Origin of the sequence: Streptomyces sp. NPDC001410 (genome assembly GCF_042895235.1) — a bacterium.
Taxonomy (GTDB): Bacteria; Actinomycetota; Actinomycetes; order Streptomycetales; family Streptomycetaceae; genus Streptomyces.
Genome location: NZ_JBIAWE010000013.1, coordinates 223,653 through 281,323 on the forward strand (window position 1 = coordinate 223,653; position 57,671 = coordinate 281,323).

Consider the following 57,671-nt stretch of genomic DNA (forward strand, 5'->3'; position numbering starts at 1 on the left):
AACCCCGGCTCAGTGCTACGGCCGATGACCAGTCGGCTCACTCAGTACTGCGTCGCGGGGCCCGGAAACGTCACACCCCTCGCGGAAAAATTTTCGCGATTTACAAAACCGCAGGTCACAGGCGAGGTAGGCGACGACAGAACTCAGAACGCGGTGTACGACGGGCTCGGCGAGAACGCCGGTGCGGCAGCCTTCCGGTCCGGGCCGAGGCGCACGAAGGCCGAGGGTGCGGGGCCTGCTCCGCGGCCCCGGCGGTCGTGGCGGTGGCCGTGACCCCGGCCCGGGTGAGCGTCGTCGTCACCGCCCTGGCCGCTCCCGTCGCCCTTGTCCTTGCCGTCGCTCTTGCCGTCGCCGCCGTTGCCGCGGCCCTTGCCGCCCTCGTCGTCGCCGCCGGTGCCCTTGCCCGTACCACCGGAGCTGTAGTGGCCCGCCAGGACGGACTTGCAGTACGTGGTCACGCGCGAGGAGCCGCCCGCCAGGTTCTCCAGGACCCGCCTGCGGTCGGAGCCCAGCTCCTTGCCGTCCCTCAGGTCGCGGCAGGCCGCGCCTGCGACCTGCCACCAGGTGCCGGGGGTCCCGGAGGCGTCACCGGAACCGGGCGTGGCGCCCGGGTGCGTGCCCTGGTGGGTGGCCCCGCCGGAGGGGTCGAGGGACCCGCTCGTACCGCCGTCGGGCGTGTCCTTGCTCGGGAGGATGCCCTCGGGGGACTGCGGCGTGGGCGAGGTGTGCGGCTGCCCGGGGCTCTGGGCGGCGGAGACGGAGGAGGTGGGATCCGGGTGGTCGTCGTGGAACGGGATCGGCAGCACTCCGCTGCCGGCCATGGCGACCCCGCCGAGCGTGCCCACGGCCAGCGCCGCGGCGAGTGCGAAGCGCACCGGGCGGGCCCAGCGCGGGCGACGGGTGCGGATTCCGGTACGGGTCGGGGCGCCGATGCGGACCAGGCCCGCGTCGGAGACGCTCGCGGGTCGGCCGGCGCGCCCGCCGGGGGTGCCGTCGCCGAGCGCGGCGGCGGTCCGTTCGGCCTCGGCCGCCTCGCGGGCCTTGCGGAACGCGGCCAACGCACCCTGTTCGCCGGGGAGTTCACCGGTCGCGGGAGCCGCCTCGGCGGAGAGTGCACCCAACGCCTTCGCAAGCCGTTCCGCCTGGTCGGATGAGGGGGCGTCGACGGCTTCCAGCGACTCACCGCGCAGCAGACGTTCCGTCATATCACGGGTAAGCCACTTGTTGTGCTCGTCGGCCATCACATGTCCCTCTGCGTCCTCGCACGCGTATGCGTCACAGTTGCGGACGTCACCGCGCGACCACGCGGTTCTCGCTGGGGAGGCAGCGCGTCGAGCGCGCCCGCCGATTCCGGATCGTCACCGAGCAGCTCCGCCAGCCGCTTCAGACCGCGGTGCGCGGCGGTGCGTACGGCGCCCGCGCGCTTACCGAGGGTCTCGGCGGCGGACTTGGCGTCCAGGCCGACCACCACGCGCAGCACCACCGCCTCGGCCTGGTCCTGCGGGAGCCGGGCGATGAGCGAGAGGGTGCTGTCGGTGGCCAGGGCCTCGATGGCCTCGCCGGCCGTGTCGGACTCGGCGGCCCGGCCGGTCAGTTCCGTCTCGTCGCCGCCTATCGCTGGGCGACGGCCGCGCATCCGTATGTGGTCCAGGGCACGGTTGCGGGCGATCCGGGCGGCCCAGCCCCGGAAACGGTCCGCGTCACCGCTGAACCGGTCGAGGTCCCGGGCTATCTGCAGCCAGGCCTCGGACGTCACGTCCTCGGCATCCGGGTCGCCGACCAGCGTGCGTACGTATCCGAGCAGCCTCGGGTGCACCGAGCGGTACACCGTACGGAACGCGGTCTCATCCCCGCCCTGTGCCGCACGCACCGCGGTGGTCAGCTCCGCGTCGTCCCCCAGCACCGCACTCCCTTTACGCCTGTCTTCGGTCGGCGCGAAAGGCACGTTACGGCGTGAAACCGCTCGCGTCCAGGTCGGTAGAAGATGCAACTAACTCGTGACACGCCCAGGTGTGACAGAAAACGCACTCACGACGCTGAAGGAAGTACGGGCCGCACGGCGGCCCGTGAGCGCGACGGCCGGGGCCTCTCCTGTGGGGGGTGGCGGCCCCGGCCGTTGCCCTGACGCCTCATGGGGCTGTCGAGCTGACATCCGACGGTGGGTGATTCCTCACGTCGGCAGGTGAATCCTCAGGACCGACAGCGGGGAACGACGTTACTGCTTCTCGCCGGATTTCCCGGAGTTGACAGAGTTGGCGGAGTTGGTGGGCTTTTCTCCCACCTTGCCACTGTTGTCGCTATTGCCACTATTAGTGCTACTGCTGCTGTTGCTGCTGTTACGCGTCTTGCTGCCCTTGTCGCTGTTCGCGCCGTCGGCGCGTGCGATCCGCTCGGCGCAGTAGCCGGCGACGTTCTCCTTGCCGCCCGCTGCCGCGACGAGCCGCTGCCAGGCCTTCGCGTCCAGGGCCTTGCCGTGCTCCTTGACCTGCTCGTAGGCACGGCAGTGGGCCAGGGTGTCCTTCGCCGTGGCCGGGTGGTGGGGGCGCGCCGAAGCACCCGCGGACCCGGGAGCCGCCGGATCCGCGGTCGACTGTCCCGGGGCGCTCGACGAGGGCCGCTTCTGCTGTCCGTCGTCGTCCTTCCCGGATCCCACGGAGTCGATCGCGGCGAAGGCGACGCCGCCCAGCGTGACGCTCGCGAGGAACACCGAGAGCGTGGCCTTCAGCGAGAGCCGGGCGCCGCGCGCCTCCCGGGGCCGCCAGTCGTCCCTGCGCCGGGTCCGCAACGCGTGCGCACCCGAGTCACGGGCGACAAGGAACGCGGCCACGGCGCGCTGCTCGGCCTCGGGGTCAATAGAGCTGGAGGTTCCGTCCAGGCTGAGCACGGCGCCGAGCCGCGCCTCGAAGGCGGCGTCCAGGTCGGCCGGGGCCGGCCCCAGGACGGTGCCGCCAGGGTGCGCGCGCCGGCGGCCGGGCTCGTCGCCGCTGTGCCGTTCACCCATGTCCGTTCCCGATCCTGTTCCTAGTGCGGCCCGCCCGACGTCTCGGATCTGCCGGGGGCCTCGCCCCACTGTCTCTGCAGAATCCATACGGCTGGCGGCCGTCAGCGTTCATTTCGACTCCCCCAGCGTCCGGGAGCCGTCATCCGTCACACCTGCGTCCGCCGCGTCCTCGACGCCCAGCTGGCGGGCGAGCCGTTTCAGCCCCCGGTACGCGGCCGTACGGACCGCGCCGGGGCGCTTGCCGAGGACGCGCGCGACGGAGGGGCCGTCGAGGCCGACGACCACCCGCAGCAGGACGGCCTCGGCCTGGTCGCGCGGCAGCGACCGCACCAGTTCCAGGGCGCGCTCGGTGGAGATGGACTCCAGCGCCTGGTCGTGGGTGCTGTGCGGCCCCGGCAGGTCCAGCACGTCCTGTTCGAGCGCCGTCCCCCGGGGCCGTACCCGCTGCCTGCGCAGATGGTCCAGGGCCCGGTGCCGGGCGATGGTCGCGGTCCAGCCGCGGAACCCGGCACCGTCTCCCCGGAACCTGCCGAGGTCGCGGGATATCTCCAGCCAGGCGTCGGAGGCCACGTCCTCGGCGTCCTCGCCGACGAGGCCGCGCAGATAGCCGAGCAGACCCGGCTGCACGATCCGGTAGGCCACCGCGAAGGCGTTCTCGTCACCGTCCTGGGCCCGTGCGACGGCCGCGCCCAATTCCCCGTCGTACGCCTGTGCGCGGCGGGGTTCCCTTCCGTGGCCCAAGAACCGTCCTCGTCCGTACCGAGCCCGGGCCGTGCCCGTGCTCGCCTCGAATCCCCATCGTGCGACACGGCCGCCCGTGTCCCACGCTCCACGGTCATCAGCGCCGAAGCTCACAGATTTGTCACAGTCGACGGCGGGCCGCTCGTCACAGCCCGCAGCGGCCCCGCCGCTCACATCCGTGGCCGCGCCGTCAGCCGATGGCGATACGCGGATGCGCACCGGGCCGTATCCACCCCATGATCTGGTCCATCGTGGCGCGCGGCACGGACACACAACCGGCGGTCGCGCCGTTCCCGTTGACGTGCAGGAAGATACCGGCGCCGCGACCGGGCGTGGCGGGCCACCGGTTGAAGTTGATGACGAGCGCCTTGGCGTACTGGGTCGGGTAGTTGACCAGATGCTCACTGCCCCGGTCACCGGCCTCGGTGAGCGGGAAGTCGGCGCCCGTCGCACTGTGCATCGAGTTGTAGAACTTCGACTGGGGGTCCTCCACCCACCAGTCGGAGCTGTTGACGACGTGGTACGGCATGCTCGTCCCACCCGCTTGGACACCGAAGCCCTCGGTGATGCTGTACGTCCCGGAAGGCGTGGTGTACGTCCCCTGCTGCCGTGTCGCCCCGCTCGTGACGCCGTTGGAGCCGACCCGGCCGGCACTGGTGCTGAACTGCGCCTTCCAGCCCGAGGCCCCCTTGGCCCAGGCGGTGACGGTGGCGTACGAGCCGCTCGCCTTCACGGTGATGAGCTGGGTGGCGTCACCCGGGGAGGCGGGAACGGGGAAGTTCGGGGCGGCCTGGGCGGCGGGCGGGGCGGTGGTGGCCCGGGGGGTGGTGGCCGTACCCGGGGCGGCATCCGACGAGTCGGAGGCGTCACCCCTGTCATCGCCCTTGCCGTTGGCCTTCGCTGAGGCGGAGGCGGACTTGGACGGCGAGGGCGATGCGGACGAGGACGAGGACGACGGTGACGAGGACGTCAGGGAGGTGCCCGGCGCTTCCGTCCCGCCCTTCGCCCCGACCGCGACGCTGTCGGACCCACCCCCGGCCTTCCCGTCTCCCCCGTCCCCACCTGGACCTCCACAGGCCGACGCCATCAGGAGGGCACCGGCGACGGCCGGCGCGGCGACGAAGCACGTACGGGCACGGGAACGCGAAGAGGGCAGCACGAAGAGACCCTTCGATGGGCAGCGGGAAGCAGAGGCACGGCCGGGAAACGGCGGCCGACCGGAACGAGGGCCGGTTATACAGCAGCGGGAAGCGTCGGGACGAGTGAGTCGACAAACCGGACTCTGCGCGCAAACCACACGTCCGACCGTTGGAGTGCGCGCCGGTCAGCCGGCTTCACGGCGCGCCCGCCCGTGCAGGGTCAGCCAGAAGGTCTGCAACGAGTCCTCCGGACCGCCCACCTCGAAACGGTTGAGCACCTTGCCCAGCGGGTTCCACACCCGCCCGTCCGGCATGCGCACGCCCGCCGGCTGCCCGAAGTAGGCGCGCTGCTCGGCGTCGAAGTCCACCCACACCGCCCCCGCACGGCGCACGAGCACCTCACCGACGTACGCCCCCAGCCCGAGCAGCGCGTCCCGCGCCCGCTCCCGGTCGGCGCCGCCCTTGCGCAGCCCGTCGATCAGGAAGTCCACGACCCGCAGGCTGCGCTCGGAGTAGTCCAGCGGCAGCCGGGTGCGGGCGGTGGCACGGGCGACGAAGGCAGCCGCGCACGCACGCATCTCACCCGGGCACGGTCGTGTGTCCACTCCACCCATGACAACGTTCCCCCTTCGCTCGGATCAGGGGGCGCAGGACCTCGTTCCCCCGTCCACCAAGCGGAATCTGACGCTTCAACATCACAGGCCGCAGGAGTGTCAATCGCCACACGGGAACTCACACCGGATGTACAACCTTCTTACCCTGCAGTGCGTCCCACAGGTCACTTCACACCGGACGGCAGGGCCAAGTGCCCTCTGAACACACCCTTGTTGTCGGCTCGCACCTCCTGACTCACCGTTATGTCCCCACCCTGGAACGGCACATGAAACGCGAACGCGTACCGATGCGCCACGACCCGATACCCATGCTCCGCATCCCTCAGATCCCAAGTCTCCGTGAAGCTCTTCAGCGTGATCTGACCGTCGGTCGCCATGACGCCCGCCTTGCGCAACTGCGCCAGGGTGGGCTCCACTTCACGCACGGCCCGCTTGAGCGCGGGACGGCCGCGGGCGGCCGACAACCGCCACCCCGACGCACTCACCTGCAGTCGTACGCCCGCCCCCGTACGACTCACCGTCGCACTCTTCGCGTACGCGGCGAACGCGTCCAGCTCGGCCAAGGGGTCCTCGACGTCATTGGCGATGTCGGGCTCGGAGAGCGCCCCCTTCTTCCACCCCTCGGCACCCTCCTTGACGTAACCCGTGCCGCCGACGACGTACACCACCTCGGGCTTGCGCTCCCCCTTGCTGGTGGTGATCGTGCCGGTCTGCTGGAGCGCGACGGGGGCGGTGGTCCGGTGCACGGTCGCGGCGTACGTCGCCCCGGACGGCGCCTGCCCCTGCATGACGGCGGACTCGCTGCCCCGCAGGGCGAACGTCCACCCCTGCTCGGCGCCCATGGCCTGCCGAGCACGAGCGACGAACTGCGCAGCGCTCTTCGGCTCCGACCTCACCTTCGGCGTGGCTTTCGCCCCGGCTCCCGCCCGCGCGGGCTTCGAGTGAGCGTGCCGACCGGTCGGCTTCCGCCCACCGTCCTGCACCGAACAACCGGCCGACACGGCCACGGCAACCGCGACCGCCACGACACCGAGGACACGGCGCCCACTCGGGCAGCGGGATATTCCGATTCCGGGCAGCACGAATCAACCCTTCAACAGAGATGGTGAGTTCGATGGGGGCCCGGTTATACAACAGCGGCCGACAGCACGGCGAGCGCCCGGATGAAGCGGGGTGAACGGGGCGGACCGGGCCTACTTGCTGGCTCTGCGCCGGGCATCCCGGCATTCAAGAGACGGGCATCTCGCCGTCAATGCCGTCGAGTAGGTTCTGCCCGTTCGGCCCGACAGGCGGGCCGCCGAACTCAAGGACTCGTCGCTGTGAGCATCCACATGCACATGCGCGCCGTCGCGGAATCCGAGATCCGGGACGACCACACCTGGCTTGCGGCATTCATGGGGGAGGCTTGGGAGAACCATCCCGCCGAGTACGCAGCGGGCATCGCCGTCTCGATCGACAAGATCTGGGGTGACGTCAATGACTTCTACGCCGCTGCCGATGCCCTCGATGCGGATGCCGACGAGCTCTGGACGTTGCCGATCTACGGCGGGCGCCCCGTGGCACACAGCGCCGATGCCGACCCCTCCAACCCGCCCCTGGGGATTCTGGAACCGCCTGGGGTGTCACAGGCCGCAGGCTTCCTCGCGCGTGTCTCTTTCGACGAGCTGTGGAACGTCGCCAATGCCAAGCTCGTCTGGTCCGGCCAGGACGAGGCGCAGTTCAGGCAGGAGTTCCTCGACCATCACAGGAGCCTCCAAGGGTTCTACGGGCGGGCGGCTACAGCAGGCCACGCCGTGGTCAGGGCGGTGTGGGCTTGAGACGTGGTCGCGTGACTGCCGCTGTTGCCTGTGGCGGGGCGATGTCGGTCTGCTGGAGTTCCGCCAGGAGCTGGTTCCGCCCGGCCAGAAGCTCGGTCAGGATGCGGCGGGCCGAGCGCAGGAGTTCGGCTACATCGCCGCCGGCGAGTTCGTACTTGACGCTGGATCCCTCTCGTGTGGACACGACGATGCCTGAACGGCGCAGGACCGCCAGCTGCTGCGAGAGACTCGAAGGCTCGATTTCGATATCGGCGAGCAAATCCCGTACCGCGACCGGGCCGTGCTGCAGCAGTTCCAGGACCCTGATTCGCGTCGGGTGTCCGAGCATGCGGAAGAACTCTGCCTTGGCTTGGTAGAGAGGGACTTGCACAGCACTCTTCCTGCCTGTCGAGGTGGCTTCTCGTATCGCGGTGGCGCCCCGAGGACGCCACCGCGATACGTGTCGTGCCTGCTCATTCTTCTCGGTCCGGGTGCCTCTCGTTCATGAGTTGTCATCCTCTCCATGTGACGGCTTGAAGAAGTTCTCAATTCATGGGTGCGCGTCAGCCCGGCCCTTGGGAGCGGCCTAGACCTCGAGTTGCTCTTCGATCCGTTTGAGTTGATGGCGGGCCATGGCCAGGTTCGAGCGGGCCTTGTCCATGACGAGATAGACGAACAGGCCGTTGCCGCTGCGGCCGGTCACCAGCCGGATGAGGTGGTACTGCCCCTCCAGCGTGATCAGGATGTCCTCGATGTGGCTCTCAAGGCCCAGATGCTCCATCGTGCGCACCTTGGCGCGGATCACGTCCGTGTTCCCGGCCGCGGCGACCGTCAGATCCAGGTCTCTGCCCCCGCCCAGGGTGCCGAGGGCCATGCCGCTGGTGTAGTCGACGACGGCCGCCCCCAGCGCGCCCTCGATCCCGGTCATCATTTCCTTCAGGGACACTTCCACACTCGCCATCGGCGCCTCCCCTTGATTGTCGGCTGCGGCGGGCTCCGGTTCCTCACCCGCTCGCAACCGCACCGTAGGCGCGCCGGCCCGGCGGGCGATAAGTCTGCGCGGAAGCGACCCAAGATGATCGGACAGCCTTCTAATGCGGTTGCCCGATGACCCGACTTGATGAGCCGTCCGAAGCTTCAGCCGTCAGCGCCGGGTGAGCCGGGGGCCGACCTGGCATCGGCGAACCCGCACACAGCCACCGTCGCCACCAGGAATGCCGCCGCTGCCGACAGCAGCGTGACTTCGTAGTAGGACCGGGGCGTCAGCCAGGCGGCCAGGCAGGCGGCGCCCGTTCCGGCCAGGACGGCGCACCCCAGTCCCCGGGCCAGCAGGAGGCCCGGGGGAGGTCCTCCATCCTGAGGCCCGGCGGACCCGCCGTCCGCCGTCCTCCCCGCCTCGGCCAGAACATCGCGCGCCGCCAACGCGCACGCCGTCGCAGCCGTCACCAGGGCCATGCCCGCCGCCAGCTGCGGTGTCCCGAACAACACGCCGTACCGCACGGCCAACGCGGGTACGAAGAAGAGGCTCAGCCAGTAGCGCAGCACGTGCCGCAGGAACGCGAGCGTCAGTCCGCGTCGGGCGGGCCTTCCCTCCAGCCGGGACGCCACCCGCCGCAGCCCCAGCAGCAGGACGGCTGCCACCAGCGCGAGCGGCAGGCGCTCGGGCAGTCGGCCCAGGCTGTAGAGCAGGGCGGTGTCGTACACGACCAGGACGAGTACTCCCAAAGCCCCCAGGGAGCCGATGAACACCAGCAGCCCGGGCACCGAGGCGGGAGTTCGGGTCGCTCCTCTGTCACGGGCCGCGCAGAGAGCGAGAAGGACCGGCGTGAGGACGGCCGAGACGGACCGTACGACAAGGTCGTCGACCGTGTACGGATTGCGCAGATCCCACTCGACCAGACAGAACACGACCGTGTACGACACCGACGCCAGCGGCAGCGCGGCGGAGCGGGCGATCCGCCGGTACAGGTCGGCGTCCAGCCAGCGCAGCACGGTGGCGAACGCCAGCAGCACGAAGGGGAGTTCCAGGAAGGCCTGCACGCGCAGCACAGACGGAGCGAGAAGCCCGGGTGCAGGGAAGTGCTCGGCCACTTGGCGCAGGGCGGGATTCCGCGACGCCAGATCGAACCACCCGGCGGGCAGATACCGCGCGATGAACGACGGGTCCCCGTCGTGGACGCGCAGGACGTAGACGGTGAACAGCACCTGATTGACGTAGATCAGGCCGGTCACCAGCGCCAGCGCGGCGGCCGGCGGGAAGACGGAGCGGCCCGCCGCTCCGACCTGGTCGGGGCGGCGGGCCAGGACACGCGGGGTGATCGCGAAAGCCGAGACGACCGACGCGACCACCACCACGTCCACAAGGACCTGCACGTCCATCACGTGAACAGGTACACCTTGCACTCCGTGCCCGATCGGTGGACGACCACCCCGATGGGGCCGGACCCGCCCTCGGACCGGACGTACCGGTCGTCGGTGTCGCTGTCCGACCAGCCGTGGTCCTTGGCGAAGACCTCGGCCGCGACGACGTCCTGATCCACTGACGTCGTCTTGCGGAATCCGTCGCCCGCCATGAACCCGGTCACCGCTGAGCACGGCATCCGCAGCACGGCGGCCATCGGGTACGTGTCGTCCGAGGACGTCGCGAAGTACCCCACGACCTTCGCGGACGCCGGCACCTCGATGTCGAAGTCACGGAACGCCTGCTCCGCGCTCACATCGGTGTCCGAGTCCGGAAAGGCGCCCGGGAACTGCTTCTTCGGTCCGGTGTCGCACGCGGCGACGGCCAGCATCGGCAGCAGGCCCAGGATCAGGCCCGCCGCCGCGCGCCGGACGGCACGGATGTGCATGTCACCCTCCGGTCGTGTAGGTGTAGGAGCCCCAGACGTTGAAGTCCTGGGCCCAGCCGTCGGTGTGCAACCTTGCCAGATCGTTCTGGTTGACCTCCCCGAACAGCCCCACGTTGCTCCGTGGCTTGCCGCCCGCCGGGTTGCCCCAGTTGTACCGCTTGAAGACCTCGACGGTGATCGTCTTGTTGTCGTTGGTGGTCTTCACCCGGTACTGGAACCCGTTGAGGGCGTACCACCATCCCTGGATCCCAGGACCCTTGTCGCCCTGATCCATGAACTTGTGGACACCGGTGTTCTGGCTCCACTCCGTGGCGCTGTCACCGCTGCCCGACTTCTTGGCGTCGGCGACGTTACCGTCGACAAGCGACTGAAAGTGGGGCATGTCGGTCAGCATCTGCTTGACGTCGACCTGGTAGGCGTCGCCCGAGTCGTCGAGCCAGTGGCCCAGCAGATCGGATGCGACGTCGTACCCCATGCCGTGCCGCAGGCCCACGTTGGCGGCCCGCATGTACGACCACAGGTCGGAGTCGAGCTCGGTGAGCCAGAACTTGTCCCACCAGCTCGCCGTGTCGTACGGACGGTCGTCCTCGGCCAGCTGCTTGGGCGTGTCGATCGGGGTGTCGTTCTCGTAGTACTCACCCTCGCCCGGCTTGGTGACGTTGGAGTCCTCACGCGACTCGTAGTAGTTGGTGATGTACGCGTCGCTGCCGCAGACACCCATCTCGGCACAGATCATGTGGCCGTCGTACTCGACCCGGCTGGTCGGGTTGCCGCCGGTGAAGGCGTACCGGTTGCCGGTGTACGGGTCGGTGCCCAGACCCATGTCCGCGAGGGCGCCGTTGTACATGTCCCGGCTGGTGAAGCGGTTCAGGCCCGGGTTGTAGTCGCGGAAGCCCATGTCGTACGTGCCGGACTGGGCGTCCCAGCGCTTGGCGTTGTAGCGGTACGGGTTGTACGCCTCCTTGGTCGGGTCGGCCGCGTCGGGCTTGTCGATGCCGGTGAACTCGGACTCGTCGTCCTTGCCGTAGGCGGTGTAGCCGTACGTGGCCTTGGTGTTGCCGTCCTTGTCGGTCAGCGTCTCGACGTCGGTGTGGCTGTTGTAGCCGTAGTAGCCGTCCTCCGTCGTGCCGTCGGTGTTGTGCTTGACCTGCGACAGACGCTCGCCCCACGGGCTGTACTGGTACGACTTGGTCAGCGTGCCGGCGACCTTCTCGTCCAGGACCTCCTTGGACAGGCCGAGGTAGGAGAAGTCGGTCGTCTTGCCGTCGGCCGTCTTCGACGACGTACGGTCCAGCGGGTCGAACGTGTACGTCGTCGCCTTCAGCGCGCCGGTCGCGTCCGCCTTCTCGGACTTCACGACGTGGTCGAAGCCGTCGTACGTGCTGCGCTCGATGATCTGGCCCTGAGCCGTGACGGACTGCGCGCGGCCGAACGGGTCGTAGGTGGACTTGGCCTCCACGCCCGAAGCCGTGGCACTCAGCAGTCGGTTGCGGTCGTAGTTGAAGACCGTCTCCTTGCCGCCGACCGTCTGCCGGACGACGTTGGCGTTGTCGTCGTGGACATAGGTGTCGGTGCCGGCGCCGTTACCGGTCTTGGCCGACTCCTTGAGGCGGTCGACCGGGTCGTAGCTGTAGTTCGTCGTTGAGTCGAGGTATGCCGTGTTGTTGTCGGCGTTCATCTTCTTCGCCACGTCCTGCGCCTTGTTGCCGTTGGCGTCGTAGGCGTAGGTGTGGGAGGAGACGAGAGTGCCGTTGGCCTTCTTCTCGGACGACGTCTTCAGTGCCGCGTTGAGGTAGTAGGTGTAGTCGACGGTGTTGCCGTTGGCCTTGGTCTCCTTCAGCTTCTGCCGGCGGTCGGTGTAGGTGTACGTCGTCTTCTTCGGCGACGGGTCCGTGGCCGACTTGCCGACCTCGACGGTGGCGACCAGGTCGCGCAGGTCGTAGGTGTACTTGGAGAACTGGTCGGGGTGAGTGATCGTGTCGATCAGGCTGTTGGCGTCGTACGTGTACGACGTCGCCTTCTTCTCCGTGCCCGCGAGCGATTCGGTGACCTTCTGGACCTGGTTGGTGCCCGTGTAGGCGACCGAGTAGGCGTCGATCTTCGCGCCCGGCGACGTGTCGTCGATCGACGTCAGGTTGCCGTTGACGTCGTAGGCGTAGGCGAAGGTCTTCTTCTCGTTGTCGGTCTCACCCGCGTTGTCGCGCACCAGCTTGACCGCGTCGGCGACGGCGACGCCGCCACTGCTCTGGTCCAGCTTCAGCTTGCTGTCCTCGCCCTGCTTGAGGGAGTAGGTGCCCAGGCTGACCCAGGTTCCGGCGCCTGTCGTCTGGTTCTTGGTGACGACCGGCTCGGTGGTGGTGCCGTGGGTGAGGGTGTACTTGGCGGTGGTCGTGGCGCCGGTGACCTGCGGGTACTTCACGTACGCGGTGTACGTGCCGTCCTTGGGGACGTCGAGCGTCCACGTGAACGCGTCCGTGCCGGTGCCCGCCGCGTGGGTGCGGTGGTCGTAGCCCTGCTGGCCGGTGATGTTCCCGGCGGTCCAGGTCCCGGTGGAGGACGTGTTCTGGGTGTCGGAGTTGTCCGCCAGGACCACCGACTTACCGACCGGCACACCGTCGTCGGACTTCGACTTCAGCTTGCCGTCCGGGTAGTAGGACCACGTCATCGTGCGGTTGGAGGACCCGCCCGCCGAGGTCAGCGTGCGGGCCGTCTGGAGACCCAGCTCGTTGTACGCGTAGGTGGTGGCGATGTCCCACGGGTCGGTGGAGGACTTCACCCAGCCGTTGTCGAAGTACGTGTATGTCGTGTCGTTGCGGACGGTCTCACCGTCCGACGGCGGCAGCGAGGTCTTCGCCACCCGGCCGACCTTGTCGTACGTGGTCTCCGTGTAGACGTTCGGGTTGTTGTAGCGGCTGTCGTTCGGGTCGTAGGGCTGGTACTTGCGGACCACGCGGTTCAGCTCGTCGTAGGCCGTGCGGACGGTGAAGTCGTCCGCGTTCGCGGTCGCCGTACCGCGCGGCGTGATCACCTTGGTGACGTTGCCGACCTGGTCGTACTCGTACTTCGTGGAGCGGGTCGTGGTGCCCTCGTAGGGGACCTTGACCTCGGTCTGCTTGCCCCGCTCGTCGTAGGTGACGGTCGTGGTGTTGTTCTCGGCGTCCGTGGTGGTGAGGACCAGCGAGTCCTTGTCGTAGGTCTGCCCGGTGCTCTTGCCGGCCGCGTCCGTGACGGTGGTGACCCGGTGGTTCAGGTCGTAGGCCGTCTTGGTGGTGTAGTCGGTGGTGTCGGCCGTCGCGTTCTTCTTCGGGTCGATGACCGTGACGACGTTGCCGACGTTGTCGTACTCGTAACCGACCTTCTCCTGCTTGGCGTTGACCACCGAGGTCAGCTGGTAGATCGAGTCGTAGTTGTTCGTGGTGACGTAGTCGGTGGTGTCCGACGTCGTCAGCGAACCCTTCGGCTCGGTCGTCGTCCTGAGGTTGCCGGCCTTGTCGTAGGTGTACGACGTGCGACGCTCGTCCGACGTGGTGGTGTCCTTCGGCGCGGTCGCCGAGATGACCTGGTCCGCGTCGTCGTACACCGCCGTGGAGACCGCGCCGTTGGGCGAGGTCGACGTGGTGACGTTGTCGTTGGCGTCGTACTCGGGCGCCGGCGTGGTGATCAGGTCACCGGTCGCCTGGTCCTTCGGGACCGTGCCTTCCTTCGGTCGGCCGTACGTGTCGTAGACCTGCGTGGTGGCCTTGAGATCGGCGTCGGTCACCTTGGTGACGAGGCCGCGCACGTCGTACTCGAAGAGCGTCGAGTCGGACTTGGGGTCCGTGATCGTCTTCGGGTAGCCGTTCGCGTCGAAGCCGCCGTACGTCGTCGGGTTTCCGTTGGCGTCGGTCGCCTTGGTCAGCTCACCGTAGGCGTCGTAGTCGTACTTCGTGGTGTAGTCGTCCGGCACTGTCGTGGTCGCGACACCCTTGGGGTCCGTGACCGTCTTCAGGTTGCCGAAAGAGTCGTACCCGAACTGCCAGGCACGCCCCTCCGGGGAGGTCTTGCGGAACAGGTCCGCCGAGAAGCCGTCCGCGCGCGTCTGGTACTCGTACTTCGCCGCGTTCGCGGGCCACTTGGTGGTGTCCGAGACGCAGGTGGCTGTCTGGTCCGGCACGCCCGCCTTGTTGTTCTCCGCGTCGCGCTGCCAGAGCGGGTAGCCCGTCTTCTGGTCGTAGCAGTACGCGGTCTTGGCGCCGTTGTCCTCCTCCAGGTACGTGACGTTGTTGTCCGCGTCCCAGCTCATCTTCGTGTTCTGGGACTTGGCGTTGGTCGTCTGGACCGGGCGGCCGTAGTCGTCCGTCACGTACTTCGTGGCGTGCGTCTCGGCGTCCGTGACCGTGGTGTCCGTGAACTTGGTGTTCGCGGTGTCGGCCGCGTAGCCGAAGCCGGTGTCGCCGTTCAGGCGGTCGGTGATGGTCTTCGTCCACCAGTGGTACTTCGGGTCGTCACCCGCCTTGGGCTCGTAGTACGCCAGCTTGGTGTCGTGGCCGCGCGGGTCCGTGGCCGTCACCAGCTTGACGTTCTTGTTGCCCTGGGTGGCGTCGTAGGTGAACTTGAAGTTCTTCGGCTGGCTGGAGCCGTCACCGTCGGTGAACTGACCGAGCAGGCCCTCGACCGTGTAGTAGAAGGAGATCTTGCGGCCCGAGATGTCCGTCATGGACTTCACGTGGTCGTAGATGTCCGGGTCGGTCAGGCTGGTGCCGGTGACCTTGGCGCCCGTGCCGTCGATGTAGTCGTACGACGCGTCGCCCTTCTTGTAGTAGTCGAGCGTCAGGGACTGCCGGCCCGCCGGGTCGGTGATGTAGGCGAGGAACTTCGCCGCCTTGCCCTGGGTCTTGTGCTGCTCGTAGGTGTACGTCTGGGTGTTGCCGTTCTTGTCGACGACGGACGTCAGGTAGCCGTCACAGCCGAAGAGGAAGCGGGTGCCGTCGGGACGCAGCAGCGTCCAGGCGTCCGGCACCGGGTCCTTGTCCGGGGTGCAGTCCAGGCCCGCCTTGGCCGTGATGCGGTAGTGGACGCCCGCGGGGGCCTTCCAGGTGCCGTCGGCCTGCTTGGTGAAGACGTGCGTGGTGCCGTCACCGTCGGGGAGGCGGATCTCCGTCGCGTTCGCCACCGGGTTGGGGTGGAAGTCCAGTGCCGCGCCGAGCCGGATGGGCCCGCCGACCTGGGCCGACCAGCCCGCGCCCGCGCCGCCCGGTGTGTTGTCGGTGTCCTGCGAGTTGTACGCGAACCGGGCGAACGTGGTCAGGCCACGGCCCGGGTTGGTGAACGCGTTGTACGACCACACGGTGTTGCCGTAGGCGAGGTTGTTCATCACCGTGGAGCCGGCGCCCGTGTTCTTGCCTGTGTAGGAGTAGAACTTCTCCAGGCCCAGCGTGTTGGAGGTGGGGTCCTCCACCGCCACGTTCTGCTTCAGCGGCGGAATGCCGCCGGTGCCGGCCGACAGCCAGCTGCCGTCGGAGACCTTCTTGACGTCCCAGCCGAGTACGTACTTGGTGCGCTTGCTGCCCGAGTCCGAGTTGATCGGTGTCTTGACCTGCGCCTGGATCGTCGTCGACTGGCCCGGGGACAGCGGCGGGATCGCCGTGGACAGCTGGTTGCCGCCCGTCGTCGCGTCCGTGCCGTCGGGGAGCTGCCAGGTGTACGACAGGACCCGCTCACCGCTCGCCCACGCGCTCGACGTGGTGTTGGTGACCGTGAAGTCCACCGTGTAGGTGGAGTTGGGGGTCATGCGGGCCGGGGTCTGCGGCGCGTAGTACGTGTCGTCCGTGGTGGAGTCGACGTAGATGACGCGCAGCAGCGGGCCGATCTGCGGGTCGGCGGCCTCCGAGGCCAGGAACATCGTCTGCTCCTGCGGGCCCGTGGAGGTCTCGTCCTTCAGCTTGATCAGGGCGCCGTGGTTGGAGGACGGGGTGCGGGTCCAGCCCTGGGTGAGGGAGGTCGCGTCCCACCAGTGACGGCCGACGTCGGAGACCGTGCCGACCGTGTCGGAGACGGTTCCCGAGTAGTCGCCGCCCGCCGTCGTCCACGCCGTGGTCGAGTTCGCGTTGTTCCAGGTGGCCTGCGTCTCGGTGAAGTCCTTGTTCAGGCCGTGGAGTTCGTAGATCGCACCGTTGGTCTTGGTGGTGGTCTCCGCGCCCCACAGGAACAGCCGGGACTCCAGCACCGTGGCGGTGGTGGGGATCGCGCTGGTCGGGAACTTCATGACCGCGCGGGTCTTCTCGGTGGCGTTCGTGGGCGTGTTGTTGCCCACGCTCAGCCACTCCTGGCCCACGTTGTTCCGGCTGATGGTGTCCAGGTTGGTGGTCGGTGTCGCGGAGGACAGGGTGGTGTCCGTGACGCCGCCCGCGGTGCCCTGGATGAGGCGCATGGTGCGGCCCGCCTTGGGGACACCGACGATGCGCGTGGGCGAGCCGAGGAGCTGGCCGCCCTTCGTCTTCACCGCGAGCTGGTAGTAGTACGACCGCCCGATCTCCGCCGAGGAGGAGTCCGGCGTCGGAGTCGCGGTGGTGTCGGTGTACGCCGTCGCCGCCTTGTCGATCGGGGCGACGAGCGTGGCCGCGGACGGGGTGAACGCCTGCTGCGTGGAGCGGTGCAGCTGGTACTCGACGATGTCGTTGTCCGGGTCACCGGTGGTGTTCGAGTACGCCTTCCAGGACAGCTCGGGGCCGGTGGAGTGGACGACCGTCGGCGAGTTGAGGGTGGTGCCGACCTTGCCGTAGGTCACCGTGAGCCGCGGGATCGTGGAGGTCTCGCCGCCGTAGTCGCCGTCACCGGCCTCGTAGCGCGGGCCGCCCATCGGGCCGTTCGCCGACTCGTCCTCGGCCTTGAGGATGAACCCGTTGTTGACCGAGGTGCCGTCCAGCCACTGCTGGACCGTGTCGGTCACCGGGAACTTGTGCCACTGGCTGTACTCGCCGATGTCCTTGTTGATCATCGCCGGGTTGGTGAAGCGGACGGCGTCCGCGATGACGGCCGTGGTCGCGGAGGCCGGGCCGTCGCCCAGGACGACCTTGCCCGCCGTACCCTTCGCGAAGTCGATCTGCGCGCCGTTCGCCAGCGGGGCCCAGACACCGTTCGTGCCGGACTGCTGATTCACCGTGTAGGTGGTGGTGCCGGTCTTGGACGTCACCGAGTACGGGGCGTTGGTGGCGCGGTCGGTGGCGGCGACGTAGTGCACGTCGACCTGGTAGGTGCCCGCGTCCTTGATGTTCGGCTGCCAGGTGTAGGTGTCCCCGGCCACCGTGTCCTTGTTGTACCGGTAGTCGTTGCCGATCGCGTACTGCGTCAGCGTCGACCCGGACGTGGGCCAGGAGCCGGTGGCCGCCGTGGTGCCCGCGTCACCGTCGTCCACCGTGTAGCTGGTGCCGGACAGCTCACCGACGTACGAACTGGTGTTGTTCCAGTTCGCCGTCGTCTCGTCCCAGGCTCCCGTCGCCCGGTGCACCTCGACCGGCACCTTCGTGCCGCCGTCGTCGTGCGCGTTGTCGAAGTACATCTCCAGACGCGCCGAGTCGATCTGCGTGCCCGAGGGGATCTCACTCAGCGGGAACTTGATCAGGGAACGGGCCGTGCCGGTGGCCGTGCGGCCCACCGACAGCTTCCAGGAGGTGTTGTAGTTCGTCGTCGGCGCCTCCTGCAGGACCATCGTGTCCTGCGAGTCCGACGGCGACGGGGCGATCGTGATCGTGGGGTCGATCACCACCGGGTACTGGCGGTCCTTCGACGCCAGCCACTTCGTGTCCGGGGCCACCGTCAGCTTCCAGGACTTGCCGTCCCGGGTCAGCTTCTGCGTGACCCTCGTGCTGTAGGTCTTGCCGAAGACGGACTTGTCGGCCTTCTTCGCGTCCGTCATGTACGGCGCCGGGATGACCATCGCCGGGGTGTTCGGCAGCGCACCGTACAGCGCGATCGACCCGTCCTTGCGGGCCCGCGGGACGAGCCCGTCGGTGTCCAGCGTGAACGTGAACTTCACCGGACCGGCGGGGCGTTCGGCCAGGGTGATGTTCTCCTTCACCCGGCCGGGACCGACGCCGTACTCCAGATCCGCGCCGTGCACGGCGTCTCTGTACGTGACCTTCGAGCCCTTGGCCACCGGCTTCAGCGCGCCGTCCGCACCGTCCAGGCCCAGCGTGACCGAGCGGCCGTCCGGCGACCGGAAGCGCACCAGGTGGTCCGCGTCCGAGCCGAACCAGCTGCGGCCCTCGTTGGTCGTGTTGGCGAAGTCGAAGCCGTTCGCGTCCGTCGCGTGGACGGCGGTGTCGATCGGCTTCCAGCCCGCCTTCTTGCCGGAGCCCGAGCGGTACGAGGTCGGCACGGCCGACAGCTCCGCCTGCACTCGGCCGTCGGACATCTGCCAGAACCGCGCGGTCGAGGTGCGCCGGGCCTTCAGCTCCTTGACCCGCTTCGCCTTCGGCGCATTCCTGCCCTTCGGCAGCTTCTGCCGGTCGGCCACGTCCAGTTCGTCGTGGGACGGCGGCTTGGCGAGGTCGTGACCGTCGTCGGCGCCGAGCCAGCCCTTGACGGTATCGACTATTCCTTTTCCGTCACCGTCGTCCGAGTCGGACGCCGCATATGCGACCTGTGGCAACGCGGTACTCGCCACCGCGGACACCACAAGGCACGCGATAAGCCTGCCCAATCTGGGTTTCACTGCAACCCTTTCCTCTTGTCAGACGTCGTAAACATCAGCCGGAAACTTCTGGCTCACCCGATGGCGGGCAGGCCGGACGTAGCGGCGCCGCGGTTGTAATCACGCAGGTGACGGCGTGTCAATCGACCTCGCAGATCACGACAGTTCCCCCATCGCGGGAAATCGGCGCCCGGTTTGTCCACTCGCTGGCGCGCCTTGTCCGCCGTCCTGTATAAGAGCCCGGATCCGGGAATTCGGGCGCACGTCCGCGAATTCCGAGCGGCCGATTCAAAAGGGACTTCTCATGGGCGCTGAAGAGCGGGAAATGGCGGCGGAAACGGCCGAGAACGGGGAGTACGGGGAGAACGGCGGGAATTCCGGACCCGGTGACACGGCGCGCGGGCTCCGCCCGGACCGCACCGGCCTGCTCATCGGCGGCGCCCTGCTGGCCGTCTGCAGCGGGCTCGTCCTCTACGGCGTGCTCGACACCGCCGACAAGCCGGCCAAGCCCCCGGTCCCCACGGCCGCCGTCACCTACGAGGTCACGGGGAAGGGCACCGCCGACATCGCCTACCAGGGCCGCAGCGAGGCCGGGACCGCGACCGTCGACCGTGCCGTCGCGCTGCCGTGGAAGAAGACCGTTCAGGTACCGCTCGGCAAACCGCCGCTGGTCTCGATCACGCTCGGCGAGAAGGGCGGTGAGGCCAGCTGCTCACTCGCCGTCCGCGGCAAGCACGTCCAGACAGCCTCCGCGTACGGCAGATTCGGCCGCGCCACCTGCCAGGCCGAACTGAACTCACCGGAGCCGTCGGGCACTGCCGGGTGAGGGCGACGGGGTCGTTGAGCAGCCTCGTTGGGGTCGCTGAGCGGCCTGCCCGGGAGCAGCCTGCCCGGGGAACGGTCGCGCCGACCCGTCGCGGGCGAGGACGGCATCCTGCACGTGCCCGCCGGGGAACAACACCGGGCCGGGCCACGCGCAGACAGCGGTGCTCAGCAAGACAGCCCTCGGGGGGCCGGCCGCAGCGCCGAGGACGGCGACCTACACGTGCCCGCCGGGCAACAGCACCGGGCTGAGCCACGCGCAGACGACGGTGCTCAGCAAGACGGCCCTCAGGGGGCGCCGGCCGCAGCGTCGGGGACGGCCACAGCGCCGTCGTGGCTGCCTGATCCGGCCGGTCGGGGCCCGCTCATCCCGGAGGGGCCCCGCCGGGTGTTCATGCCGAGGCGGTCGCGTCGCGGCAGAGCAGGCGCAGGGAGCCCTGGCCGGCGAAGCAGCGGCGGGCCTCCTCGATGGGGTCCCACAGCTTGCCGTCGGGTGTGCGGACCCAGTGGTCGCCGCCGGTCGACCACCACTCGGCGCCTGCCTGGCGGACGATGACCTCGCCGGCGTAGGCACCGAGGCCGCGCAGCACGTTCTCGACCGCCGCGTACGGCGGATCCTCGCGACGAATGTCCTCGATCATCCGGTCCACCCGCCACAGGCTCTGCGCCGAGTAGTCGAGCCGCACCCGCGCGCCCTCGCGCATGGTCGCCACCGCGTCGGCCGCCCACCGGACGGGCTTCGCCGCTGCGTGCGGCCTGGTCTCCTGCTGTGCTGTCACGTACTGCGCTGTCACATAGGGAGAAGCGGCCGGGGCCTGGTATCCGTCACCCGGATCGGGCCCGGTTCCCCAACCGGTGCAGGACCGCCCCACCGCCACCGCACGACAGCCACAGGACTCCCCCAGAACCGGGGGTTTGAATTCAGGTCAGCCGCGGCTGCGGGCCCGGCGGGACACGACCGCCTGCAGCACCCGGCGGCCCTCGACCGAGACGTCCAGGGCGCGGCGCAGCCCGTTCGAGCCGTGCTCGGCGAGGAGTTCCAGGACGACGACCTGGCGGCGCAGCTCGGCGGCGACGAGCGGGGACGCGTCCGCGGCGCCGCCCTCGCGCCCGCTCTCCGGGCCGTCGGCCGGCGAGTTGCCGCCCGCGGCCGGGTCGAGGAGCCGGTGGATGCGCAGGGAGGCGACGGAGCAGGCGTCGGCCCAGGCCCGTATCGCCTCGGCGGTGCGCTCGGCCGGAGCCGCGTCCAGCATGCGGTGGGCGAGCTGCTCGGCCTCGTCCTCGCCGGCCTGCGCCGGTCCGAGCGCGCCACGCGCCTTCTCCAGGCCTGCGACCCACTCGGAGCCGTCGGCGAGGCTCGCCCACAGCGGGCGCAGCACCTCGTCGTCACCGCCCAGCAAGGGCACACACCGGTCCAAACAAGCCAGCCCACTGGCAGCCAGTCCGCGTTCGTCGGCCTGAGCGATCAGTTCCACCAGGCTCATGAAAGCCTCCCTCGCCAGGGCGCCGCCTTTACGGAGCCCGCACTTCCCCTAACTGCGTGCGACGGCGAGAGAGTGTCACAGCAGTGGGTTTTCAGCCAAGAGCTGGGACAAACACAGGTCCGGCGAGGGCCTTCTCGTGCTGCATGCGGGTCAGCCGCAGCACAAGAAGGACGGCGAGCACGGCGGCCAGGATGTCGACGCCGTCGGCGATCATGACGTGCAGCGCGGCGTCCCGGATCGCCGGGGCGGTGCGCGCCGCGTCGTACTCGCTCTGCATGAGTCGGCCGGTGAGGGTGGAGAGCAGCCAGAACCCCCACCAGGCGTTGATCAGCCCGTGCCGCGCCCGCACGCCGACGGGGTGGCTGGCGTCCCAGACGTCCAGGGCGATCCGCCGCGGGAAGTAGAAGTTCGCGATGGGCACCACCCAGCCGGCGATGGTCCACGCGCGCGCCTTGCTGTGCCCGTCGGGGCTGAACACCTCGGCGTTCACCCGCACCCGGTAGAACCAGACCAGGAACACGACCGCGCAGACCAGCCAGAACACGGCCTGCGCGCCCCCCGCCGCCGAGTACAGGGTGTCCGCCTGGTCGGCGCGCCCGGTCAGGTGCTTGCCGAAGGGGCCGGTGCCCGCCGCGAGGTCGTCCGCCACGCCGTACACGTTCAGACCGGCCACGACGGCCGCCAGGTCGGTCAGGACGACCAGGCCGAGAAGCACGGCGGTGGCCCTGCCGAGCCCGACCGGCGAGCGGAGCCGGGCGCCCTTCGTGCCGGCTCTCATGACATCCGTGCTCATGGTGATTCCCCCGTGTCCGCCAGGTGCGTGGTGCACGCGGAAGATACGGTTCACCGACCTGGCATGTCCACTTGAAGAATCAGCCCAGCCGGTCCGCCAACTGCCTGAACTGCGCCCAGGACAGGGCGGGCGTACGCGGGTCCCACAGCTTCTGCACGGTGGCCCGCAGCGGCATCCGGATACCGGCCGCGACCTGGTCCTGCGTCTGGGCGCCTGCGATGTCGCTCCACACCGCGAAGGACCCGCCGAGAATCTGCCCGTCGTAGCTCGCCGGTACGGCGGTCGTGCCGCGCAGCACCCGCGGGTTCCACTGCTCGTAGATGCGCTGCCCGGTCGGGTAGACGAAGGTCTGCGGCTGCCCGAGGACGTAGTACAGGAACTCGTCGTTGTAGTTGAGCACCTTGCGGCCCGCGCTCAGGTACTCCACCGGCTGCCGGGCGCCGATCTCCTTGCCGGTCCAGTAGGCGACCTGGAGGTCCTTGGCGGGCTGCACCGACGTGTTGCGGAAGAAGCCGTCGTTCCAGGCCCGCATGGTCCGGTCGTGGGCGCGCACGGTGGCGGCCCGGTCGTTCAGCCAGCCGGTGGCGAGGTCGGCTACGGTCGCGCCGGTGCCGTACTTCTGCTGGGCGGCGGCCGCCAGCTGCGGATACGACGCCTGCGGGTTCGCCACGGTCAGCGCCTGGTACTCGTCGCCGCCGAGATGCCACTGGTCACCGGTGAAAAGCCCGGCGTACTCGCCCAGCAGGTCATCGACGATCTTCGCGGAGGCGGGCTTGGAGATGTCGATCGCGCCCCGGGTCGGCACCCCGTTCACGTTGCGCAGCTGCAGGTCGGGGTGGGCGGCTATGACCGCGCCCAGATGCCCGGGCGAGTCGATCTCGGGCACGACGGTGATGTGCCGGGCGGCCGCGAGGCCGACGATCTGCTTGACCTGCGCCTTGGTCAGATGGTCCTTGGAGACGATCTCGGGATGGGTACTGGACTCGATCCGGAAGCCCTGGTCGTCGGAGAAGTGCAGCCCCAGCTCGTTGAACTTCAGGTCCCCCAGCTCGCGAATCCGGTCCTCTATCCAGGACGCGGTGTACGGCTTGCGCGCGATGTCCAGCATGAAGCCGCGCCGCGGCTTGGCGGGCTCGTCCCGTACGACACCCTCCGGCGCCGTACCGCCGCCGTGGACCTCCTGCTTGAGGGTGCGGGTGCCGTAGAAGACGCCCGCGTCGCCCGGCCCGCTGATGTCGACCCGCCCGTCGCGCACGGTCATCGTGTACGACTCCGGGTTCCCGCCCCCGTTGCCCAGGGTCAGCCGCAGATCGCCGGCCCGGACGTCGTCCTTCTCCCCCGCGTACGACAGCCCCAGCTCACCGGCTATCAGCCGCCCCTCGTCGGCCAGTTCCGGATCGCTCACCACCACCCGCTCGCTCCGCTGCGCCCGCCAGCCGGGCCCGCGGGCCGGGGTGTGGGAGCGCACCGCGGGTATGGTGCGCGGCGCCTGGGAGAGCGGATAGGACCGGCTGGGCGAGGGACTGCTCGGCGTGGCGGCGCGACCGGGCGCGGCACCGGAGGCGCGGTCCGACGGCGCCTGCGCCGCGCTCCCCGCCGGTTTCCCGCCGCCGTCCGCCGAGGCCCACACGCCGACGCCCACGCCGAGCGCGACGGTCCCCGCGAACGCGGCGGCCACGACCGCCCGCTTCCGCCTCACCTGCTGCGCCGAGGCCCGGCGCCTGTGCTGGTTCACCCAGCCAACGTACGTCCGATCGAGGGTTCATCCGTCACCGAGACGTTCCGAAACTCTCCCGTTGGAGTGAAATTCGGGCATCCCACGGACACACAGTGACCACTCTCGATAACGTGATGACACACCTTTCACGGCATCCCCTGCCACACCACATGTGACGCGAGGACCCACGCTGCCTGCGCACCGTCTCCCGTACCTCCCCAAACCGCTGGACGCCTTCAACGCCGCACCCGCCGACGAAGCCCGCGCCCTGCTTCTGCACTGCCTGCGCAGCCTGCACTGGTCCCGCCGTCTGGCCGAGCACCGCCCCTACCCCGACCTGGAATCCCTCCTGGCAGCGGCTGACGAGGCGGCGTACGACCTGTCGCCGGGGGATCTGTCCGAGGCACTGGCGAGCGAGTCGCTGCCCGAGCTGCCGGAGGACACGTACTCCGCCGCTCACACGGCCCTGAGCGCGGCCCACGCGGCCTACGAGGCCCGATTCGGACACGTTTTCGTCATCTATCTGGGTGATTGTCCGCGCGAGGAGACCCTCGACCGCATCCTCGAAGGCATCCGATCACGATTGACGAACGATCCCGAGGAAGAACGGGTAGTGGCGGCCGAGGAACTCCGGCGCCTTGCAAGAAGCAGGCTGGCAACGTCCCTAAGGGGCGCGGGGAACTGCGCGACCAGCCACAACGGCGCCGCACCCGGCAGATAACCGGACACCCCACCCCAGTAGCCGCAAGGCAATAGCCCATCCGATGCCAGTTTGATCACACAGGTAGGCCCCCCGTAAGCGGCAGCGCACCGCATGGATACGATGCTGAGGGCCGGTGGACCGTACCCGGCCGGGCCCGACCGACACCGAAGCCGGCGCGGCCCTAGTCCCCGCTCCCGGAGGGTTCTTCCGTGCCGGCTGGAACGCTGTACCGCGGCCGGGAAGGAATGTGGTCCTGGGTGGCTCACCGAGTCACCGGCGTCCTCATCTTCTTCTTCCTGTTCGTTCACGTGCTGGACACCGCACTCGTCCGTGTCTCCCCCGAGGACTACGACAAGGTCGTAGCCACGTACAAGACGCCGATCGTCGCGCTGCTGGAGTACGGCCTCGTCGCCGCCATCCTCTTCCACGCGCTCAATGGCCTGCGCGTCATCGCCGTCGACTTCTGGTCGAAGGGCCCGCGCTACCAGAAGCAGATGCTCTGGACCGTCGTCGGCGTCTGGGTCGTCCTGATGGCCGGGGCGATCTACCCCGTCCTCGGCCACGCCGCTCGTGTTCTGTTCGGGAGCTGACGCCCATGTCCACGACTGAAACCACCGCGTCCGGAGTCGGCCCCGTCGAGGGTGCCCCCGTCTACACGGTCGACACCCCGGCCCCGCTCATCGAGGCGCCGCGCAAGCGGACCAAGAAGACCCCGAAGTCCACGCGGGGCAACTTCGAGATGGCGGCCTGGCTGTTCATGCGCCTGTCGGGCGTCGTGCTGGTCGTCCTCGTCCTCGGCCACCTGCTGATCCAGCTCGTGCTGGACGGCGGCGTCTCCAAGATCGGCTTCGCCTTCGTGGCCGGCCGCTGGGCGTCCCCGTTCTGGCAGGTCTGGGACCTGCTGATGCTCTGGCTCGCCATGCTGCACGGCGCCAACGGCCTGCGCACGGTCATCAACGACTACGCGGAGCGCGCGAACACCCGGCTGTGGCTCAAGGGCCTGCTCTACACCGCCACGGTGTTCACCATCCTGCTGGGCACGCTGGTGATCTTCACCTTCGACCCGAACATCCGCTAGGCACGGGGCTGCGAGAATCATGAAGATCCACAAGTACGACACCGTCATCGTCGGCGCCGGTGGCGCGGGCATGCGCGCCGCCATCGAGTCGACGAAGCGCAGCCGCACCGCGGTGCTGACCAAGCTCTACCCCACCCGCTCCCACACGGGCGCCGCGCAGGGCGGCATGGCCGCCGCGCTGGCCAACGTGGAGGAGGACAACTGGGAGTGGCACACCTTCGACACGGTCAAGGGCGGTGACTACCTGGTCGACCAGGACGCCGCCGAGATCCTGGCGAAGGAGGCCATCGACGCGGTCCTCGACCTGGAGAAGATGGGCCTGCCGTTCAACCGGACCCCGAAGGGCGAGATCGACCAGCGCCGCTTCGGCGGTCACAGCCGTAACCACGGCGAGGCCCCGGTCCGCCGCGCCTGCTACGCGGCCGACCGTACCGGCCACATGATCCTCCAGACGCTGTACCAGAACTGCGTCAAGGAGGGCGTGGAGTTCTTCAACGAGTTCTACGTCCTGGACCAGCTGATCACCGAGGTCGACGGCGTCAAGAAGTCGGCCGGCGTGGTGGCGTACGAGCTGGCCACCGGTGAGATCCACATCTTCCAGGCGAAGGCGGTCATCTACGCCTCCGGCGGCACCGGCAAGTTCTTCAAGGTGACGTCGAACGCCCACACGCTGACCGGTGACGGCCAGGCCGCCGTCTACCGCCGCGGTCTGCCGCTGGAGGACATGGAGTTCTTCCAGTTCCACCCGACCGGCATCTGGCGCATGGGCATCCTGCTGACGGAGGGCGCCCGTGGTGAGGGCGGCATCCTCCGCAACAAGGACGGCGAGCGCTTCATGGAGAAGTACGCGCCGGTCATGAAGGACCTCGCGTCCCGTGACGTCGTGTCCCGCTCCATCTACACGGAGATCCGCGAGGGCCGTGGCTGCGGTCCCGAGGGCGACCACGTCTACCTCGACCTCACGCACCTCCCGCCGGAGCAGCTGGACGCCAAGCTCCCGGACATCACGGAGTTCGCGCGCACCTACCTCGGCATCGAGCCCTACACGGACCCGATCCCGATCCAGCCGACCGCGCACTACGCGATGGGCGGCATCCCGACGAACGTCGAGGGTGAGGTCCTGGCGGACAACACCACCGTCGTCCCGGGTCTGTACGCGGCCGGCGAGGTCGCCTGCGTGTCCGTGCACGGTGCCAACCGCCTCGGCACCAACTCGCTGCTGGACATCAACGTGTTCGGCCGCCGTGCGGGCATCGCCGCCGCCGACTACTCCCACACGGTCGACTTCGTCGAGCTGCCGGAGAACCCGGAGGCCTTCGTCGTCGAGCAGATCGAGCAGCTGCGCAACTCCACCGGCACCGAGCGGGTCGCCCAGATCCGTCGCGAGCTGCAGGAGACCATGGACGCCAACGTCATGGTGTTCCGCACCGAGCAGACGATCAAGACGGCCGTCGAGAAGATCGCCGAGCTGCGCGAGCGCTACAAGAACGTGGCGATCCAGGACAAGGGCAAGCGGTTCAACACGGACCTGCTGGAGGCCATCGAGCTGGGCAACCTGCTCGAACTGGCCGAGGTCATGGCGGTGTCGGCCCTGGCCCGCAAGGAGTCCCGCGGCGGTCACTACCGCGAGGACTACCCGAACCGCGACGACGTCAACTTCATGCGCCACACGATGGCGTACCGCGAGGTCGGCGCCGACGGCTCGGAAACCGTCCGTCTCGACTACAAGCCGGTCGTCCAGACCCGCTACCAGCCGATGGAGCGTAAGTACTGATGGCAACTCCTGTTCTGGACAAGGTGGAGGCGGAGGCCGCGTCCTCTCCCTACATCACCGTCACCTTCCGGGTCCGCCGCTTCAACCCGGAGGTCTCGGCCGAGGCGACGTGGGAAGACTTCCAGCTGGAAATCGACCCGAAGGAGCGTGTCCTCGACGGTCTCCACAAGATCAAGTGGGACGTCGACGGCACCCTCACCTTCCGCCGTTCCTGCGCGCACGGCATCTGCGGCTCGGACGCGATGCGGATCAACGGCAAGAACCGCCTTGCCTGCAAGACGCTGATCAAGGACATCAACCCCGAGAAGCCGATCACGATCGAGCCCATCAAGGGCCTCACGGTCCTCAAGGACCTGGTCGTGGACATGGAGCCGTTCTTCCAGGCGTACCGGGACGTGATGCCGTTCCTGATCACGAAGGAGACGAACGAGCCGACGCGCGAGCGTCTGCAGTCCGCCGAGGACCGTGAGCGCTTCGACGACACGACGAAGTGCATCCTCTGCGCCGCCTGCACGTCCTCCTGCCCGGTGTTCTGGAACGACGGCCAGTACTTCGGTCCGGCCGCGATCGTGAACGCCCACCGCTTCATCTTCGACAGCCGTGACGAGGCGGGCGAGCAGCGCCTGGAGATCCTCAACGACCGGGACGGCGTGTGGCGTTGCCGCACGACCTTCAACTGCACGGACGCCTGCCCGCGCGGTATCGAGGTCACCAAGGCGATCGCCGAGGTGAAGAAGGCGCTGATCACGCGCCGCTTCTGACGTCGGCATCCGTACGTCCGTGAGGGCCCCGTTTCCGCTGGAGACGGGGCCCTCTGACGTGCGGAAACACGATCGGGTGAACGTGATCGCGCAGGACGCACGGCATGGTCCGCCCTACGATGATGGTCTCGACACCAGCCCACAGGAGGCACGTGATGTCCGCTGCAGCCGTCGAGCGGCCCTCTGGAGACCGTCCGCTGATCGCGGAAGCCAACCGGATCATGGAGCGCTTCCCGGGCTACCGCGTCGAGATCATCGGAGGCCAGATCCTCGTATCCCCGCCCCCGGACGGCGCCCACGCGCGCGCCCTGACGAAGCTGATGCGTCCCTTCATTGGTGCTGGGCTGGACGACGGCGAAACCGAGGTCCTCCAGGGCATCGGCCTCTGGCTCCCCGCCGGGGTCGAGGATTACGCGATTCCGGACCTCGTCGTCGTGGACGCCGACTTCGAGGAACACTTCGTCGAGAACAACTGCTACGACCCCGTCTGCTTCCGCCTGGTCCTGGAGGTCACCTCCAGCAACTACCGGACCGACCTGCGCACCAAGGTCGCCGCGTACGCGGAGGCGAAGGTCCCGGTCTACGTCATCGTCGACCGCAAGCACCAGCGCCTCCACGTCCTCACGGACCCCGCCGGGGACAAGTACGAGAACCACCGCCCCCACGCCCCCGGCGAGATGGTCGCCCTCCCCGACTCCCTCGGCGCCGGGGTCACCCTGGACGTCGCCGCCATCCTCACAGCGGGCCACCCTCGCCGCCCGTGAGCCCCTGAGGCTCGCTGCGTATCCCGGGCCGGGAACTGGCAGGATGATCCTTCCAACCGACAGATGCGGCCATCAGGGGGACGACAGCATGACCGAGCCGAATCCGCAGACCGGCGCGAACCAGTGGGGCCCCGGGCACGCTCCAGCGGCGCCCGCGCAGCCCCCGGCCTTCCCCGCACAGCCGCAGGGGACGCCGGCCTACGGATACCCGGCCCAGCCCCCGAGCGCGCCCGGCTACGGCTACCCCGCGCCCGTGGAGCAGCAGGGGTACGGGTTCCCGCACCAGCAGGCGGCTCCGGGCGCTCCTGGTGCTCCCGCGCCGATGGGCGGCGCCCCGCTGCTGACCCTCGGGGACATCACGGTGTTGGACGGACAGATCATCACTCCGGCCGGGCAGCTGCCGCTGCGGGGCGCGGTGTGGAACGCCACCGACATGTCGCACACCGAGGAGAAGATCCCGACACACGCCGTCGTGCTGGCGATCGTCTTCTTCCTCTTCTGCCTGCTCGGCCTGCTCTTCCTCCTGATGAAGGAGAAGAAGACCACGGGCTTCATCCAGGTCACCGTGACCAGCGCGGGCCGGCACCACTCCACGATGATCCCGGCGCACGGCCCGGACTCCTTCCCGGCCGTCATGGCACAGATCAACTACGCCCGCTCACTGAGCAGCATGTAGACCCGTCCCACCCTTCCAGAGGAGCCCCACCGAGCCCGCCTCGGTGGGGCTCCTCGCATCCGGACGCATTCCACTTAGTCTGACGACATGTCAGACAAAGAGTCGTACGAACTGCTCGGCTTCGACAACGTACTGCTGCCCGTCGGGGACCTCGGTGAGGCCGTCGGGTTCTACGAGCGGGCCGGATTCGCCGTCGGATTCCGGTTCGACGAGGCCGGGATCGCACTGCTGAAGGTCGGCGGCGAGACCCCCGGGATTCTGCTGCGCGTCGAGGACGGGCTGGGGCACAGGACGCCACTCTGGCCCTCGCCGCGCCTGTGGCTGGAGGTGCCGGACGCGCGGGCCGCGGCGCGGGAGCTGGCCGCCGCCGGAATCCCGCCGCTGGACGAGGTGTTCTCGGTGGCCACCGGCTGGACCGTCGAGATCGCCGACCCCTGGGGGAACGTCCTCGGCTTCACGGACTACACCAAACGCTCGGAACTGGCACGCAGGGCCTGATTCGGCCCTCACCAGCCCGGCGGGCGCGGTCCCGGAAACCTTTGTGTGCGCTTCCCCTCCAGATGATCTAAGGTCTGCCTGATTCGAGTGAGGGGCGGTTCAGGTGGGGCGTGGGGGACGGTTGGCGGTTGTGTGCGCAGCCGCGGTTCTGGCGCTGGTGGGGTGCGGTGGTCAGCAGCATGATTCTGCGCAGCAGCCGATGACTCCCTACGGGAGCATGGAGGAGGTTCCGGAGAAGCTCGACACGGACGGCACGACCATCACGGTCGGCGATCCGAAGGCAACCGTGACCGTGCACTTGTACGAGGATCCGCGCTGCCCGTTCTGCGAGCAGTTCGAGACCGGCGGTGGCGCCCCGGCGCTGGAGAACCAAACCGTGCAGCGGGCTGTAAAGACTGAGTACACCCTGGCCTCCTTCCTCGACGGCCGCCTGGGGGGCACCGGTTCGAAGAAGGCGGTCAACGCCCTGCGTGCCGCGCTGGATGAAGGGAAGTTCGCCGAGTACCACACCGTGCTGTACCAGTACCAGCCCGAAGAGTCCGTCGACGGCTTCACCGATGCCTACTTGCTTCAGCTGGCCAGCCAGGTGAAGGGCCTGCGCAGTGCGAGGTTCGATACGGCCGTGAAGTCAATGAAGTACCGCGACTTCGTGACCGCGTCCCAGAAGGCCTACGAGCGAGCCGGCGGGAAGAAGGCCCCAAAGGGACCGGGCACCCCAACCGTTGTGATCAACAACTTCCCGGTCCCGGTCGAACACAACGGCATACTCTTCAACCAGGCGATCTTCACCGAACTGCTCCAGCAGATTCATGCCCGGCCCTGGGAATGGGAGGGCACCATGCGTAGCCGTAACGACGGAAGCTGACACGGAACCGGCCCTGAGACGGGGGGGACCCGAGTCGGCGGTCGTCGTGTCGGCCCACCGCTGCTGATGCCTCTGCCCGAGGAGCCTTCCGAGACACCCCCGACGTCTACGCCCACCTCCGCCTCCGCCTCCGACGCCAGGCCATCGACACGCTGGGCGAGGGCCCTCGGCCCGACGGACCACGACTCCGATGACCCACCCGCCATCGCCGCGGCGCGCGCGGCAGCGAAGGCACGCTGCAGGCAGCGCAGGGTGGGGCGGGCTCGCTCAGTCGGCGGCACGGTGCTCCGTCTCGTCGACACCCCCGACGGCGTCGAGCTGCTTACGGCTCAGTCCAGCGAGCAGGGCCGCCCGGGAGGCACGGGTGCCGTCGAGGTGAGTCATCAGGTTCTGCATGCGGCGGCGCATCTCCTCGCGGCGGGCGTCAAGGTAGAACTGCACAGCTTCGGCCACCAGGTCCTTCTTCGTCATTCCGAGGAAGTTCGCGCCGGACGCGATCAGCTCGTCTATGGCCGGATCGACTTTCAAGGGAGCCTGCCTGCGTGTGGTGTTCGCGGCCATGGGAAACCTCCTCGCCTCACACGGCATGGCACCTCGGGTACCTCACGGCATCGATCTGTGCCCCCTTCGGTCCGCCTGTTCTTCCGTACCGCCGGTCATCGCCGGGTGTATCGGGCCACTCTGTATGCGGTTGCGCTGGTCGGCGCAATGGAGGTACGGGCATGGTGAGCCCGGCGGGTCAGCTGCGACTCCTGCCCTGGACCGGGCCGGAGGGCAAGCGGTGCTATCTCGCAGGCGACGGGCCCGGATACCTGTCCCGGCTCACGGACAACATGGAGTCGGCCCAGCTCGGCCTGGCCGGTGAACTCCTCCAGGAAGCACAACGTGTTCTTGACGGACGCCAGTGGACTCAGGATGAACTGCACCTGCTTGCAGTCCAGTTGACTGAAACCTTGACCGATGTCCATCGGGTCGCGATCAGCCGGGGCGAGCGCCTGCCTGCACCGGCCGACGCCTACGAAGACCTTGACGTCATCGACGACGAGGACGACCCGGACGCCCTGCAGCGCGCCTGACCTGTACACCGCTACACGCGTCCCCCTTCCGGCCGGACCGCCCGTCGTGTCCCGGCCGGAAGGGGCTACACGTCCGTCACCCAGTCAGGCATCCCCACCTATTCCTTGGGGTCGACGATCCTCACGTCCACCTTTCCGGAAAGACTGTTCAGCGCCTGAAGTTCGGCATCGCTGAGCCGACACTCCACGAGTCTCACTTCTCGCAGCCTTGGGAGTTCCTTCAGGATGTCGAAGCCCTCCAGCACCGTCGGGTTCGAGATCCACACTTTCACCAGGTTCGGGCTCGCAATATCGGAAAACCTAATGATTCCGTGGGGAGCGGTCGGCGACGCGGCGAGCAGCTTCACTTCCCGGAGCCCGTTCAGCGAACGCAGGGGAAGCGAATCGGCGACCGAGTAGTTGATTGACACGAACTCCTCCACGGCGGGGCATGATTCAGCTCCCGCCAGGGTTCCCGTCTGCCGGCGCCCTTCGAGATACACCGACGTAAGGTGCTCCGCTCCGCAGATCATCTCGAGGTCGGTTCCCCGCCATGTCCCGACGCGCAGTCGCTCCAGTCGCGGAAACCGGCTGGCCACGTCGACTCCGGGCCGATCGGTGAGGCAGAGAGCCCGCAGACGCGGCTGCACCGTCTCTGGGACCCTGCGGCGCGAGCCCGTCACCAGGGTGAGATCCTCAAGACCTTCGATGCGGAACGCCTCTAGGTCATCCGAGACCCTGGCTGTCAGGCTCAGGTAGCGCAAGCCCGGGAGATCACGGACGAACTCAAGGCTTCGAGGAGCCCAGTCAGCACCCGGGACCAGACTGAGACCGTCGAATCCACCCCTCCGATACCGTTCGACCGCCGCTTCCCCCCAGGGACCGTCGAAGCCCCCGTGCCATCGCATGACTTTGAATTCGTCGGTACTCACTGAACCTGCCCCATCTCACCGCGCCCCCGGAGAGTTGATCCTGTTGGCTAGATTACCGATGCCTCCCTCATAATCGATCCACTGACTCTCCATTTCGTACAACTCGGCATCGGTCGCATCGGGCATCTCCATCCATCCCAGAGCGCGTACGTCTTCTGAACGGTATCCCGCGTCGTGAAGCGCTCCACCCTTCCTGAACGCACCATGGAAGCGGTTATGGATGTCCGTTGCCTTTCCGACGTAGATCGTTCCGTCATCCATTTCGATCCGATACACGTCAGAGGTGTTCGGAAGGTCCATTCGCCCGCCGGGCGACAGGTGGCCGAATGTCCTGCAGCTTGTGTTGTGAACCAATACCGGCGTGTCACTGGCCAGCACATAGTACGTGTGCTACGCAACACCGCTCTACCTGCTTCTTTGCAGGTCAGTGGTTGTGCGGGGAAATCCGCGGGTGTTGCCGTCGCTACTGCCGTCAGCCGCTCGGGCCGCACGGTCGCGTTGCCGCTGGCGTGGTGTCGGCGCGAGGGGGCTCTACTGCCACGCGCCGGGCTCGGCGCGGACGAGGGCGCGGACGGTCTGCTCGTACAGTTCGTGACCGCTCTGGGCGCAGTGTCCGGCGATCCAGCGGGTGAGCTCGTCTGGGGTGTGCAGCGTGCCGGACGTGGCACCGCAGTTGCGCTCTTCGCCGGTGACACAGACCACCTCGATGGTCGGCAGCGCCAGAGGGTCGGGGACAGTGGTCACGTGGTACTCGCGGAAGCGGTAGCGCCCCCGAGAGGAATTGTGGACCGGTGCGCCGACGTTCGGGGAGTCAGGCATCCTCGGTCGCCTCTTCCTGATCCGGGATGCGCTGTCCGCGTGAAACCGCAACCCTGAGTGCGTCCCTCAGGGCTTCTGCCAACCGGCAGGCCAGCCAGCGGTATTCGCTCGCCGACAGGGCTTTCGTGCCGGGCGCCGTGGCGTCGCGGGCATACTCCAACAGTTCCTGGCCCATGCTGAGCTGTATCGTCTCGATGCTGTCGGCGAGGGCAGAGAGGTAGCTACGGCCGTCGCTGCTCAGGTAGCAGGGCTTCCCCTCCGGACTGGTCCACGGCAGTAAGCGGGGACCAGTCCGACCCGACGCGGCGTCGTACAACTCTCGACGCATGCGGTCGGCATCGCTCCTGGGCTGGCTCACTGGGCACCCCCGGCCTGGGTCACTGACGGTGGACACACTGACCGTAGGCACTGACTGTCCGTCACCCCAGGCGGGCGCCAGGATAGTTCGCGACTCATGGTTCACGAACTGCCACGCTGCGTGGCAGTTACCCGATGACGCCCAGGTAGTCGGCCATTTCACGCATCTCCGTCGTGAGAGTGCGCTTGCGCTTGCGCAGGATCTCCTTCATGGTCTCGGCGGCCCCGTTCTGGTGCCGCAGCCACTGCGGAGCGGCTTCCCTGGCACGGGTCAACTCGTCCATGGCAGCGGACAAGTCGCCGGTCCGGGTGTGGGCGCGCGCCACATCGAGGGTGAAGCGGTTCTCGTCGTTGGTGCTCGGCCTGCCCAAGCGCTTCCATGCCTTGGGTGACAACTCCTCCTGCTCGCCTGCCTTGCGCACCACCGCGCGGGCGTCGCCGATGACCAGGGAGTCTTCGAGTGCCTTGACCGCGACGGTGACCGGCCCGAAGACGGACCAGTGCCGGGAGACGTTGCGATGCGCCGTCCCGACCGCGGTTGCCGCGACCCGGGCGGCTTGACGGTACTCCTTCGCCTCATCGGGACGGTTGTTCCTCGCGGCTGCAGCGGCGGCCTCCATCGCCAGGCCGCCCCACACCGCGTAGTGGTCCGGCTCGGCCCCGGTGATCTTCGGCTCCACCGGGTCCATGCTCTGGGCGGCGACCTGTTCCGCCTCGTCCAAGCGGCCCTGGCGCACCAGGAGCCAGCACATGCAGCCGACGCCGGAGCCCGCCGCAAGCATGTCTCCGGCCTGACGGGCATCCATGATGGCGCCGCGCACAGCGGCGTACGCGATGTCGTACTGCCGTACCTGGGTGAGGTAGGTGCCGGCCAGACGCAGCGCCTCGGCGCGGGCCAGCAGGGCGTGCCGGTGCTCGTCCCCGCTGTCGTAGTAGGCGACGGCTTGTGCGGCATCACGCAGAAGGACTGGCAGTTGAGCCGCGACGCTCTTGTAGCTGTCGGAGAAGTACAACACCCGTGCGTCTTGCAGCGTCCGTCGGAACGTGCGCAGGTTCGGTTCCTCAGCCACGGCTTCGGCATCCTGGTCCACGAGTCCTACGGCCGGGGTGAGGGCGGCGCGGAGTTGGATCAGGTTGACGCGGTTCGGCTCTTCGGTCTGCCCGACGGGCTCCGGGGCATCGGATGCCATCAACGCGGCGGTGGTCACCCCCAGCGCGCGGGCAAGCATGTGCAGGGTCTCCATGCGGAGAGTGCCGCCCTGCTCGGCCTTGCGCACCGTGCCCGGGGATATTTCTGCGGCGTGGGCCAGTTCCTCCTGGCTCATTCCCGCCCGACGCCGGTACTTGCGGACGTTGTCGGCCAGCTCCGTAGTCATCAACTCACCACCTCCCACTCCACGGTACGCCCGGCCGGCACATCAACCGGAGGCGATCCGGCAGACATCCGCCCGGGGGTGGTACCCCAACGTTGCTGGCCGGGACTCCAGCAGGGTCGGGGCCTGAGCGGGAGGGGTCCCTCGTCAGTCGGGCAGCTTCGCCGTGCCAGGGTTCCCCAGGGGCCGCCAGGGCTCACACCGTGACGCTGGCGATCGGCCTTAGCGGCCCCGGAGGTTCCTGGTACGCCCCGGTGACCGGACGGCGAGGGACCCCTCCCGCGACCGCGAACCCCACACCACCGCCGGCCTGTCCGCGTCCGATCCGAGCGCCACCCACGTCGTCAGCCACTGGGACTACCAGGGCTCGGGCTACAGCCCCGGCGCAGCCCTCCTCGCCTCCCACCTGTGGCACCGCAGGGAAATGGAACGGCAGTTCGCGGCCGAAGGGGGCTGCTGATGCCCCGCCCTCTGTCCTCCACACGGAGGTGGACGCAGCCTCACCGACTTCATCCGCATCCGCCTCGAACAGGAAGCCACCTAATGACCACACCCCGCGACACCCCCACCTCCCGCCGTAGCCGCGCCAACGGAACCGTCTACCAGCGCAAGGACAGCCGGTGGGAAGACGCCGGATACGTGCTGGCCCCCGACAACACCCGCAAGCGCATCTGCGTCTACGGCACCACCAGGAAGGAGGCCCTGGCGAAGCTCACGGAGAAGATCGACGCCAGCAATCGCGGCGTCCCCATCGCCACCGCTCAGGGCGGCCTGGCCGCCTACCTGACCTACTGGTTGGAGAACGTCGCCGTCCACCAACTCCGCAAAACCACCCACACCCGCTACGCCGCCGTCGTCGAGCAATACCTCATACCGAGCCTGGGCGAGAAAAAGCCCGCCAAGCTCACCGCCAAGGACGTCCGCGCCTGGCTCAACCAGCTACGAACCGTCTGCCAGTGCTGCGCACGCGGCATCGACGCCGGACGCGCTCCCCACGCGCAGGCCAGTCGCCGTCCCCGCTGCTGCGCGATCGGCCAGTGCTGCCGCAAGTGCCTCTCCCCGCTCACGCTCGCCTACATCCACTCCGTGCTCAAATCCTCCCTGGAACGCGCCGTCCGCGAGGCGGAGATCCCGCGCAACGTCGCCCGCAACGTTCGCACTAGCCCCCCGACCTCGCCGTTTCAACCCCTTCACCAACAACGAAGCGCGCCAGTTCCTCGCTGCCGTCCAAGGCCACCGGTACGCCGCCCTGTTCGAGCTCGCCCTGCGCACCGGACTACGCAAGGGCGAACTCCTCGGCCTGCGCTGGGAAGACCTCGACCTCAACAACGCACCGCTGCCATCCGCCGCACCCTCCAGCGCACCCGCACCGGTGGCCTGGCCCCTCTGCCAACCAAGACCATCAGCTCCGAGCGGCGCATCGCGCTGCCGGCCGCCTGTGTCGCCTCGCTCCACGCGCACCGCGAGCGGCAAGTACAGGAGCAGGAGCAGGCTGGCACCGGATTGACCGAGCAGCGGCCACGTCTTCACGCGTCCCGACGGGCACCCGATCGAACCCGGCACCCTCACGCGGCACTTCAACGCCCTGCTCCAGCAGGCTGGGCTCCGACAGATCCGGTTTCACGACCTGAGGCACTCGACCGCGAGGCTCCTACTGGAACAGGGCGTCGAACTCGTCGTCATCAAAGAACTCCTCGGCCATGCACACATCGGCGTCACCGCCACCGTGTACGCCCACGTCCGACTCCGCCTCCAACGCGACGCCATCAACCTCCTCGGCCGTCCCCTCCACGACCTCGCGGAGCCTGACGAGGCGACGACCCACCACTTTGTGCAGCACCCGTCCGCTGACGTTGCCGTCAACTACTGCCGTCAGAGCCTCAGGAGCACCATAGCGGCCCCACCGGTAACAAATCCGGTGAGGCCGCTCGAAATCTGGACTCGATTACGGCTTAAGTGCCTTAGAAACCAAGAACTCCAGGAATTCTTGATTCTCAGGCACCACTTCCGCAGTTTCATGATCAAGGAAGGCCACCCGATCCAGGCAGACGCCATTCTCAACCATGAACCCCCAAAGATCTCCAGTGCCAACTGGAGAAAATGCCACGAAATTAGCATCCCACCAGCGTTCACTGTTGACGGACTGGAAATCCTCTACACTTCCTTGGCGCGGACCCAGCGGGAAGATGTCGAGGAATCCGAATCCACCGCCACCCACGGTTGCCATGAAACGCCTATAGGCGACAGGCAGGACTACTCGGAAGTTGGCCTCAATATCGGCGATTTCCTCTTCGGAGGCCCGCCATCCTTCAAAGTTTTCAAACCAGAATGGGTGAGTCGATCTGACCTGTTCAAGCAAGGTCTCAAACTCCGAGTAGTCCACTTCGTTCCAGCCCTTCTAGCCGCCGTCAGGGGCCTCCTAGAGCCTCCCTGGCCAGTTATCGAACCATGCCTCCGGACCGTAGGTGCTTCCCCAGCCTTGCTCCATCGAACGATACCACCAGTGCATCTGGGTATCTTGGCGGCGCATCAGGCTATCCACACCCTGATTAAAAGGGTTGCGGTGAATATCTGCATTGAGGTGGAAATCCTGATCCAGTTCATGGATCGGCGAGCCGGGCATCTGGTCAGCATGGTGAAGCTGAAGACGATCACCAAGCTGATTCGGGCGAAGTCCACGCGTTCCGCGCCCAATATCGTTCTTCGTCCAAGGCCCACTCACGCGCGTGGCATCATCCGTCGGACCATACCCGGTTCCTTCTGCACCATCATAATTCCCCAGCTTAGGGCAGACATTGTGCACAAGAATTGGCGTAGCCCCTGCCAGCGCATAGTACGTGTGCAGGTCCTCAACAGTGAGGTTGTACGTGCGTGCACGCGCTGAGAACGCCCGGTTCGCCTTGACTTCGACGGTTGAGCCGTCCGGCTTGCGCAGGTGCATACCGGCCGTGAGGTCGCCTGCCCTGACCCACTGGCCGAGTTCCGGGACCCAGAAGGGGTGCTCGTAGGTGGCCGTGAGGTGGCGTTCGCCCGTAGGTGTTTTGACTGTGAGGTCGTTGAAGTGTTTGTCATCCTCGGTGATGATCAGCCGCGTAACCTTGCGTGGACCGAATTCACCGGTTTCCGGGTCCGTGGCCCATACCTCATCGCCGACCCTGATGTCCTCGATGTTTTTCGAAGACTGATCCGCCAACAGAACCTTGGTGCCTGCCAGGAAACACTGATTGCACTTACCGGCACGAAGGTGAATTCCGCCGACGGAAATAGCGCCCGCCGGGCCTTCTCCGCCATCCGCGGCGGCGGCGACCCCGTTCCCAATGGACGCGCCTGCGCCCCAACTGAGCCCTGCGGGGCACTTTCTGCCAACTGCGAGGCAGGCAGCGCCCTTTGAGTTGTTGACGTTCGACGCATTTATGGGGAAGGACTGGTCGGTGCAGGCGTCACGGCCGTACAGGGAGCAGAGGGAGTCGAGCTCTTTGTAGAAGGCGTTTATGTATGCGGACGCCCTGTTCCATCGGGCGGATACCTTGACCGTGGGGTATACGCTGATGTATCCGTCACCGTCGTAGTCGTACTGGGCGCTGCCCTCGTCTTTCCAGGTGACCGTGGGGCGCTTGTCGGTGGCGTCACGGACGCAGCCACCAGGTTTGGTGCAGGGTGCCGACCCGCCGAGGTCCGCTGTGTTCATCAGACCGGTCGGGTCGCTCTTACTGACCGGGCTGTTGCTGCTGTAGGCGTACCCGTTCATCTGGAGCGGGTCCGCTATGTCGATGATCGGGTCGGCGGAGAGGAATCGACCGGTGCTCTGGTCGTACTCGCGGGCGCCGATGTGCGTCAGGCCGGTCGCCGTGTCGTCGATGCCGACGCCCAAGTAGCCCCGTTTGTTGGGCCAGTTCGACGGCTTCGGTCCGCGGAGTTCGCCGTAGGGCTTGAAGGCACGGCGCGTCACCGGCTGGGTGCCGGAGAGTTGGACGGTCGTGTTTGCCGTGCCGAGGTTGTCCGCGATGAGGGCGTTGAGCTGGTGGCCCGTCGTCGCGCCATTGCTGGTGGTGCGGACCACCGTCGGTGCGCCGACCTGGGGGTACGAGCGTGAGGCTCGGGTGATCGTGCCTGTCGCGTTCGTCGTCAGTTCCGTCTCGCCCAGGTACAGGGTGGAGCCGGACGAGGAGTTCTCCAGCAGGCGGTTGCCCGCGGCGTCGTAGACGTATGTCGTCGTTTCGCCGCCGCCGGTGATGGTGTCGAGCTTGTTGTCCGGGGACCAGTGGAGGTCTTGGGTGGTGTTGGGCAGGACGCTGAGCCGGGTGTTGCCGGTGTCGTCGTAGGTGTACGCGCTGCCCCTGCCGGACGGGGTGGAGCTGATGCTCGTGACCGTGTGCGGCTGCTTCGTGTAGGACGGGGAGGTGCCGTTTCCGGTGACCGTCTTGCCGTAGCCGTAGGTGTAGGAGACGTTCTTGGTCGCGTCCGCCGTGTCGTAATCGGTCATCGCGGCGCGGTTGCCGAGCCAGTCGAAGGTGAAGGACTGGCGGTAGGCGGTGGCACCGGTCGAGACCGTGGTGGTGTCGGGCGCCGCGTTCGCGAGGGTGGTGGACAGCGAGGTGTCAGGGCTGGTGGTGTCACCGGCCTCGTCCGGGGCGTCGGCGACGGGCCCGGAGGAGGTGGCGTAGTCGTCGCGGTAGCCCCAGGTGGCGCCGTTGGAGGCCTTGCAACCCGTGCCGCTGAGGCCAGGCGTGATCGTCGACGTCCAGGCGTGGACCAGCTCGCCCAGGACGTCATAGGTGAAGCACTGGTTGTCCCAGGTGTCGCCGCTCGCGTCGCTCAGCCTTCGGGCGTTGGACGTGATGGTGCCGGTGACGTCGTAGGAGTAGTAACTGTCGGTGGAGTGCCGGGGGCCGACGCTCTCCAGGTCGGTGACCGTGCGCTGGAGACGGCCCGTGTGGGGGTCGACGAAGTTGGTCGTCCAGACGCGGGAGGGCTGCGAGCCGGAGACGACACGCAGGGGTTCGCCATACGGCGAGTACGTGACGTCGGCCGTGTACCAGGTCTGGCCGGAGGTGGACTCGGGAAGGCCCTCGGAGTCGTAGCGGGTGACGACCTTTTCCTTCGCCAGGCCGCCGACGGCGGGCAGCGTGACCGATTGCGGCTTGCCGGTGGGTGTGTAGGCGTAGGAGTAGGCGTAGGTCCCGGACAGGCCGGTGGTCATCGAGTTGGCCGGGATGACCGTTTCGGAGCCGATCGGGTTGTAGTCGGCGTCGTAGCCGGTGACGCGGTTGATGTAGTCGCCGCTGTCGGTGTGCCGGATGGAGCTTCCCGGTTGGCCGATACCGCTGCGGGCGTCGTCGTACGTGTACTCCTTGACCGGGGTGGACGTCGCCGAGCCGTACCGGATGTACTTCACGCGGCCGAGCAGGTCGTACTCGGTGAATGTCTCCTGCTGTTCGGCGTTCTTCGTGTGGTTGGGGCGGTCCGCGTCGTCGTACCAGGTGTGCGTGGTTCCGGTGTCGGGGTCGGTCGAGGAGGTGACCCGGCCGCGGGCGTCGTAGGTGTACGACCAGACATTGCCCCCGGGATCGGTGATCTTGCTGCGGTTGCCGCGCGCGTCGTACTCGTAGCCCGTCGTCCGACCGGTCTCCGAGCCGGAGGCGTCCCTCGTGAGGTGCTTCACGGAGATGACCCGGCCGACCGCGTCGTAGGAGGTGAGGGTGGTGGGGGCTGTCGAGCCCGGTGGGTTCACCCGTGTGCTGGTGAAGTCGTAATCGGTGGAGGTGGCGTACTTGTAGCGGCCGGCCTGGTAGACGGAGGCACGTACGTCGCGCTCCATGCCGTCGTAACGGTGCTGGACAGAGCTGGGGATCAACGTGTTGGACCGTGGGGCGAACAGCTGGGTGTCCGGTTCGCCCTTGGCCAGGTACGGACTGGTCTGCTCGAAGACCAGTCCATGGTCGTCGTACGTTGTGTCGACGACGACCCGGCCAGGCCCGTGTGCCTCGCTCTGCGTCTGGACCTCACGTGACAAGCCGTCGTAGAGGGTGACCTGGCTGGAGTAGGTACCGTCGTCCTTCAGCGTCTTGACCGTGACGGCGGCGGGTCGGTTCTCCTTGCTCGTGGCGATGGCCGGCTGATAGTCGATCACGACGTTCGGTGACTGGGCGCCGGACGAGCGGGACGCCGACCAGCCCTTGACCAGGCGACCAAGAGCGTCGTACTCGTTGCGGGTGACGCGACCGTTGGGGTCGGTGACGGTGAGCGGGAGGCCACGACCGGGATCGAAGGTCGTCTTCGTGGCCTGCTCCTTGGCGTTGATCGCCGTCACCTCGGTGACAGGACCGCCCGCCGCGGGGGTGTACTGCGTCGTGACCGTTCCCGCGCCCGGCTTCGTGACCGTGAGCACACGGCCCAGGTCGTCGTACGTCGTGTCGGTGACGACGGAGTACGAGGTGCCCGATCCGCCGATCTCGGCCACGGACGTGGGACGGCCCTTGGTCGGTGTCGCACCGTTGGCGAGGTTGTCGTAGCTGATCTGCTGCGCCGACTTCAGCTGAGTGGCGGGGTTGGCGGTGGAGTAGTCGGCGCACGACGTGGCCGTGGTGCGCTGTTCCTTGGGCAGGCCGATCAGCCAGGCGGTCGTGTTGTGGACGTACGACGTCACCGTGCAGGTCTGGTCGGAGAGTGTCTCGCCGGTGCTGTTTGGCTTGACGACGGCCGTCTCGACCTGGATGGGCAGGCCATATGTGTCGTCGACTGTGGTGAGGGTGCGAACGGATCGCGTGCCGCCGTCGTCATCGATGGTCTGGATGTCGTCCGTGCGCTTGACGCCCATGCGGTAGGCGACGAGCGGATCCGCGTCGGTCCCGTCCTCGTTCTCCCGGGCGCGGGACGCGGTCTGCTTGGACCAGGGGTAGTTCAGCGTGCGCTTGAGGGCCGGGCCCGCAGAGTCACGGTAGGTGATGGTCTCCGCGGTCATGCCGGCGTACTGCGGGGCGTCGTCGGCGAGCAGTGTGCGCTCGTTCTTGGAGTCCTTGACCTCGCCGCCGGTGCCCTGGAAGTAGCGGGCGACAGAGTAGGACTGCGGATTGACCTCGCCCGGGCCGGGGACGGTCTTGCTGCCCTTGGTGACCGAGACCTGGCGGTATCCGCGCCAGTCGCTGTACGTGCGCAGGGAAGGGCGGGTGAACTCGTCGTCGCTCTTGGACCAGGCCGGCGCCGAGTAGCCGTACTTGGTGATGACGGGCTTGCCGTGTGAGGTGACCTTGTCGGTCTCGGTGACCGAGTGGACGACGTACTTGTTGAACCACGCCTTGGCGGGGGTCTTCTCGTCGCCGTCCGGGGACCAGCGGACCGGGTAGCAGGTGCCGTTGGCCTTGCCCTTGTCCTCCGTGGGTTCGGTCCGGCAGCCACCGGTGTACTCGACCTCGATGTCGCCGCCATATTCGGTGGAGACGGTGCCGATGCGCGGACGGGTGAAGCCCGGCCGCTGGTCGTTCTTGTCGGTGCGGACAAGGTTCGGCAACTGCCGGTCCTTGAGCCAGATCCGCAGGGGCGACGTGGAGCCCACGGTGTAAGGGGCAAAGCTCACACCGTCCTTGGACTGAAGGGTGCCGGTGCTGTCGCCAGGGCTGTAGCCGGTGCGGGTGATCGAGTTCAGCCACAGGCCAGGGGCGGTGTCGTACCAGTCCGCCGGGAAGGACTGGTGCAAGGTGTAGACGTCCACCTTGCCCAGGGCTTGCTGTCCGGCGCGGGCGGCCTTCGTGGTCACCGTGTCCAGGCGCATCTGCGTCCAGAAGGACGGGAAGGCTGGGCACAGCTTGGACGTGGACTTGCAGTTGAGGTTGCCGGGGGTGTCCCACCAGGGCCGGTAGGCGCCCGGGTCGCTGGTCTTGTCGAAGTTGTCCGGGTCGCAGGCGGTCGCGGACTTCAGGCAGCGCTGTTCGGCGCCGAGCTCGACAACGGCGGACGGCTTGGTGAGGCTGTCCGGACGCATGCCGTACTCGATCGTGGTCGGGTACTGCGCACGGTCGTACTGCTCGGGCGACTTGAACTTCTTGCGGACGGCGTAGTAGTTCGTCTCCTGCTTGTAGTTGACGATCATGGCGTTGCCATTGACGTCGACTACCTTGTCCAGGCCCCAGCGCCACGCCTGCTGCTTGCCCGAACCACAGCGCGAGTCCGCGAAGGAATCGGCGTGGCAAGGCTCGCCAGGGTGGTTGCCGAAGACCGGGACGGTGGAGACGGAGTTGGTGTCGGCGTGGCCGCCGCCGACCTGGTTGAGGCCGTAGTAGAACTGGGTGCCGCCCGGTGTGGTGACCACCCAGTATTCGCCGTTGTTGTCGTCGTTGCCGCCGCCGACGCGGTGCTCGACGCGGGTCCCGTCGTCCTGCTGGGGCCGGTAGAACTCGCTGTCCTTCTCCGGGTCACTACCGGAGCCGGCGTCGCGGACCAGTTCTGTCGTCTTCCCGGCGAGCGACATCACGGCGTTGTACGACACCCAGCACAGGTCGGACGTCTTGTCCTTCTTGGCCGTGTTGTTGGGGGTGCCGGCCTTCAGCTGCTTCCGGTCGTCCTGACAGGAGCGGTAGCGGCGCTCGATGTATCCGGGGTCGTACGACCACCCCTCACCGATCCACGAGGACTGCCCGGAGGAGACGGCCGTACGCCCGTCCACCGACTGCGAGTTGTAGTTGAACGAGATCGCGGGCGCGGGTCCGGCGGGCGGGCTGGGTACCGTCAGCGGGTAGGACCACGTGAACGCGCCGGACGAACCTCCGGCCTCCCACTTGCCGTCCGAGGCGAGCGGCGTCGCCTTGAAGGTGCCGCCCCCACCCCTACCGGAGTCGACGGCTCCGACGACTGCGGTACTCGGGCCGGCGGCCACGGGAGTCGCCGCCGTGGTCTTGTGGTAGGACGCCTGGAACACTCCCGAGCTCCCGGACGGCGCGGACTTCGCCGAGGCTGGTGTCACCGTGGCGTCGGCCGCCGGGTCGATGGTGGCGGTCAGGGACTGCGACGCCGTGTCGTTGGCCGTGTCCAGTTCCTCGTACTCCTGGCACGCCTCGTCATCCGGGGTCGTCAGATAGCAGTCGGGGAACTGGACGAGCCGCAGCCGTGAGGCCCAGTCGGCACCGTAGAGGTTCTTGAACTTGGAGTAGTCGAGCTTCACCGACACCGGGACCGAGCCGGTGTCGGGACCCTGCACCACCATGACCGCCCCGTCGACCCCCTGACTCACCGGCGCCGCACGATCGGGAATGGAGACCTGCCATGTACCGGTCGGGGCTGGCTGGTCCGGGGCCTGGCCCAGGCTCACCGGCAGGGTGCCGACAGGGCTCAGCGCAATCTGCTCGACCGACGTGGCGGTGGTGCGGGCGGATGCGGTCGTGGTTGTGGAGCCGAAAGTGACCGAAGCCGACAGATTCGATGGCGGAGCCACGGTGTTCGCAGGAGCGGAGAGCAGTTCCTTGGGAATGTCTGCCCTGAGGCTGTCCACCTTTGGCCTGACCTTTAGGCCAGGCACTGGCACATCCTTCTCCAGCGCCTCGAGGTCCACCGTCTCGCGCCCGACTTCCGCCGTCTTCGGATCCGGCGGCAGCGCCAGCGCCTGGGCGGGCAGCAGCCCGACCAGGAGCGCCGCGGCAGTCAGCGGCACAGCGCTGCGCGTAAGGCGGCGCGTGCGGGTCAGGAAGAGTCGATCGAACACGGCGAAGTCCCCCCGGACCACTGGAAGCGGGACCGGAGACAGGCCACGCGTGACTGCGTATCAAACAACGGGGATTCTGTGATCAACCTGTGAGTGAATACCAGGGATGAGTGGACGATGTGAAGATCGTCACGGCGCGTAATGACTCGCCATGTATCGAATAGGAGCGAACCTGCGAGAAACGCCTAGGTATGGCACTTGCCGGGCTCTCAAGAGTTATTGGGCATAGCGTTACCCAGGCCGCATATGAGGCCTCAACTTGTATTTAAAGGTGGGGATTTGATCAGTGTGTCGCCGCTCGGCAGTCGTCCGGCACTGTGCCCCCGCCCATGCGCTGGAGCAGGAACGGCGGCAGCTGACTCCTCGAACACGACTCGTCCACAGGATGACGACAGGTTGCACATAGGTCATCATCTGCGAGCCCGAGCCGAGCTCTTCATGCGCCGGCTCCAAGGGGGAACGAGGGGGAAGGGGAACTCGGTCGATGACACCCAACTGGCGCCGCAGACCCGGCGGTCGGACCGGCGCTGTACTGCTCGCGAGCGCGTTGGCCGCAACCGGCATCGTCTACGCGGGACTGCGGCTGGACAGCGGCACAGCCCCCGCCGACAGCCATCACCGACCGCACGCCGGGGCCGTCACCGAGAGCGCTGCCCTCACGCAAGCGGCTCGGACGGGCAAGAACGTGGAGGTCACCGCAGCTCGCACCGCTTCCTCCACCACCTGGGCCCGCCCCGACGGGCTCATGCAGAAGCGGCTCTACTCCTCCCCCATCCGTGCGAAGGTGGGAGGCGAGTGGAAGGCGATCGACCCCGGGCTGCACCGGACGAAGGCAGGGTGGGAGCCGAAGGCGACCAACACCCGCGTGGTCTTCTCAGCAGGCTCCGGCTCCCGCGCAACCGGTCAACAGCACGCCGACCGCTCCACCGTGCGCCGCGTCTCGCTGCTGAAGGGTGAGGCGGCCGACTCGGGAACGCCGCTGGTCACCCTGCACGTCGGTGACCACGACATCCAGCTCACCTGGCCCGGCCCGGTCCCCAGTCCGATCATCGACGGCAATCGCGCCCTGTACCCGGACATCTTTCCGGGCGGCGATCTCGTACTCACCGCCGACGACGACGGTTTCGCCCAGCTGGTCGTGCTGAAGAACCGCGAGGCCGCCTCGGATCCACATGCGCAGCAGCTGGCCTACGGCCTGCACTCCGCCGACCTGACCTTCCGGCTCAACCCGGTCACCGGCATCGTCAGCGCGGAGGACGAGAGCGGTGACGAGGTTGCCGTGTCCCCCACGCCGCTGATGTGGGACAGCAGCGGCACACCCGCTGTCACCGACGGCACCGTGGGTGCGAGCGTTCAGCCGACCGAGCCCGAGACGCCCGACCCGGTGGACACCAGCAGCCCGATGCCCAGCGACAGCCCCACCGCCGACGACACAGCCGAGCCCGACGAGCAGAGCAACACCGACGTCGAGACCCTAAGCCCGGCCAGTGACGGTCCCGAGCCTTCGATATCCGAGTCCCCGCTGCCCCCCGCGCCGGCGGAACCGACGCCTGACCCGACACAGACAGGCTCGGCGGCCACCCTGAGCCTGCCCCTGCTGGACGGCCCCTCGCCCGACTCGCGCGGATCGCTGGTCGACGCCGACCTGTCCGCGGGGAACTGGACCCTCACCCCGGACCAGGACTTCCTGACCGACCCGGACACCACGTTCCCGGTGTTCATCGACCCCTCGGTCAAGAAGCACATCCTGCACTGGACCACCGCGTACAACCGTTTCCCGAAAGCCACGTTCTACGACGGCAAAGGCTTCAACAAGGGCGGCTCCCACGAAGCCCGCGTCGGCTTCGAGTCCGACACCTGGGGCACCTCCCGGTCCTACTTCAACATCAACTTCGATCCGGACCTGAAGGGCACAAAGATCACCCGCGCGAAGCTGCGCATGCTGGAGACCTACGCCTGGTCGTGCAGTGAACGTTCCATGAGTGTGCACCTGACCGGAGAGGTCAACGCGCACACCAACTGGAGCAACGCACCCAAGCTCCACGACGGCAACAAGCTCGCCACCAAGAGCTTCGCGCACGGCTGGAAAGCGTCCAGCTGCCACGATGCCTACGAAGCCTTCGATGTCAAGGACGGAGCACAGGATGCCGCCGACGACGGTGACGACACCATCACCTTCGGACTGCGCGCCCGTGACGAGCACTCCCAGTACGCGTGGAAGAAGTTCCAGGCCGACCTCGACAACGCCCCCGTCCTCGAACTCGTCTACAACCGCAAGCCGGCCATCGTGTCCAACTCCCTCGACCTCGGCCCGGACGGCAAGTGCACCACCACCACCCCGTATGTCCGCATGGGCTCCGATGACTTGACGTTCACCGCGAAGGCCACCGACAAGGACAAGAACCTCGACTACTTCGACTTCGACCTGTGGCAGACCGGCCAGTGGGACACCACCGGCGACCTGCTGAAGTCGACCGGCAAGGTCTCCGCGGGCGGCGATACGGACAGCGCGCTGCGCACCACGCCGAAGTTCTCCACCAGCGGCCTGAAGAGCGGGGCCACCTACTCCTGGCGGGTACGGGCGCTGGACGACGCCGGCTCCACGTCCTCCTGGTACCCGAAGACACCGTGCCGGTTCGTCCTCGACACCACCGCACCCCGCCCGCCGAAGGTCAGCTCCACCGACTTCCCCAACGCCGACGGCAGCGAGAACGGCTTCGGCAACGACGCCGAGGACGCCAACTGGTCCGCCAAGAAGTTCGGCACGCCCGGCTCGTTCACCGTGCGGGCCCTGAACACCGACGTCGTGCGGTACGAGTACGGATTCAACTCCGCCTATTACACCGGCAGTCTGGCCCGGGTCAGCGGTACGGCCACCACGGTCAGCGCCACCATGAGCGGCGCCAAGCCGCCGACCGCCGGCCCCAACGTGCTCTACGTCCGTGCCGTGGACAGCGCCGGCAATGTCTCCGAGCCGACGAAATACTTCTTCTACGTCGCCCCGCGCGACCAGGGCGACACCCCCGGCGACTTCACCGGTGACAAGCTGCCGGACATGATGGTGGTCACGGAGGGCGGGAACCTCTCCCTGTACCCGTCACAGTCCACGTCCGACCTGTCCAAGGGATCGGGCGACCTTGACTACTCGATGCGGGGCGCCTATCGAGCCAACCCCGAAAAGGATCCGAACGGTGACGACCTTGCCCCGTACGTGTCCGCGCCCAGCGGCCACTTCAAGGACGCGCTGATCACCCACAACGGTGACCTCTACGGCGGCGACGGCCTCCAGGACCTGGTCGTCCGCGTCGAGGGCAAGCTCTGGGTCTATCCCGGTGACGGCTACGGGGCCGTCAACGTCGACCGCCGGCGGGAGATCCTGCTCCCGGCGGGCGCCCCCAGTCCCTCGGCCATGACCCAGATCGTGGCCGCGGGCGACGCGACCGGCGACGGGCGCACCGACTTCTTCGCCACCGTCAGGAACAGCGCCGGAACGGACGACGAGCTGTGGGCCCTCATCGGATACCACGGCGCGACCGTCGACCAGGCGATCAGGCTGTCCGCTTCCGCCTGGAAGGACCGCGACCTGGTGACCGTCCTGGACGTCAGCGGCGACGGCGTCACCGACATCATCTATCGCACCGACGTCTCCTCGCGGCTGATGCTCCGCAAGGGCATCGCGGCGAGCACCGGCGGCGGAACGGACCTGAACTCCCTGGCCGCAGGCGCGAACTCCGCCGGGGGCATGGACACCGAGTACGGCGCCAACGGCTGGTCCAGCACCAGCATCCCGCTGCTGATGGGCACGCCCGACGCCAACGGAGATTCCGTCCCCGACATATGGGCCGTAAAGTCCGATGGCTCTGTGCGGTTCTACGCGGGCAGTAAGACCGTTCTGCTCGGCTCCGGTACGGAGATCATTGGTCCGGCGAGTTACTGGAAGACACGCCTCGCCATCGGCTGACACCTGAGGCCAACGAAGGGCGTCCGCTCCCCTGGGGGGCGGGCGCCCTTCGGCATCGGAGGGGGCTGAGGTCCGGCACGCCGCAATCAGTTGAACATGTTCAAAAGCAGGGCTACAGTCATGCCCGTCAGCGTTTTGAACGCGTTCAAGAAGGGGTGGGGCATGGACCGCACCGTCATCGCCTACGTCATCTACCTGGTCGTCAGCATCGGTCTGACCGTATGGGTGGCGCGCACGCTCAGCCGCAACGGCCGGGTCTTCCTCGGCGACGTGCTGCACGGCAACGAGAAGCTCGCGGACGCCGTCAACCACCTTCTGGTGGTCGGCTTCTACCTCGTCAACCTCGGCTTCGTGGCGCTGTACCTGAGTGGGGACGAAACGATCGAGGACACCCGCGGCATCTTCGAGGCCCTGTCGACGAAGCTCGGCGTGGTCCTGCTGGTGCTCGGCGTGATGCACCTGGGCAACGTGTACGTGCTCAACAAGATCCGGCGGCGCGGGATCATGGAGCGTGAGCAGCAGCCTCCGGTGCACCCGCAGGGCTGGATGCCGCCGACGGCCGGGGTGTGACCACCGTGACCACCGTGACCACCACGGGGGACCGGGACGCCACGGGCGTCCCGGTCCGCAGGCTCACCGTCCTTTACGACGCCGAGTGCGCCCTCTGCACCCATCTGCGCGACTGGCTGGTACGGCAGCCGCAGCTGGTGCCGCTGGAGCTGGTGCCGGCCGGATCCGCCGAGGCCCGCAGGCGCTACCCGGGGCTCGACCACGCCGCCACCCTCGACGAGATCACCGTGATCGGCGACTCCGGCCAGGTCTACCAGGGCTCCCGGGCCTGGATCGTCGTCCTGTGGGCCCTGCGCGAACACCGCCCGCTCGCCCACAAACTGAGCACCCCGGCCGGGGCCAAGCTGGCCCGGGGTGCGGCGCTGGCGGCCGCGAAGTGGCGAGGCGCGCTGTGGGGCGGCGCACAGCGGGGTGGTGCGCAGTGGGGTGGGGCGTCCTACCGGCGGGCGGACGGGTGGGCGTACCACCCGGGCACGGGCTGGAGTTACAACCCGCCGTCCTGTTCAGACGGTGCCTGCCCGACTGGTTAGGCTCCTCTCGTGCCCGCGAAGAACGACGGCCCCGAAGCCGGATCCCCGACCAAGTCCGAGCAGACCCGCGCCCTGATCCTGGAGACCGCCATGCGGATGTTCCAGGAGCGGGGCTACGACAAGACGACCATGCGGGCCATCGCCAAGGAGGCCGGGGTCTCCGTAGGCAACGCCTACTACTACTTCGCGGGCAAGGAGCACCTGATCCAGGGCTTCTACGACCGGATCGCCGCCGAGCACCAGGTGGCGGTCCGGGAGGTCCTGGACCGGGAGACCGACCTGGAGGCGCGGCTCGCGGGCGTGCTGACCGCATGGCTGGACATCGCCAAGCCGTACCACGAGTTCGCGGTGCAGTTCTTCAAGAACGCCGCCGACCCCGACAGCCCGCTCAGCCCGTTCTCACCCGAGAGCGAGCACGCCCGTGAGCAGGCCATCAGCGTCCACCGCGAGGTGCTGGCCGGATCCAAGTCCAAGGTCGCGCCCGAACTCCGGGACGTGCTCCCGGAGTTGATGTGGCTCTCCCAGATGGGCCTTGTCCTGTACTGGGTGTTCGACCGCACCGAGGGACGTGAGCGCAGCTACCGGCTGGCCCGCCGGGGCGCGCGGCTGACCGCCCGCGGGGTCGCCCTGGCCCGCTTCCGGGTGCTGCGTCCCCTGGTGCTCGAAGTCCACGAACTGTTCACGGACTTCCTGCCGGGGATGACGAAGGCACTGCCGGACCCGGGGGCCAGGGCTCGCCGCGACGAGACGGGCTGATCAGATCCACTGCAGACGCCACAGGCGGAAGACGCCCGTGCCGTCCGTGAGGTACTGGCCGCCGCCGACGTCCTCGGTGCTGACCACGTACTCCTTGCGCTGCCACAGCGGGATCAGTGGCACGTCGGTCGCCACGGCCGCCTGGATGTCATGGAAGTCGTTCGCGGCCCGCGGGCGGTCGGCGTACTGCTGGCTGTCCAGGATGAGGTGGTCGACGACCTTGTTGCTGTAGCCGGTGGCCATGGTGGAGCCGGTGGCGACGAGCGGGGAGCCGAAGGTGTCCGGGTCGGGGTAGTCGGCCACCCAGCCGACCGCCCACGCGTCCATCTTCCCGGCGGCCCAGCGCTTCTGGAAGTCGGTCCACTCGTAGCCCTGGACGTCCACCTTGAACAGGCCGCCCGTCTCCAGCTGCTTCTTCAGCTCGGCGGCCTCCTCCTCGCCCGCACCCCGGTTCTTGCCGTAGCCGAAGGTGAAGTGCACCGGCAGGGTCACCCCGGCCTGGGTGAGCAGCTCCCGCGCCTTCTGGGTGCTCTGCGTCGGGTAGTCGTCGAAGAAGGCGGTGGTGTGGCCGGTGATGCCGGTCGGGATCAGCGAGTACAACGGGTCGACCGTGCCCTCGTACACCTTGGCGGCCAGCTTCTCGCGGTTGACCAGCCAGGCCAGGGCGCGCCGCACGCGCCCGTCGTGCAGCGGCGAACCGGCACGGGTGTTGAGGTAGAGGTTGCGGGTCTCGGCGCTGTCGGACTCCGTGACGCGGTTGTCCGGGTCGCTCGGGTTCAGCCGGGACAGCACGCTCGGCGGCAGCGTCCGGGTGGCGACGTCGACCTGCTTGTCCTGCCAGGCGCTGTTGAGCTGGTCGGAGTCGGTATAGTAGCGCAGCTCGATCGGGCGGCCGGTGCCGCTCAGGTAGCCCTTGTAGTTCCCGTACGGGTCGAGGTCGGCCTTCTGGTCCTTCGTGTACGAGGTCAGCGTGTACGGGCCGGTGCCGTCGACGCCGTCGTCCTTGCGCAGGGCGGTGGCCGGGTACTTGTCCTTGTCGACGATGGCACCTGCGCCCGTGGCGACCTTCAGCGGGAAGGTGGCGTCCGGGGACGACAGATGGAAGGTGACCGTCGTCGCGCTGTCGGCGGTCACCGTGCCGAGCGTGGAGAACAGCGACGCCGGGCCGACGGGGGCGTCGATCTTCTTCACCCGCTCGAAGGAGTACCGGACGTCATCGGCGGTCATCTTGCGCCCGCTCGGGAAAGTGATGTCGTCACGCAGCCGGCACTGGTACGTCTTCAGCCCGCTGCCCACGAAGTCACAGCTCTTCGCGGCGTCCGGGATTGGCTCGACACCGCCCGGCTCGAAGGTGAGCAGCGTCTGGAAGACGTTGCTGAACAGGGCCCAGGAACCGGCGTCGTACGCGCCCGCTGGGTCCAGTGAAGTGACGGCGTCGGTCGTACCGACCCTGATCGTCTTGTTCTTGTCCGTTTGCGACGGCAGCAACTGCCAGCCGCCGATTCCCACGACAGCGAGTACGAGCAGTGTCACGAGAATGCGCATGCGAACAGATCGCATGGTGGTGCCCTCCCCAGGCCCTCCAGGGCCCTACCCCTGGCCAGCACAATTTCGCCACTCCCCTAAGCGGCGCGGCTCACCTAATCACAGGACTTTCACTTGGGGGAAGGGCTTTCTGACCAGATGTGCAAGAACTTACCGAGACGTTGTTTCCGCTGGGTTTCACAGCGTCTTCACAGGGGTGGGGTGAGTTTTGGTCACGCTCGCGTCGCGGCGAGTTCGATCACTGTCACGTCCGACGGCGCCCCCACGCGCGTCGGCGGACCCCACGCGCCCGCGCCCCGGCTGACGTACAGCTGTGTGTCGCCGTACCGGTCGAGACCGGCCACGGTCGGGTTGGCCGCGGCGGCGATGAGGCTGCCGGGCCAGAGCTGGCCGCCGTGGGTGTGGCCGGAGAGCTGGAGGTCGACGTCGTACCGGACGGCCTCGTGGATCTGCACCGGCTGGTGGGCGAGGAGCACGCAGGCGCGTGCCCGGTCCCGGTCCCCGAGCGCCTTGTGGAAGTCCGGTCCCTGGCCCTCGCTCTCGCCCTGGAGGTCGTTCACCCCGGCCAGGTCGAAGTACGGCAGCTCGGTGCGGGCGTTCTCCAGCGGGTGCAGGCCGAGCGTGCGCACCTCGGCCACCCACTGTTCGGCGCCGGAGAAGTACTCGTGGTTGCCGGTCACGAAGAACGCGCCGTGCCGGGCGGTGAGCTGGGCGAGGGGTGCGGCGGCCGGGCCGAGGTCCTTGACGCTGCCGTCCACCAGATCGCCGACGACCGCGATCAGGTCGGGCTGGGTGGCGTTGACGGTGTCGACGACCCGCTGCGCGAAGCCACGGCCCAGGACGGGGCCGAGGTGGATGTCGCTGACGACGGCGATCCGGAAGCCGTGTGCGGCGCGCGGGAGTTTGGCGAGCGGGACGGTGACCCGCTTCACCCGGGGCCCGCGCAGAACGCCGTAGGTGCCGTAGCCGACGGTCCCCACGGCTGCGGCGGCTGCGGCTCCGCCGATGACGCGGGAGACGACCAGGCGGCGGGTGGGGTTCTGTGCCGCGGGTTCCTGGGCCGGTTCCGGTTCCGGTGCCGGTGCCGCAGCGGGCGTACCAGGGGGCTCCGCCCCCGGGCCACCCGGGCCGTGCACACCCGCCGCCAGAAGCTGTCGGCTGGGAAGCGGCTCCACGGGGTGCCGCCGGACCAGGACGCGTCTCAGCAGCGGTCGTACCGCCTCTCCCGCCACCACCGCCAGCAGCAGGTACAGCGCCAGCGCCATCCACAGGAAGCCGGGCCACGCGAGGGTGCGCTGGAGCCAGAAGGGGGCGCCCGAGCGTTCGGCGACCAGGGCCGTGATCATCAGGAGCGGGCCGGCGACGAAGACCGCCGTGCCGGCGCGGCGGGCGCGGCCCGGGCCGCGGGTCGTGTCGCGGACCAGACGGCGCCACACGTACCAGTGCCCCAGCACCAGGACGGCCAGGACGATCAACGCGACAAGGACGAAGACGATGACCACGCTGCCGAGTTCCCCCGCTATGACATCCGGCGCAGTGCGCGCAGTCCGCGCAACCCGATGACCCCGATGACCGTCCCCAATACGAAGGAGACGACCGCCAGCAGCAGGTGCACCCAGAAGTACGCGGTCGGGTGACCGTCGTCGAAGGCGAGACCGCTGGCGTCCTTGACCAGGTTCTTGACGAAAGTGACCCAGATGACCCAGCTCCACACCCCGAAGGCGAGCAGGAACCAGGAGACCGGGCGGCTGAGCTTCATGACATCAGTATCGCCGTTCGATGTCCGGTTCCGTGTCCGGGGTGGGGTGCGCGGCGGGACTTCGCGGCCCGTGCCCGGTACGTTCAGGGCCGTGCCCGCACCGAAGAAGACCGTCAGGCGATCCCTGCTGGTCACCACCGCCACGCTGCTGTCCCTGTCCGTCACCGCGCCCGCCGCGCTCGCGGCCCCGACCCCGTCGACGAGCCCGACGGCCACGCCCCCGGCCCAGATGTCGCAGGTCGGCGGAGCCCGGCTCGGGCTGCCCGGGACTCAGGTGAACCTCGCCGCCGGCGTGCCCGTGCTCCCCAAGGACCTCACCGCCCGCTCCTGGGTCGTCTCCGACGCCGAGTCCGGCGATGTCCTCGCCGCACACAACGCGCACTGGCGGCTGCCCCCGGCGAGCACCCTGAAGATGCTGTTCGCCGACACCGTGCTGCCGAGGTTCCCGAAGACGACCGAGCACAAGGTGGTGCCGAACGACCTGGCCGGCATGGGCGTCGGCTCCAGCGTGGTCGGGATAAAGGAGGGCCGCACCTACACCGTCCACGACCTGTGGCTCGGCGTCTTCCTGCGCTCGGGCAACGACGCCGTGCACGTGCTGTCCGCGATGAACGGCGGCATCGCGCGGACCGTCAAGGACATGCAGGACCACGCCGACGAACTGCAGGCCCTGGACACGCACGTGGTCAGCCCGGACGGCTACGACGCGCCGCGGCAGATGTCGTCGGCGTACGACCTGACGCTGTTCGCCCGCTCCGGTCTGCAGAAGAAGGACTTCCGCGACTACTGCTCGACGGTGCGGGCGAAGTTCGGGTCCAGCGAGATCCAGAACACCAACCGACTGCTGAGCGGTGACACCGACGTGCCCGTGTACCAGGGCATCGCCGGGGTGAAGAACGGCAACACCACCAACGCGGGCGCCACCTTCACCGGTGTCGCCGAGCGGAACGGCAGGGTGCTGCTGGTCACGGTGATGAACCCGGAGAAGCACGAGCACAACGAGGTCTACAAGGAGACGGCGCAGCTGCTCGACTGGGGCTTCAAGGCGGCGGGCAAGGTCAGCCCGGTGGGCGAGCTGGTCCCGCCGAAGAGCGCCACGCAGTCCACCCCGAGCCCGGGCGCCACCGCCTCCGCCGGGGCGGCGGGGAAGACCGGCGGGTCCGGCTCGAAGCCGGTGGCGAGCGCCACCGCCGCGGGCGGCTCCAGCGGCGTCGGGATCGCCCTGGCCGTCGCCGGCGGGCTGCTGGTGCTGCTCGGCGGCGGGGCGTTCCTCGTCAACCGCCGTTGGCCGCTGCCGGACCTGATGCGCCGTCGGACGCGTTCCTGACGTCCTCGCGTTCGCCCTCCTCGCTCTCCTCGCTCTGCGTCGCCGTCCAGGCGGCGCAGAACAGGAGGAGTTTCGCGGTGAAGTTGATCCACAGCAGCAGGGCCACCGGGACGCCGAACGCGCCGTACATGCTCTTCGCGGCGACTCCCTGGATGTAGCCGCTGAGCAACTCCTTCAGCAGTTCGAAGCCGACCGCGCCGAGGAGCGCGGCCTCCAGCAGGCGGCGGCGCGGCGGTTCGACGCCGGGCAGCAGGGTCAGGACGTAGAGCAGGAGCAGGAAGTCGGCGAGCACGGCGACGGTGAACGCGGCGATCCGCAGCAGGACGGCGCCCCAGCCCGCCCGCTCGATGCCGAGCTGGTCGGTGGTCCAGCCCACCAGCGCGGAGGCGACGGTGGAGATGGCGAGCGTGGCGAGGAGGGCTCCGCCGAGACCGACCAGGATGCCCGCGTCCTTGACCTTGGCCAGGACCGGGTTCCCTGTTCGGTCGGGCAGCTCCCACACCACGCGCAGGCACTCGCGCATCTGGCCGACCCAGCCGATGCCGATGAACAGCAGCACGGCACCGGCGATGACTCCGACCGTACCGGCGTTCTGCACCAGGGAGTTGATGTTCAGCTGGTCGGCGATGCCGGGGACCTGGTCGGCGATCTTGTGCTGCAGGTCCTTCTGCTGCGACTGGCTGAGCGTGGCGGCGGCGATCGCGGCGATCAGCGTCAGCAGCGGGAACAGCGCGACGAAGCTGATGAAGGTCATCGCGGCGGCCAGCCGTGTCCACTTCACCCGGTCCAGCCGCTCGTACGACTGCCACGCGTGCGTGGTCATCAGCCAGGTGACGATCGGCCCGATCCCGGGGAGCCTCTTGAGCCAGTCCATGATCGGACTGTGCCCGCTCCTGGTGGACGTCAACACCGCGTTTCTTCACCAGAACGGACATATGCGGGCGATACGGTCGGCTGTCATGAAGGACGCCACCGCTCTGCCCCAGTCCCTGCTCGTCCTCGGCGGCACGTCCGAGATCGCGCTGGCCACCGCCCGCCGGCTGATCGCCCGCCGCGCCCGCACCGTCTGGCTGGCCGGCCGGCCCTCGCCCGCCCTGGACCAGGCCGCCGAGCAGCTGCGTGCTCTGGGCGCCGAGGTCCGCACCGTCGCCTTCGACGCCCTCGACCCCGAGTCCCACGAGGCGGCCCTCGGCAAGGTCTTCGCCGAGGGCGACATCGACCTGGTGCTGCTCGCGTTCGGCATCCTCGGCGACCAGGCCCACGACGAGCGCGAGCCCCTGCGCGCGGTCCGGGTCGCCCAGACCAACTACACCGGGGCCGTGTCGGCGGGCCTGACCGCGGCCCGCGCCCTCCAGACCCAGGGCCACGGCTCCCTGGTGGTCCTCTCCGCCGCCGCCGGCGAACGGGCCCGCCGCGCCGACTTCATCTACGGCTCCAGCAAGGCCGGCCTCGACGCCTTCGCCCAGGGCCTCGGCGACGCGCTCTACGGCACCGGCGTGCACGTCATGGTCGTACGCCCCGGATTCGTCCGTACCCGCATGACGGCGGACCTGCCCGCGGCCCCGCTCGCCACCACCCCCGAGGCCGTCGCCACAGCCGTCGAACTGGGCCTGCGCCGCGGCTCGGAGACGGTGTGGGTGCCGGGCGCGCTCCGGCTGGTGATGACGGCTCTGCGGCACACGCCGCGGGCACTGTTCCGACGGCTGCCGATCTAGCGCCCTGGTCCAGCGCCCCAAAGGGGCGCGGGGAACTGCGCGACCAGCCACAACGATGCCGCAGACGAGTGACGGCACATCGCGGCACTACCCGCGGAGCGCCCCGCGCTCGACGTCCGCGTGGCCCCCCTGCGGAGGCACCACGGATCCACCGAACGTGTACTCCCGCAGCTTGCGCCACACGTCGTCGGCGCCCTGCTCGTACAGCGCGAACCCGGTGCACGGCCACTCGGCCTCGAAGCCGGCCAGCTCGGCGAAGGCGCGGTCCATCGACTCCTCGTCGATGCCGTGCGCGACCGTGACATGCGGGTGGTACGGGAACTGCAGCTCGCGCGCCACCGGACCCGAGGCGTCCCGCACCCGCTGCTGCAGCCAGGCGCAGGCCTCGGCACCCTGCGCGACACGCACATAGACGACCGGCGACAGGGGCCGGAAGGTGCCGGTCCCGCACAGCCGCATCGGGAACGGCCGGCCGGCCGCCGCGACCTGCGTGAGGTGCGCCTCGACCGCCGAAAGGTCGGTCGCGTCCACCTCG

General features: G+C 68.4%; 49 protein-coding genes and 2 pseudogenes (1 of these 51 only partly in view). 21 read left to right on the forward strand and 30 right to left on the reverse strand.

Translation table 11 applies throughout. The annotated features are described in order from the left end of the window. Positions 1-143: 143 nt before the first annotated feature. The 7 genes from ACFY3C_RS28420 to ACFY3C_RS28450 form a co-directional block, all read right to left on the reverse strand. Positions 144-1,241 carry a hypothetical protein gene (locus tag ACFY3C_RS28420; protein ID WP_390772733.1) on the reverse strand — a complete coding sequence of 366 codons (1,098 nt, stop codon included), beginning with the start codon at positions 1,239-1,241 and terminating at the stop codon, positions 144-146. Next, positions 1,241-1,903, reverse strand: a complete 663-nt coding sequence (locus tag ACFY3C_RS28425) for an RNA polymerase sigma factor (RefSeq protein WP_386578469.1) — start codon at positions 1,901-1,903, stop codon at positions 1,241-1,243. Before ACFY3C_RS28425 ends, ACFY3C_RS28420 begins: the two co-directional genes overlap by 1 nt. A gap of 312 nt (positions 1,904-2,215) precedes the next feature. Beyond that, positions 2,216-3,001, reverse strand: a complete 786-nt coding sequence (locus tag ACFY3C_RS28430; protein WP_390772734.1) for a hypothetical protein — start codon at positions 2,999-3,001, stop codon at positions 2,216-2,218. A 108-nt stretch (positions 3,002-3,109) separates the two neighbouring features. Continuing rightward, positions 3,110-3,742 carry an RNA polymerase sigma factor gene (locus ACFY3C_RS28435; protein ID WP_390772735.1) on the reverse strand — a complete coding sequence of 211 codons (633 nt, stop codon included), beginning with the start codon at positions 3,740-3,742 and terminating at the stop codon, positions 3,110-3,112. Between the two features lie 190 nt (positions 3,743-3,932). Then, positions 3,933-4,901 carry a L,D-transpeptidase gene (locus ACFY3C_RS28440; RefSeq protein ID WP_390772736.1) on the reverse strand — a complete coding sequence of 323 codons (969 nt, stop codon included), beginning with the start codon at positions 4,899-4,901 and terminating at the stop codon, positions 3,933-3,935. Between the two features lie 165 nt (positions 4,902-5,066). After that, entirely contained in the window at positions 5,067-5,495 is a 429-nt protein-coding gene (locus ACFY3C_RS28445; RefSeq protein WP_390772737.1) for a hypothetical protein, read from the reverse strand. Positions 5,496-5,659: 164 nt separating this feature from the next. Further along, entirely contained in the window at positions 5,660-6,391 is a 732-nt protein-coding gene (locus ACFY3C_RS28450) for a hypothetical protein (protein ID WP_390772738.1), read from the reverse strand. 423 nt (positions 6,392-6,814) lie between these two features. On the opposite strand from ACFY3C_RS28450, the gene ACFY3C_RS28455 reads away from it, so the two are divergent. After that, a complete protein-coding gene (locus tag ACFY3C_RS28455) occupies positions 6,815-7,312 on the forward strand; it encodes a DUF1877 family protein (protein WP_390772739.1) in 498 nt (165 codons plus the stop codon). Here ACFY3C_RS28455 and ACFY3C_RS28460 read toward each other — a convergent pair. The 5 genes from ACFY3C_RS28460 to ACFY3C_RS28480 all read right to left on the reverse strand — a co-directional run bounded on the left by ACFY3C_RS28460 (position 7,293) and on the right by ACFY3C_RS28480 (position 17,827). Next, positions 7,293-7,682 carry an ArsR/SmtB family transcription factor gene (locus ACFY3C_RS28460; RefSeq protein ID WP_390772740.1) on the reverse strand — a complete coding sequence of 130 codons (390 nt, stop codon included), beginning with the start codon at positions 7,680-7,682 and terminating at the stop codon, positions 7,293-7,295. The two genes, ACFY3C_RS28455 and ACFY3C_RS28460, sit on opposite strands and share 20 nt — an antisense overlap. Before the next feature lie 195 nt (positions 7,683-7,877). Continuing rightward, positions 7,878-8,252 (reverse strand): hypothetical protein, encoded by a 375-nt coding sequence (locus ACFY3C_RS28465; RefSeq protein WP_390772741.1) that lies wholly within the window; start codon positions 8,250-8,252, stop codon positions 7,878-7,880. Positions 8,253-8,428: 176 nt separating this feature from the next. Continuing rightward, positions 8,429-9,673, reverse strand: a complete 1,245-nt coding sequence (locus ACFY3C_RS28470) for a hypothetical protein (RefSeq protein ID WP_390772742.1) — start codon at positions 9,671-9,673, stop codon at positions 8,429-8,431. Beyond that, the gene (locus tag ACFY3C_RS28475; RefSeq protein ID WP_390772743.1) at positions 9,670-10,140 is read right to left on the reverse strand and encodes a hypothetical protein; all 471 of its coding nucleotides are present in this window, start codon (positions 10,138-10,140) and stop codon (positions 9,670-9,672) included. Before ACFY3C_RS28475 ends, ACFY3C_RS28470 begins: the two co-directional genes overlap by 4 nt. 1 nt (position 10,141) lies before the next feature. Next, positions 10,142-17,827 carry a DNRLRE domain-containing protein gene (locus tag ACFY3C_RS28480; RefSeq protein ID WP_390772789.1) on the reverse strand — a complete coding sequence of 2,562 codons (7,686 nt, stop codon included), beginning with the start codon at positions 17,825-17,827 and terminating at the stop codon, positions 10,142-10,144. Positions 17,828-19,115: 1,288 nt separating this feature from the next. Here ACFY3C_RS28480 and ACFY3C_RS28485 point away from each other — a divergent pair. After that, the gene (locus ACFY3C_RS28485) at positions 19,116-19,637 is read left to right on the forward strand and encodes a hypothetical protein (RefSeq protein WP_386578455.1); all 522 of its coding nucleotides are present in this window, start codon (positions 19,116-19,118) and stop codon (positions 19,635-19,637) included. Between the two features lie 388 nt (positions 19,638-20,025). On the opposite strand, the gene ACFY3C_RS28490 is transcribed toward ACFY3C_RS28485, so the two are convergent. From ACFY3C_RS28490 to ACFY3C_RS28505, 4 genes are all read right to left on the reverse strand, one after another. Beyond that, positions 20,026-20,412, reverse strand: a complete 387-nt coding sequence (locus ACFY3C_RS28490; protein WP_386578454.1) for a hypothetical protein — start codon at positions 20,410-20,412, stop codon at positions 20,026-20,028. 147 nt (positions 20,413-20,559) lie between these two features. Next, a complete protein-coding gene (locus ACFY3C_RS28495; RefSeq protein WP_386578453.1) occupies positions 20,560-21,117 on the reverse strand; it encodes a hypothetical protein in 558 nt (185 codons plus the stop codon). Between the two features lie 91 nt (positions 21,118-21,208). Next, positions 21,209-21,910 carry a DUF4328 domain-containing protein gene (locus ACFY3C_RS28500; protein ID WP_390772744.1) on the reverse strand — a complete coding sequence of 234 codons (702 nt, stop codon included), beginning with the start codon at positions 21,908-21,910 and terminating at the stop codon, positions 21,209-21,211. Positions 21,911-21,989: 79 nt separating this feature from the next. Then, positions 21,990-23,645, reverse strand: a complete 1,656-nt coding sequence (locus ACFY3C_RS28505) for a glycoside hydrolase family 20 protein (RefSeq protein WP_390772745.1) — start codon at positions 23,643-23,645, stop codon at positions 21,990-21,992. Between the two features lie 154 nt (positions 23,646-23,799). On the opposite strand from ACFY3C_RS28505, the gene ACFY3C_RS28510 reads away from it, so the two are divergent. From ACFY3C_RS28510 to ACFY3C_RS28550, 9 genes are all read left to right on the forward strand, one after another. Continuing rightward, positions 23,800-24,348 carry a 2-oxo-4-hydroxy-4-carboxy-5-ureidoimidazoline decarboxylase gene (locus ACFY3C_RS28510; RefSeq protein ID WP_390772746.1) on the forward strand — a complete coding sequence of 183 codons (549 nt, stop codon included), beginning with the start codon at positions 23,800-23,802 and terminating at the stop codon, positions 24,346-24,348. A gap of 191 nt (positions 24,349-24,539) precedes the next feature. Beyond that, positions 24,540-24,920, forward strand: coding sequence for a succinate dehydrogenase, cytochrome b556 subunit (gene sdhC, locus ACFY3C_RS28515; protein ID WP_043406142.1), 381 nt, complete (start codon positions 24,540-24,542; stop codon positions 24,918-24,920). A gap of 5 nt (positions 24,921-24,925) precedes the next feature. Next, a complete protein-coding gene (locus ACFY3C_RS28520) occupies positions 24,926-25,408 on the forward strand; it encodes a succinate dehydrogenase hydrophobic membrane anchor subunit (protein WP_386578449.1) in 483 nt (160 codons plus the stop codon). 19 nt (positions 25,409-25,427) lie between these two features. Continuing rightward, complete coding sequence (gene sdhA, locus ACFY3C_RS28525) at positions 25,428-27,182, forward strand: succinate dehydrogenase flavoprotein subunit (RefSeq protein ID WP_390772747.1); 1,755 nt, start codon at positions 25,428-25,430, stop codon at positions 27,180-27,182. Beyond that, positions 27,182-27,943, forward strand: coding sequence for a succinate dehydrogenase iron-sulfur subunit (locus tag ACFY3C_RS28530; RefSeq protein ID WP_390772748.1), 762 nt, complete (start codon positions 27,182-27,184; stop codon positions 27,941-27,943). Before sdhA ends, ACFY3C_RS28530 begins: the two co-directional genes overlap by 1 nt. A 155-nt stretch (positions 27,944-28,098) precedes the next feature. Next, positions 28,099-28,707, forward strand: a complete 609-nt coding sequence (locus ACFY3C_RS28535; RefSeq protein ID WP_390772749.1) for a Uma2 family endonuclease — start codon at positions 28,099-28,101, stop codon at positions 28,705-28,707. Positions 28,708-28,795: 88 nt separating this feature from the next. Next, entirely contained in the window at positions 28,796-29,383 is a 588-nt protein-coding gene (locus ACFY3C_RS28540) for a hypothetical protein (RefSeq protein WP_390772750.1), read from the forward strand. Positions 29,384-29,470: 87 nt separating this feature from the next. Next, positions 29,471-29,881, forward strand: a complete 411-nt coding sequence (locus ACFY3C_RS28545; RefSeq protein WP_390772751.1) for a VOC family protein — start codon at positions 29,471-29,473, stop codon at positions 29,879-29,881. 217 nt (positions 29,882-30,098) lie between these two features. Then, the gene (locus ACFY3C_RS28550) at positions 30,099-30,746 is read left to right on the forward strand and encodes a DsbA family protein (protein ID WP_390772752.1); all 648 of its coding nucleotides are present in this window, start codon (positions 30,099-30,101) and stop codon (positions 30,744-30,746) included. A gap of 267 nt (positions 30,747-31,013) precedes the next feature. Here ACFY3C_RS28550 and ACFY3C_RS28555 read toward each other — a convergent pair whose 3' ends face one another. Then, entirely contained in the window at positions 31,014-31,307 is a 294-nt protein-coding gene (locus ACFY3C_RS28555) for a hypothetical protein (protein WP_390772753.1), read from the reverse strand. A gap of 161 nt (positions 31,308-31,468) precedes the next feature. On the opposite strand from ACFY3C_RS28555, the gene ACFY3C_RS28560 reads away from it, so the two are divergent. Then, positions 31,469-31,822: a hypothetical protein gene (locus tag ACFY3C_RS28560; protein ID WP_390772754.1), complete on the forward strand. Its 354-nt coding sequence runs from the start codon at positions 31,469-31,471 to the stop codon at positions 31,820-31,822. 98 nt (positions 31,823-31,920) lie between these two features. On the opposite strand, the gene ACFY3C_RS28565 is transcribed toward ACFY3C_RS28560, so the two are convergent. From ACFY3C_RS28565 to ACFY3C_RS28585, 5 genes are all read right to left on the reverse strand, one after another. After that, positions 31,921-32,733, reverse strand: a complete 813-nt coding sequence (locus tag ACFY3C_RS28565; RefSeq protein ID WP_390772755.1) for a hypothetical protein — start codon at positions 32,731-32,733, stop codon at positions 31,921-31,923. A 15-nt stretch (positions 32,734-32,748) separates the two neighbouring features. Further along, positions 32,749-33,111 (reverse strand): GIY-YIG nuclease family protein, encoded by a 363-nt coding sequence (locus tag ACFY3C_RS28570; protein WP_390772756.1) that lies wholly within the window; start codon positions 33,109-33,111, stop codon positions 32,749-32,751. A 153-nt stretch (positions 33,112-33,264) separates the two neighbouring features. Continuing rightward, entirely contained in the window at positions 33,265-33,552 is a 288-nt protein-coding gene (locus ACFY3C_RS28575) for a hypothetical protein (RefSeq protein WP_390772757.1), read from the reverse strand. Continuing rightward, a complete protein-coding gene (locus ACFY3C_RS28580) occupies positions 33,545-33,880 on the reverse strand; it encodes a hypothetical protein (protein ID WP_390772790.1) in 336 nt (111 codons plus the stop codon). Before ACFY3C_RS28580 ends, ACFY3C_RS28575 begins: the two co-directional genes overlap by 8 nt. Positions 33,881-34,037: 157 nt before the next feature. Continuing rightward, positions 34,038-35,285, reverse strand: coding sequence for a helix-turn-helix domain-containing protein (locus ACFY3C_RS28585; RefSeq protein WP_390772758.1), 1,248 nt, complete (start codon positions 35,283-35,285; stop codon positions 34,038-34,040). A 540-nt stretch (positions 35,286-35,825) separates the two neighbouring features. On the opposite strand from ACFY3C_RS28585, the pseudogene ACFY3C_RS28590 reads away from it, so the two are divergent. The 3 genes and pseudogenes from ACFY3C_RS28590 to ACFY3C_RS28600 form a co-directional block, all read left to right on the forward strand. Next, positions 35,826-36,164, forward strand: a pseudogene (locus tag ACFY3C_RS28590) (site-specific integrase); the annotation flags it as partial. A gap of 367 nt (positions 36,165-36,531) precedes the next feature. Further along, a complete protein-coding gene (locus ACFY3C_RS28595; protein ID WP_390772791.1) occupies positions 36,532-36,789 on the forward strand; it encodes a hypothetical protein in 258 nt (85 codons plus the stop codon). Between the two features lie 42 nt (positions 36,790-36,831). Continuing rightward, a pseudogene (locus ACFY3C_RS28600) lies at positions 36,832-36,966 on the forward strand (tyrosine-type recombinase/integrase); the annotation flags it as partial. Here the strand turns inward: ACFY3C_RS28600 and ACFY3C_RS28605 are convergent. From ACFY3C_RS28605 to ACFY3C_RS28615, 3 genes are all read right to left on the reverse strand, one after another. Beyond that, the gene (locus ACFY3C_RS28605; protein WP_390772795.1) at positions 36,934-37,122 is read right to left on the reverse strand and encodes a hypothetical protein; all 189 of its coding nucleotides are present in this window, start codon (positions 37,120-37,122) and stop codon (positions 36,934-36,936) included. The pseudogene ACFY3C_RS28600 and the gene ACFY3C_RS28605 overlap by 33 nt on opposite strands. Before the next feature lie 105 nt (positions 37,123-37,227). Next, complete coding sequence (locus ACFY3C_RS28610) at positions 37,228-37,665, reverse strand: SMI1/KNR4 family protein (protein WP_390772759.1); 438 nt, start codon at positions 37,663-37,665, stop codon at positions 37,228-37,230. 36 nt (positions 37,666-37,701) lie between these two features. Next, the gene (locus tag ACFY3C_RS28615; protein ID WP_390772760.1) at positions 37,702-44,922 is read right to left on the reverse strand and encodes a polymorphic toxin-type HINT domain-containing protein; all 7,221 of its coding nucleotides are present in this window, start codon (positions 44,920-44,922) and stop codon (positions 37,702-37,704) included. 535 nt (positions 44,923-45,457) lie between these two features. Between ACFY3C_RS28615 and ACFY3C_RS28620 the strand changes: the two genes are divergently transcribed. From ACFY3C_RS28620 to ACFY3C_RS28635, 4 genes are all read left to right on the forward strand, one after another. Next, positions 45,458-48,934: a DNRLRE domain-containing protein gene (locus ACFY3C_RS28620; protein WP_390772761.1), complete on the forward strand. Its 3,477-nt coding sequence runs from the start codon at positions 45,458-45,460 to the stop codon at positions 48,932-48,934. Positions 48,935-49,096: 162 nt separating this feature from the next. Then, positions 49,097-49,504 carry a hypothetical protein gene (locus tag ACFY3C_RS28625; RefSeq protein ID WP_390772762.1) on the forward strand — a complete coding sequence of 136 codons (408 nt, stop codon included), beginning with the start codon at positions 49,097-49,099 and terminating at the stop codon, positions 49,502-49,504. A 14-nt stretch (positions 49,505-49,518) separates the two neighbouring features. Continuing rightward, entirely contained in the window at positions 49,519-50,034 is a 516-nt protein-coding gene (locus tag ACFY3C_RS28630) for a thiol-disulfide oxidoreductase DCC family protein (protein WP_390772763.1), read from the forward strand. Between the two features lie 9 nt (positions 50,035-50,043). After that, positions 50,044-50,790 carry a TetR/AcrR family transcriptional regulator gene (locus ACFY3C_RS28635; protein WP_386578441.1) on the forward strand — a complete coding sequence of 249 codons (747 nt, stop codon included), beginning with the start codon at positions 50,044-50,046 and terminating at the stop codon, positions 50,788-50,790. Here the strand turns inward: ACFY3C_RS28635 and ACFY3C_RS28640 are convergent, their stop codons facing one another. The 3 genes from ACFY3C_RS28640 to ACFY3C_RS28650 all read right to left on the reverse strand — a co-directional run bounded on the left by ACFY3C_RS28640 (position 50,791) and on the right by ACFY3C_RS28650 (position 54,094). After that, entirely contained in the window at positions 50,791-52,350 is a 1,560-nt protein-coding gene (locus ACFY3C_RS28640; protein ID WP_390772764.1) for an ABC transporter substrate-binding protein, read from the reverse strand. It abuts the gene before it with no gap. A gap of 197 nt (positions 52,351-52,547) precedes the next feature. Next, on the reverse strand, positions 52,548-53,837 hold the full coding sequence (locus ACFY3C_RS28645; protein WP_390772765.1) for a metallophosphoesterase: 1,290 nt from the start codon (positions 53,835-53,837) through the stop codon (positions 52,548-52,550). Between the two features lie 17 nt (positions 53,838-53,854). Next, positions 53,855-54,094 (reverse strand): SCO4848 family membrane protein, encoded by a 240-nt coding sequence (locus ACFY3C_RS28650; RefSeq protein WP_386578437.1) that lies wholly within the window; start codon positions 54,092-54,094, stop codon positions 53,855-53,857. Between the two features lie 91 nt (positions 54,095-54,185). Here ACFY3C_RS28650 and ACFY3C_RS28655 point away from each other — a divergent pair, with 91 nt between their 5' ends. Next, on the forward strand, positions 54,186-55,421 hold the full coding sequence (locus tag ACFY3C_RS28655; protein WP_390772766.1) for a D-alanyl-D-alanine carboxypeptidase family protein: 1,236 nt from the start codon (positions 54,186-54,188) through the stop codon (positions 55,419-55,421). Here the strand turns inward: ACFY3C_RS28655 and ACFY3C_RS28660 are convergent. Further along, complete coding sequence (locus tag ACFY3C_RS28660; RefSeq protein ID WP_386578435.1) at positions 55,369-56,295, reverse strand: YihY/virulence factor BrkB family protein; 927 nt, start codon at positions 56,293-56,295, stop codon at positions 55,369-55,371. The two genes, ACFY3C_RS28655 and ACFY3C_RS28660, sit on opposite strands and share 53 nt — an antisense overlap. An 85-nt stretch (positions 56,296-56,380) precedes the next feature. On the opposite strand from ACFY3C_RS28660, the gene ACFY3C_RS28665 reads away from it, so the two are divergent. Continuing rightward, positions 56,381-57,136, forward strand: coding sequence for a decaprenylphospho-beta-D-erythro-pentofuranosid-2-ulose 2-reductase (locus tag ACFY3C_RS28665; protein WP_386578434.1), 756 nt, complete (start codon positions 56,381-56,383; stop codon positions 57,134-57,136). An 87-nt stretch (positions 57,137-57,223) separates the two neighbouring features. On the opposite strand, the gene ACFY3C_RS28670 is transcribed toward ACFY3C_RS28665, so the two are convergent. Then, positions 57,224-57,671, reverse strand: the 3' portion of a protein-coding gene (locus ACFY3C_RS28670; RefSeq protein ID WP_386578433.1) for a 2'-5' RNA ligase family protein. 134 nt of this gene lie beyond the right edge of the window; only the last 448 of its 582 coding nucleotides appear in the window; its start codon lies beyond the right edge, outside the window; the stop codon is at positions 57,224-57,226.

What these genes read in the sequence shown, in the direction of transcription:
- ACFY3C_RS28625 (WP_390772762.1), top strand. Translation starts at nt 49,097, where the DNA reads ATGGACCGCACCGTCATCGCCTACGTCATCTACCTGGTCGTCAGCATC.
- ACFY3C_RS28555 (WP_390772753.1), bottom strand. Translation starts at nt 31,307, where the DNA reads ATGGCCGCGAACACCACACGCAGGCAGGCTCCCTTGAAAGTCGATCCG.
- ACFY3C_RS28500 (WP_390772744.1), bottom strand. Translation starts at nt 21,910, where the DNA reads ATGAGCACGGATGTCATGAGAGCCGGCACGAAGGGCGCCCGGCTCCGC.
- ACFY3C_RS28650 (WP_386578437.1), bottom strand. Translation starts at nt 54,094, where the DNA reads ATGAAGCTCAGCCGCCCGGTCTCCTGGTTCCTGCTCGCCTTCGGGGTG.
- ACFY3C_RS28475 (WP_390772743.1), bottom strand. Translation starts at nt 10,140, where the DNA reads ATGCACATCCGTGCCGTCCGGCGCGCGGCGGCGGGCCTGATCCTGGGC.
- ACFY3C_RS28585 (WP_390772758.1), bottom strand. Translation starts at nt 35,285, where the DNA reads ATGACTACGGAGCTGGCCGACAACGTCCGCAAGTACCGGCGTCGGGCG.
- ACFY3C_RS28575 (WP_390772757.1), bottom strand. Translation starts at nt 33,552, where the DNA reads ATGCCTGACTCCCCGAACGTCGGCGCACCGGTCCACAATTCCTCTCGG.
- ACFY3C_RS28520 (WP_386578449.1), top strand. Translation starts at nt 24,926, where the DNA reads ATGTCCACGACTGAAACCACCGCGTCCGGAGTCGGCCCCGTCGAGGGT.
- ACFY3C_RS28420 (WP_390772733.1), bottom strand. Translation starts at nt 1,241, where the DNA reads ATGGCCGACGAGCACAACAAGTGGCTTACCCGTGATATGACGGAACGT.
- ACFY3C_RS28480 (WP_390772789.1), bottom strand. Translation starts at nt 17,827, where the DNA reads ATGGTCCTGCAGGAGGCGCCGACGACGAACTACAACACCTCCTGGAAG.
- ACFY3C_RS28445 (WP_390772737.1), bottom strand. Translation starts at nt 5,495, where the DNA reads ATGGGTGGAGTGGACACACGACCGTGCCCGGGTGAGATGCGTGCGTGC.
- sdhA (WP_390772747.1), top strand. Translation starts at nt 25,428, where the DNA reads ATGAAGATCCACAAGTACGACACCGTCATCGTCGGCGCCGGTGGCGCG.
- ACFY3C_RS28465 (WP_390772741.1), bottom strand. Translation starts at nt 8,252, where the DNA reads ATGGCGAGTGTGGAAGTGTCCCTGAAGGAAATGATGACCGGGATCGAG.
- ACFY3C_RS28495 (WP_386578453.1), bottom strand. Translation starts at nt 21,117, where the DNA reads ATGAGCCTGGTGGAACTGATCGCTCAGGCCGACGAACGCGGACTGGCT.
- ACFY3C_RS28535 (WP_390772749.1), top strand. Translation starts at nt 28,099, where the DNA reads ATGTCCGCTGCAGCCGTCGAGCGGCCCTCTGGAGACCGTCCGCTGATC.
- ACFY3C_RS28665 (WP_386578434.1), top strand. Translation starts at nt 56,381, where the DNA reads ATGAAGGACGCCACCGCTCTGCCCCAGTCCCTGCTCGTCCTCGGCGGC.
- ACFY3C_RS28620 (WP_390772761.1), top strand. Translation starts at nt 45,458, where the DNA reads ATGACACCCAACTGGCGCCGCAGACCCGGCGGTCGGACCGGCGCTGTA.
- ACFY3C_RS28550 (WP_390772752.1), top strand. Translation starts at nt 30,099, where the DNA reads ATGGAGGAGGTTCCGGAGAAGCTCGACACGGACGGCACGACCATCACG.
- ACFY3C_RS28660 (WP_386578435.1), bottom strand. Translation starts at nt 56,295, where the DNA reads ATGGACTGGCTCAAGAGGCTCCCCGGGATCGGGCCGATCGTCACCTGG.
- ACFY3C_RS28430 (WP_390772734.1), bottom strand. Translation starts at nt 3,001, where the DNA reads ATGGGTGAACGGCACAGCGGCGACGAGCCCGGCCGCCGGCGCGCGCAC.
- ACFY3C_RS28530 (WP_390772748.1), top strand. Translation starts at nt 27,182, where the DNA reads ATGGCAACTCCTGTTCTGGACAAGGTGGAGGCGGAGGCCGCGTCCTCT.
- ACFY3C_RS28580 (WP_390772790.1), bottom strand. Translation starts at nt 33,880, where the DNA reads ATGCGTCGAGAGTTGTACGACGCCGCGTCGGGTCGGACTGGTCCCCGC.
- ACFY3C_RS28540 (WP_390772750.1), top strand. Translation starts at nt 28,796, where the DNA reads ATGACCGAGCCGAATCCGCAGACCGGCGCGAACCAGTGGGGCCCCGGG.
- ACFY3C_RS28640 (WP_390772764.1), bottom strand. Translation starts at nt 52,350, where the DNA reads ATGCGATCTGTTCGCATGCGCATTCTCGTGACACTGCTCGTACTCGCT.
- ACFY3C_RS28545 (WP_390772751.1), top strand. Translation starts at nt 29,471, where the DNA reads ATGTCAGACAAAGAGTCGTACGAACTGCTCGGCTTCGACAACGTACTG.
- ACFY3C_RS28560 (WP_390772754.1), top strand. Translation starts at nt 31,469, where the DNA reads ATGGTGAGCCCGGCGGGTCAGCTGCGACTCCTGCCCTGGACCGGGCCG.
- ACFY3C_RS28485 (WP_386578455.1), top strand. Translation starts at nt 19,116, where the DNA reads ATGGGCGCTGAAGAGCGGGAAATGGCGGCGGAAACGGCCGAGAACGGG.